The organism is Stenotrophomonas genospecies 3 (genome assembly GCF_054473855.1).
The window spans coordinates 232,647-281,887 of record NZ_JBTMUR010000003.1; the positions used below are offsets into that span (position 1 = coordinate 232,647).

General features: G+C 67.4%; 45 protein-coding genes (1 of these 45 only partly in view). 28 read left to right on the forward strand and 17 right to left on the reverse strand.

What is annotated here, in order from left to right; genetic code table 11:
- Positions 1-375: the 5' end (the start) of a tRNA epoxyqueuosine(34) reductase QueG gene (gene queG, locus ACX9OT_RS05955; RefSeq protein WP_459001381.1), read on the reverse strand. The gene continues 696 nt to the left of window position 1, outside the view; 375 of the gene's 1,071 nt are visible here — the first part of the coding sequence; its start codon is at positions 373-375; its stop codon lies beyond the left edge, outside the window.
- Positions 376-398: 23 nt separating this feature from the next.
- On the opposite strand from queG, the gene ACX9OT_RS05960 reads away from it, so the two are divergent.
- The 6 genes from ACX9OT_RS05960 (at position 399) to ACX9OT_RS05985 (ending at position 7,935) form a co-directional block, all read left to right on the forward strand.
- Positions 399-1,883, forward strand: a complete 1,485-nt coding sequence (locus ACX9OT_RS05960) for an NAD(P)H-hydrate dehydratase (RefSeq protein WP_459001383.1) — start codon at positions 399-401, stop codon at positions 1,881-1,883.
- Positions 1,880-2,362 carry a tRNA (adenosine(37)-N6)-threonylcarbamoyltransferase complex ATPase subunit type 1 TsaE gene (gene tsaE / locus ACX9OT_RS05965; protein ID WP_107431257.1) on the forward strand — a complete coding sequence of 161 codons (483 nt, stop codon included), beginning with the start codon at positions 1,880-1,882 and terminating at the stop codon, positions 2,360-2,362. The genes ACX9OT_RS05960 and tsaE overlap by 4 nt, the downstream gene beginning before the upstream one ends.
- 82 nt (positions 2,363-2,444) lie before the next feature.
- The gene (locus ACX9OT_RS05970) at positions 2,445-4,007 is read left to right on the forward strand and encodes an N-acetylmuramoyl-L-alanine amidase (RefSeq protein ID WP_459001385.1); all 1,563 of its coding nucleotides are present in this window, start codon (positions 2,445-2,447) and stop codon (positions 4,005-4,007) included.
- Between the two features lie 121 nt (positions 4,008-4,128).
- Complete coding sequence (mutL, locus tag ACX9OT_RS05975) at positions 4,129-6,036, forward strand: DNA mismatch repair endonuclease MutL (RefSeq protein WP_121505054.1); 1,908 nt, start codon at positions 4,129-4,131, stop codon at positions 6,034-6,036.
- An 11-nt stretch (positions 6,037-6,047) separates the two neighbouring features.
- Positions 6,048-6,980 (forward strand): DUF1684 domain-containing protein, encoded by a 933-nt coding sequence (locus ACX9OT_RS05980; RefSeq protein ID WP_049463079.1) that lies wholly within the window; start codon positions 6,048-6,050, stop codon positions 6,978-6,980.
- Position 6,981: 1 nt separating this feature from the next.
- Positions 6,982-7,935: a TraB/GumN family protein gene (locus ACX9OT_RS05985; protein ID WP_459001388.1), complete on the forward strand. Its 954-nt coding sequence runs from the start codon at positions 6,982-6,984 to the stop codon at positions 7,933-7,935.
- Positions 7,936-8,009: 74 nt separating this feature from the next.
- Here ACX9OT_RS05985 and phaR read toward each other — a convergent pair whose 3' ends face one another.
- The 3 genes from phaR to gluQRS form a co-directional block, all read right to left on the reverse strand.
- Positions 8,010-8,549 (reverse strand): polyhydroxyalkanoate synthesis repressor PhaR, encoded by a 540-nt coding sequence (gene phaR / locus ACX9OT_RS05990; RefSeq protein WP_032130258.1) that lies wholly within the window; start codon positions 8,547-8,549, stop codon positions 8,010-8,012.
- 183 nt (positions 8,550-8,732) lie between these two features.
- Positions 8,733-9,473 carry an acetoacetyl-CoA reductase gene (phbB, locus tag ACX9OT_RS05995; protein WP_049401241.1) on the reverse strand — a complete coding sequence of 247 codons (741 nt, stop codon included), beginning with the start codon at positions 9,471-9,473 and terminating at the stop codon, positions 8,733-8,735.
- A gap of 17 nt (positions 9,474-9,490) precedes the next feature.
- Positions 9,491-10,411 carry a tRNA glutamyl-Q(34) synthetase GluQRS gene (gluQRS, locus tag ACX9OT_RS06000; protein WP_459001390.1) on the reverse strand — a complete coding sequence of 307 codons (921 nt, stop codon included), beginning with the start codon at positions 10,409-10,411 and terminating at the stop codon, positions 9,491-9,493.
- A 93-nt stretch (positions 10,412-10,504) separates the two neighbouring features.
- Between gluQRS and htpX the strand changes: the two genes are divergently transcribed.
- Positions 10,505-11,371, forward strand: coding sequence for a protease HtpX (gene htpX, locus ACX9OT_RS06005; RefSeq protein WP_049457138.1), 867 nt, complete (start codon positions 10,505-10,507; stop codon positions 11,369-11,371).
- Between the two features lie 20 nt (positions 11,372-11,391).
- On the forward strand, positions 11,392-11,754 hold the full coding sequence (locus ACX9OT_RS06010; RefSeq protein WP_459001393.1) for a hypothetical protein: 363 nt from the start codon (positions 11,392-11,394) through the stop codon (positions 11,752-11,754).
- 285 nt (positions 11,755-12,039) lie between these two features.
- Here ACX9OT_RS06010 and ACX9OT_RS06015 read toward each other — a convergent pair whose 3' ends face one another.
- Positions 12,040-12,867 (reverse strand): inositol monophosphatase family protein, encoded by an 828-nt coding sequence (locus ACX9OT_RS06015; RefSeq protein ID WP_049401244.1) that lies wholly within the window; start codon positions 12,865-12,867, stop codon positions 12,040-12,042.
- Between the two features lie 120 nt (positions 12,868-12,987).
- Here ACX9OT_RS06015 and ACX9OT_RS06020 point away from each other — a divergent pair, with 120 nt between their 5' ends.
- The 3 genes from ACX9OT_RS06020 (at position 12,988) to ACX9OT_RS06030 (ending at position 16,860) form a co-directional block, all read left to right on the forward strand.
- Positions 12,988-13,758, forward strand: a complete 771-nt coding sequence (locus ACX9OT_RS06020) for an RNA methyltransferase (RefSeq protein WP_459001395.1) — start codon at positions 12,988-12,990, stop codon at positions 13,756-13,758.
- Positions 13,759-13,834: 76 nt separating this feature from the next.
- Complete coding sequence (locus tag ACX9OT_RS06025; protein ID WP_459001503.1) at positions 13,835-14,737, forward strand: phosphate/phosphite/phosphonate ABC transporter substrate-binding protein; 903 nt, start codon at positions 13,835-13,837, stop codon at positions 14,735-14,737.
- Positions 14,734-16,860 (forward strand): putative bifunctional diguanylate cyclase/phosphodiesterase, encoded by a 2,127-nt coding sequence (locus ACX9OT_RS06030; protein ID WP_049423917.1) that lies wholly within the window; start codon positions 14,734-14,736, stop codon positions 16,858-16,860. The genes ACX9OT_RS06025 and ACX9OT_RS06030 overlap by 4 nt, the downstream gene beginning before the upstream one ends.
- 73 nt (positions 16,861-16,933) lie before the next feature.
- Here the strand turns inward: ACX9OT_RS06030 and epmB are convergent, their stop codons facing one another.
- Entirely contained in the window at positions 16,934-17,974 is a 1,041-nt protein-coding gene (epmB, locus tag ACX9OT_RS06035) for an EF-P beta-lysylation protein EpmB (protein WP_459001398.1), read from the reverse strand.
- Between the two features lie 96 nt (positions 17,975-18,070).
- On the opposite strand from epmB, the gene efp reads away from it, so the two are divergent.
- The 5 genes from efp to ACX9OT_RS06060 all read left to right on the forward strand — a co-directional run bounded on the left by efp (position 18,071) and on the right by ACX9OT_RS06060 (position 22,327).
- Positions 18,071-18,637 carry an elongation factor P gene (gene efp / locus ACX9OT_RS06040; protein ID WP_014037874.1) on the forward strand — a complete coding sequence of 189 codons (567 nt, stop codon included), beginning with the start codon at positions 18,071-18,073 and terminating at the stop codon, positions 18,635-18,637.
- A 197-nt stretch (positions 18,638-18,834) separates the two neighbouring features.
- A complete protein-coding gene (locus ACX9OT_RS06045; protein ID WP_459001400.1) occupies positions 18,835-20,178 on the forward strand; it encodes a TRZ/ATZ family hydrolase in 1,344 nt (447 codons plus the stop codon).
- A gap of 24 nt (positions 20,179-20,202) precedes the next feature.
- Entirely contained in the window at positions 20,203-20,919 is a 717-nt protein-coding gene (gene ubiG, locus ACX9OT_RS06050) for a bifunctional 2-polyprenyl-6-hydroxyphenol methylase/3-demethylubiquinol 3-O-methyltransferase UbiG (protein ID WP_459001402.1), read from the forward strand.
- The gene (locus ACX9OT_RS06055) at positions 20,916-21,611 is read left to right on the forward strand and encodes a phosphoglycolate phosphatase (RefSeq protein WP_110712927.1); all 696 of its coding nucleotides are present in this window, start codon (positions 20,916-20,918) and stop codon (positions 21,609-21,611) included. The genes ubiG and ACX9OT_RS06055 overlap by 4 nt, the downstream gene beginning before the upstream one ends.
- Before the next feature lie 11 nt (positions 21,612-21,622).
- Entirely contained in the window at positions 21,623-22,327 is a 705-nt protein-coding gene (locus ACX9OT_RS06060) for a squalene/phytoene synthase family protein (RefSeq protein ID WP_459001404.1), read from the forward strand.
- An 89-nt stretch (positions 22,328-22,416) separates the two neighbouring features.
- Here ACX9OT_RS06060 and ACX9OT_RS06065 read toward each other — a convergent pair whose 3' ends face one another.
- The 3 genes from ACX9OT_RS06065 to yidD are packed head-to-tail and all read right to left on the reverse strand — an operon-like array spanning position 22,417 to position 24,867.
- Positions 22,417-23,265, reverse strand: a complete 849-nt coding sequence (locus ACX9OT_RS06065) for a M23 family metallopeptidase (RefSeq protein ID WP_180866268.1) — start codon at positions 23,263-23,265, stop codon at positions 22,417-22,419.
- Entirely contained in the window at positions 23,265-24,611 is a 1,347-nt protein-coding gene (locus tag ACX9OT_RS06070) for a dihydroorotase (RefSeq protein WP_010486624.1), read from the reverse strand. The genes ACX9OT_RS06065 and ACX9OT_RS06070 overlap by 1 nt, the downstream gene beginning before the upstream one ends.
- 1 nt (position 24,612) lies before the next feature.
- The gene (yidD, locus tag ACX9OT_RS06075) at positions 24,613-24,867 is read right to left on the reverse strand and encodes a membrane protein insertion efficiency factor YidD (RefSeq protein WP_014037867.1); all 255 of its coding nucleotides are present in this window, start codon (positions 24,865-24,867) and stop codon (positions 24,613-24,615) included.
- A gap of 272 nt (positions 24,868-25,139) precedes the next feature.
- Here yidD and dksA point away from each other — a divergent pair, with 272 nt between their 5' ends.
- A complete protein-coding gene (dksA, locus tag ACX9OT_RS06080) occupies positions 25,140-26,369 on the forward strand; it encodes an RNA polymerase-binding protein DksA (RefSeq protein WP_107432038.1) in 1,230 nt (409 codons plus the stop codon).
- Positions 26,370-26,904: 535 nt separating this feature from the next.
- Here dksA and ACX9OT_RS06085 read toward each other — a convergent pair.
- Genes ACX9OT_RS06085 through cysS form a run of 3 tightly spaced genes read right to left on the reverse strand, consistent with a single transcriptional unit; the run spans position 26,905 to position 30,070 of the window.
- Positions 26,905-28,152 (reverse strand): MFS transporter, encoded by a 1,248-nt coding sequence (locus ACX9OT_RS06085; RefSeq protein WP_032129395.1) that lies wholly within the window; start codon positions 28,150-28,152, stop codon positions 26,905-26,907.
- Positions 28,149-28,601, reverse strand: coding sequence for a SufE family protein (locus ACX9OT_RS06090; RefSeq protein WP_005410372.1), 453 nt, complete (start codon positions 28,599-28,601; stop codon positions 28,149-28,151). Before ACX9OT_RS06090 ends, ACX9OT_RS06085 begins: the two co-directional genes overlap by 4 nt.
- Positions 28,602-28,654: 53 nt before the next feature.
- Complete coding sequence (cysS, locus tag ACX9OT_RS06095) at positions 28,655-30,070, reverse strand: cysteine--tRNA ligase (RefSeq protein WP_459001409.1); 1,416 nt, start codon at positions 30,068-30,070, stop codon at positions 28,655-28,657.
- A gap of 188 nt (positions 30,071-30,258) precedes the next feature.
- On the opposite strand from cysS, the gene ACX9OT_RS06100 reads away from it, so the two are divergent.
- The 11 genes from ACX9OT_RS06100 (at position 30,259) to ACX9OT_RS06150 (ending at position 41,689) form a co-directional block, all read left to right on the forward strand.
- Positions 30,259-30,828, forward strand: coding sequence for a glycine zipper 2TM domain-containing protein (locus tag ACX9OT_RS06100; RefSeq protein ID WP_032129397.1), 570 nt, complete (start codon positions 30,259-30,261; stop codon positions 30,826-30,828).
- A 318-nt stretch (positions 30,829-31,146) separates the two neighbouring features.
- The gene (locus ACX9OT_RS06105; protein WP_032129398.1) at positions 31,147-32,157 is read left to right on the forward strand and encodes an N-acetylornithine carbamoyltransferase; all 1,011 of its coding nucleotides are present in this window, start codon (positions 31,147-31,149) and stop codon (positions 32,155-32,157) included.
- A 119-nt stretch (positions 32,158-32,276) separates the two neighbouring features.
- Positions 32,277-33,473: an argininosuccinate synthase gene (locus ACX9OT_RS06110; RefSeq protein ID WP_032129399.1), complete on the forward strand. Its 1,197-nt coding sequence runs from the start codon at positions 32,277-32,279 to the stop codon at positions 33,471-33,473.
- A gap of 151 nt (positions 33,474-33,624) precedes the next feature.
- Entirely contained in the window at positions 33,625-34,713 is a 1,089-nt protein-coding gene (locus ACX9OT_RS06115; RefSeq protein ID WP_032129400.1) for an acetylornithine deacetylase, read from the forward strand.
- Between the two features lie 75 nt (positions 34,714-34,788).
- Positions 34,789-36,117: an acetylglutamate kinase gene (locus ACX9OT_RS06120; RefSeq protein WP_032129401.1), complete on the forward strand. Its 1,329-nt coding sequence runs from the start codon at positions 34,789-34,791 to the stop codon at positions 36,115-36,117.
- A gap of 3 nt (positions 36,118-36,120) precedes the next feature.
- On the forward strand, positions 36,121-36,723 hold the full coding sequence (locus tag ACX9OT_RS06125; RefSeq protein ID WP_049401159.1) for a GNAT family N-acetyltransferase: 603 nt from the start codon (positions 36,121-36,123) through the stop codon (positions 36,721-36,723).
- Positions 36,720-37,673 carry an N-acetyl-gamma-glutamyl-phosphate reductase gene (argC, locus tag ACX9OT_RS06130; protein ID WP_032129402.1) on the forward strand — a complete coding sequence of 318 codons (954 nt, stop codon included), beginning with the start codon at positions 36,720-36,722 and terminating at the stop codon, positions 37,671-37,673. The genes ACX9OT_RS06125 and argC overlap by 4 nt, the downstream gene beginning before the upstream one ends.
- Before the next feature lie 20 nt (positions 37,674-37,693).
- Positions 37,694-38,989 carry an argininosuccinate lyase gene (argH, locus tag ACX9OT_RS06135; RefSeq protein WP_121505061.1) on the forward strand — a complete coding sequence of 432 codons (1,296 nt, stop codon included), beginning with the start codon at positions 37,694-37,696 and terminating at the stop codon, positions 38,987-38,989.
- A complete protein-coding gene (locus ACX9OT_RS06140) occupies positions 38,989-39,252 on the forward strand; it encodes a YciI family protein (RefSeq protein ID WP_032129404.1) in 264 nt (87 codons plus the stop codon). The genes argH and ACX9OT_RS06140 overlap by 1 nt, the downstream gene beginning before the upstream one ends.
- 11 nt (positions 39,253-39,263) lie before the next feature.
- Complete coding sequence (proB, locus tag ACX9OT_RS06145; protein WP_049401148.1) at positions 39,264-40,421, forward strand: glutamate 5-kinase; 1,158 nt, start codon at positions 39,264-39,266, stop codon at positions 40,419-40,421.
- Positions 40,418-41,689, forward strand: coding sequence for a glutamate-5-semialdehyde dehydrogenase (locus ACX9OT_RS06150; RefSeq protein ID WP_459001416.1), 1,272 nt, complete (start codon positions 40,418-40,420; stop codon positions 41,687-41,689). Before proB ends, ACX9OT_RS06150 begins: the two co-directional genes overlap by 4 nt.
- 137 nt (positions 41,690-41,826) lie before the next feature.
- On the opposite strand, the gene pgaD is transcribed toward ACX9OT_RS06150, so the two are convergent.
- The 5 genes from pgaD to ACX9OT_RS06175 all read right to left on the reverse strand — a co-directional run bounded on the left by pgaD (position 41,827) and on the right by ACX9OT_RS06175 (position 49,016).
- Positions 41,827-42,297, reverse strand: coding sequence for a poly-beta-1,6-N-acetyl-D-glucosamine biosynthesis protein PgaD (gene pgaD, locus ACX9OT_RS06155; protein WP_032129407.1), 471 nt, complete (start codon positions 42,295-42,297; stop codon positions 41,827-41,829).
- Entirely contained in the window at positions 42,294-43,550 is a 1,257-nt protein-coding gene (pgaC, locus tag ACX9OT_RS06160; RefSeq protein WP_010486660.1) for a poly-beta-1,6-N-acetyl-D-glucosamine synthase, read from the reverse strand. The genes pgaD and pgaC overlap by 4 nt, the downstream gene beginning before the upstream one ends.
- A gap of 1 nt (position 43,551) precedes the next feature.
- A complete protein-coding gene (gene pgaB / locus ACX9OT_RS06165; RefSeq protein WP_458075179.1) occupies positions 43,552-45,438 on the reverse strand; it encodes a poly-beta-1,6-N-acetyl-D-glucosamine N-deacetylase PgaB in 1,887 nt (628 codons plus the stop codon).
- A gap of 1 nt (position 45,439) precedes the next feature.
- A complete protein-coding gene (gene pgaA, locus ACX9OT_RS06170; protein WP_459001419.1) occupies positions 45,440-47,467 on the reverse strand; it encodes a poly-beta-1,6 N-acetyl-D-glucosamine export porin PgaA in 2,028 nt (675 codons plus the stop codon).
- A 343-nt stretch (positions 47,468-47,810) separates the two neighbouring features.
- On the reverse strand, positions 47,811-49,016 hold the full coding sequence (locus ACX9OT_RS06175; RefSeq protein ID WP_459001421.1) for a CynX/NimT family MFS transporter: 1,206 nt from the start codon (positions 49,014-49,016) through the stop codon (positions 47,811-47,813).
- Positions 49,017-49,241: the final 225 nt, after the last annotated feature.

The window sequence follows — 49,241 nt, forward strand, 5'->3', positions numbered from 1 at the left end:
CAGCTTCTGCAGGCGGTTGCGCATCAGCTTGTGGTAGTCGCGACCCAAAGCGTAACGGGCCACGTAGGCGCGGCCCGGGTCGGCCAGGGTTGCCCAGGCTTCGGTGTCGTCCTTGTGGCTGTAGTCCATGCCCACCGAGATCACCCGCACGGTGCCGGGCAGCAGTTCGGCCGGGCGCGCGCGCAGGGTGCCGTGGCGCGCCATCCAGTCCATCGTGCCGTACAGGCCCTGGCCCAGCCAGTCGGCCAGGTGCGCTTCATCCTCGCCCAGCTCGATGCCGGCGATGCCACAGCGCTGGAAGCCATGCGCACGGGCGAGTTCGCGGATGCGCTGCACGGCCTGGGCCGGATCGACAGGGGCGGGGACGGGGGACATGTGCACCAGTATAAAATCCCCGCATGGCCAACCTTGCCGATCTGTTCGATTCCGCTGCCGCGCGTGCGCTTGATGCGCAGGCCTCGGCGCTGGCCGCCGAGGGCGGTTGGGGCCTGATGGCACAGGCCGGCCAGGCCGCCTGGCAGTGCCTGCTGCAGCATTGGCCGCAGGCGCAGCGGATTGGCGTGGTGGTTGGTGCGGGCAACAACGGCGGCGACGGCCATGTGCTGGCCCGCCATGCGCTGCAGGCCGGACGTGAGGTGACGGTGATCGCCTTGCCGGGGAAGTCGCCGTCAACCGTGCTGGCACAGCGTGCAGCATCGGAATTCACGTCCGACGGCGGCACCACCACCGATTTCGACGGCATGCTGCCCGAGGCCGATATCTGGGTTGATGCTCTGTTCGGTCTGGGCTTCGATCGCGTGCCGGAGGGCGTGGCGCAGACGCTGATTGCTGCGCTCAACGCGCAGGCCGCACCGGTATTGGCGCTGGACGTCCCCAGTGGCGTGGATGCCGACCGCGGCGCCGTACCGGGCGAGGCGGTGAGAGCGGCGCTGACCGTGCAGTTCATCGTGCCGCATCGCGGGCTGTATACCGGCGATGCGCTGGACCATTGCGGGCGGAAGGCGCTGGCGCCGCTGCAGCTACCCGCGGCCGCATGGCAGGGCGTGTCACCCGCTGCGCAGCTCTGGACGCAGGTGCGCCTGCCAGCCCTGCTGCCGCCGCGCCGCACCAATACCCACAAGGGCGAATCCGGGCACGTGCTGTGCGTCGGCGGCAACCATGGCAGCGGCGGCGCCATCGCGATGGCGGCCGAAGCCGCCTTGCGCGCGGGTGCTGGATTGCTGAGCCTGGGCACCCGCCGCGACCACGTTGGCCCGTTGCTGGCTCGGCTGCCCGAGGCCATGACCCATGCACTGGAAGATGGTGACGCGCTGCCGGCACTGCTGGACAAGGCCAGGGTGGTGGCGATCGGCCCCGGTCTGGGCCAGGACGAATGGGCGCGCGCACTGTTTGCGCGGGTGCTGGCCAGCGCCAGGCCACTGGTGGTCGATGCCGATGCACTGAACCTGCTGGCGCAGGATCCGCGCGCGCTGCCCGACGCCATCCTTACGCCACACCCGGGCGAGGCCGCGCGCCTGCTGGGTTGCAGCACGTCTGACATCCAGGCCGATCGCTTCACCTGCGCGCAGGCACTGGCCGAGCGCTTCCACGCCGTGGTGGTGCTGAAGGGCGCCGGCAGCATCGTCGCAGCGCCGGGGCAACGGCCACGACTGATTGCGGCTGGCAATCCCGGCATGGCCGTGGGTGGCATGGGAGACCTGCTGACAGGCATCATCGCCAGCCTGCGTGGGCAAGGCCTGGCCGCCTTCGATGCCGCCGCCGCTGGTGCGCTGCTGCATGCGCTTGCCGGCGACGTCGCTGCCGCCGACGGCGCGCGCGGCCTGCTTCCAACTGATCTGCTGTCGCCGCTGCGGCGACTGGCCAACCCGGAACTTTCCCGATGATCGATTTCTTCCTTGCCGACAGCGATGCCACTGAACTGCTCGGGCAGTGGCTGGCCGCCACCCGACCGCCGCAGGCGCTGGTCGAACTGCGCGGCGACCTGGGCGCCGGCAAATCCACCGCCGCCCGTGCACTGCTGCGCGCACTGGGCGTGCAGGGGGCGATCCGCAGCCCGACCTACACCCTGGTCGAGCGCTATCCGCTGGCCAGCGGTGGCGAGGCCTGGCATCTGGATCTGTACCGGATCGGCCAGGCCGGCGAGCTCGATTTTCTCGGACTGGACGAGGGCAGCGCGGTGTTGTGGCTGGTGGAATGGCCGGAACGCGGCGCTGGCGCGCTGCCGCCGACCGACCTGGTGGTGGCGCTGGAGATCGAGGGGCAGGGGCGTCGCGTCCGTCTCACTGGAGCCAGCGACGTCGGACATGAATGGCTGGAACGGCTCCCCCAAGGGGGCGACTTGCAGGCCATTTCTGTCGGCTGACGAGAACAAACACCGGCAGGTTACGGATTATTAAGGAAAAAGGTGTTGCATTCCGTTCAGCGCGGTGATTGAATCCTGAGCCATGCGCCCGGGGAACCGTCTCATTGCCATCTGTGCCGCCGTCGGACTGAGTCTGGCGAGCTTCAGTGCGTGGGCCGGTGAAGTCCGTCAGGTCCTGCTGAATACCGGCGCCACCGGCACCCGTGCCGAGATCTCGCTGGTCGGCAGTGGAGGTTACAAGACCTTGTCGCTGGCCGGACCGAACCGCCTGGTGGTCGATTTCCCGGACTCCAGCGCCATACGCAACCTGAAGATGCCGGCTGCACAGGGCGTGGTCACGGCCGTGCGCACTGGACAGCCGGTGCCGGGTACCTTCCGTGTCGTTTTCGACCTCGCTGAATCCGTGGCGCCGTTCCGCCCGCAGATGCAGCGCGAGGGCAATGAATCCAAGCTGGTGATCGAATGGCCGGGTGATGGCCCGGCCGTGGCCGCCAGCCGCCCGCCAGCGACGCCGGCGGTGCAGCCGCAGGCACCGGTCAACACGCCCGCACCGACGCCGGCCGAGAGCGCGCAGTCGCGCAACGACGCCGCGCGCGCCACCGCGCTGTTGACCGCGCAGGTACAGCAGCAAGCCAGCGCCGCCGCTGCCACACCGGCCACACCGACCCCGGCCCCGTCCACTGCACCGGCCCAGGTCGCGGCAGCGGGCACGGCTGCCAGCAGTACGCCGTCCGCATCGCCGGCTGCCATCCTTGCCGGCCAGCGTACCGCCGCCGTGGTGACCACGCCGCCGGCCACAGCGCCTGCACCGGTTCCAACCACGGTGGTGCCACCGCGTCCGGCCATGCCCAGCGATGCCTCGCGCATCCGCATGCAGGCTGGCATGCGCCACCTGGTGGTGGCCATCGATCCGGGCCACGGCGGCCAGGACCCCGGTGCGATCGGCCCGACCGGCAAGCGCGAGAAGGATGTGACCCTGGCCGTAGCGCGTGAGCTGGCCCGCCAGGTCAACGCGACGCCGGGCCTGAAGGCCTACCTGACCCGCGACAGCGACGTGTTCATTCCGCTGCCGATGCGCGCGCAGAAGGCGCGTGCGAACAAGGCCGACATCTTCATTTCGATCCATGCCGATGCGGCGGAAAACCGTTCGGCCACGGGCTCATCGGTGTACGTGCTGTCGACCAAGGGCGCTTCTTCGCAGCGCGCCCGCTGGCTGGCGGACAAGGAAAACGCGGCCGACCTGGTCGGTGGCGTGCGCCTGCAGCAGACCGAAGGCACGCTCGCCAACGTGCTGCTGGATCTGGCCCAGAGCGGCTACATGAAGGCGTCCGAGGACGCGGCCGGCCATGTGCTGGGCGGCCTGAAGCGGATCGGCAACAACCACAAGCCGAACATCGAGCGCGCCAACTTCGCGGTCCTGCGTACTTCGGACATGCCGGCGATGCTGGTGGAAACCGCGTTCATCTCCAATCCGGATGAAGAGCGCCGCCTGATCGACCCGGCCTACCAGCGCAAGATCGCCGGTGCGGTGCTGGACGGCGTGCACACGTTCTTCAGCCGTCAGCCGCCGCCGGGCACGTTGTATGCCGCCCGGGCCCAGGCCGAGATCGACGCCGCCGGCACCATGGCCGGCGGCAGCAAGTAACCCGCCGAAGGCGGGTTACTGCTTTCTGTAGAGTCGAGCGGCGCTCGACTGGGCCTTACCGGTAGCCCGTCAGTCGAGCATGGCTCGACTCTACCCTCGGACGCTCCGTTATCATCCCCGCATGACGTCTGCTACCCATCCGCGCCCGATCCGGCCGTTGCCGGAGATCCTCATCAACCAGATCGCCGCTGGCGAAGTGGTCGAACGTCCCGCGTCGGTGGTCAAGGAGCTGGTCGAGAACGCGATCGATGCCGGCGCCAGCCGCGTTGATATCGATCTTGAAGAGGGCGGTGTCCGCCTGATCCGCATCCGCGACAACGGCAGTGGCATCGCGCCGGAACAGTTGCCGCTGGCGGTGTCGCGCCACGCCACCAGCAAGATTGCCGATCTGGACGATCTTGAATCGGTGGCCACGCTCGGTTTCCGGGGTGAAGCGCTGCCGTCGATCGCCTCGGTCAGCCGCTTCACCCTGTCCTCGCGTCGCGCACATGACGAACACGGTTCGGCGCTGCAGATCGAAGGCGGCAAGATCGGCGAAGTGACGCCCCGCGCGCATGCGCCGGGCACCACGGTGGAAGTGCGCGAGCTGTTCTACAACGTACCGGCGCGGCGCAAGTTCCTGCGCGCCGAGCGCACCGAGCTGGGCCATATCGAAGAATGGCTGCGTTCGCTGGCGCTGGCGCGGCCGGATGTCGAACTGCGCGTCTCGCACAACGGCAAGGCCTCGCGTCGCTACAAGCCGGGCGATCTGTATTCCGATGCGCGATTGGCCGAAACGCTGGGCGAGGATTTCGCCAACCAGGCCGTTCGCGTCGACCACAGCGGTGCCGGCCTTCGCCTGCACGGCTGGATCGCGCAGCCGCATTATTCGCGCGCCAGCGCCGACCAGCAGTACCTGTACGTCAACGGCCGCTCGGTGCGCGACCGCAGCGTCGCCCATGCGGTGAAGATGGCCTATGGCGATGTGCTGTATCACGGCCGCCAACCGGCCTACGTGCTGTTCCTGGAGCTTGACCCGACCCGCGTCGACGTCAACGTGCACCCGGCCAAGCACGAGGTGCGCTTCCGCGACTCGCGGCTGGTGCATGATTTTGTCTACCGCACGCTGAAGGATGCGCTGGCCGATACCCGCGCCGGCATGTCGGTGCAGGACATCGGCGCCGGCTCCGCGCATCCGGTGGATGCAGGCGCGGCACCGATGCTCTCCAGTGCGGGTGCCTCCGGTTTCGGTCTGGTACGCGGTGCCGCACCGGGTGCCGGTTCGAGTGGTGGCGGTGGTGGATTCTCGGGTTGGCGCCCGCAGCAACCGCTGGGATTGCAGGTGGCCGATGCACCGGCGGCCTATGCCGCGCTGTATGCCGCACCGGCCGGCGCCGAACGCGGTGCTGCGCTGCCGCCGATGCCGACCGAGAACGGGCTGCCGGTCACCAGTGCCGACGCTGGCGTGCCACCGCTGGGCTACGCGATCGCGCAGCTGCATGGCATCTACATCCTGGCCGAGAACGCCGAAGGCCTGATCGTGGTCGACATGCATGCGGCACACGAACGCATCGGTTACGAGCGGCTGAAGAACGCGCACGATGGCATCGGCCTGCAGTCGCAGCCGCTGCTGGTGCCGATCACGCTCGCAGTGGGCGAGCGCGAAGCCGACACCGCCGAGAATGAAAGTGAAACCCTGGCCGCACTCGGCTTCGAAGTGACCCGTGCCGGTCCCGGTGCGCTGCACGTGCGCAGCATTCCGGCGCTGCTGGCGCATGCCGAACCGGAAGGCCTGCTGCGCGACGTGCTGACCGACCTGCGCGAACACGGCCAGAGCCGGCGCGTGGCCAGTGCACGCGACGAACTGCTGTCGACCATGGCCTGCCATGGCGCGGTGCGCGCCAACCGGCGCCTGACCGTGCCGGAAATGAACGCGCTGCTGCGCGACATGGAAATCACCGAGCGGTCCGGCCAGTGCAACCACGGCCGACCGACCTGGGCCCGTTTTTCGCTGGCGGAGATCGACCGCTGGTTCCTGCGCGGACGTTGAGGGGAGCACCGATGCGTTATCGGGGAATGGGCGGCCTGCTGGCCGCTTTGGTGTTGGCCGCCTGCAGCCCGGCAACGCCGCCGGCACCAGCCTCGGCCGCGGAGGATCCGTCCTATGCCGCCGAGCAGCAGCAGTGGCGGGTGGCACGCTATCAGGACCTGACCCGGCCCGATGGCTGGACCGCGCTGGTCGGCCTGCACTGGCTGCAGAACAAATCCCACTTCGTCGGCAGCGGCGCGACCAATGGCATCCGCCTGGCGGTTGGGCCGGACAAGCTGGGCCTGCTGCGCCGTGAAGGCAGCCAATGGTGGTTCACGCCCGAAGCCGGTGTGGATGTCAGCCATGATGGCCAGCCGGTGCGCGGCCGCATCCGCATCGACACCGACAAGGATGCGCAGCCGACGCTGCTGGCGTTCGATGGCGGCAAAGGCCAGCTCAGCATCATCCGCCGCGGTCCGCGCGATGCGCTGCGGGTCAAGCACGCCGATGCGCCGGCACGTCGCGATTTCGGTGGGCTGGAGTACTGGCCGGGCGGCCCAGACTGGCAGGTGCAGGCGCGCTTCATCGCGCACCCGCCGGGCAAGACCCTGCCCATCGTCGACATCACCGGCCTGACCACCGAAATGCCCAATGCCGGCGCGGTCGAGTTCCAGCGCGATGGCCGCAGCTGGCGGCTGGAGGCGATCGGTGCGCCGGGGCAGCCGCTGTTCCTGATATTTGCCGACCGCACCAGTGGCCGTGGCAGCTATCCGGCCGGGCGTTACCTGGACACCGACGCGCCGGGCGCCGATGGCACGGTGCGCATCGATTTCAACCATGCCTACAACCCACCGTGTGCGTTCACCGCTTACGCGACCTGCCCGTTGGCGCCACCGGAAAACCGGTTGGACCTGCGCGTGGAAGCGGGCGAGAAGGCCTACCACCTGCCTGAAGGAGAAGGCTGATATGCCGATCAGATCCCTGTTGCGTGCCACCGTTCTGTTGGCGGCCTGTGCGCTGGCACCGCTGGTTGCGGCGCGTACCGTGCAAGCCGATACCGCTGGCGCAGCGGCGGCCAAGCCGCCGGTGCCGTTGCTGTGGAAAGTGACCGGCCCGGGTGACTCGCGCCTCTACCTGCTCGGTTCCTTCCACCTGCTGAAGCCGCAGGATTACCCGTTGTCGCCCGATGTTGAACAGGCGTTCGAGGCCTCGCAGCGGGTCGTGTTCGAACTGTCGCCGGAAGACATGCAGTCGCCACAGCTGGCCAGCCGCTTGGTGCAGGCTGCGGTGCGCACCGATGGCAGCGAGCTCAAGCGCGATCTGGATGCTGCGACCTGGCAGAAGCTGCAGGTGTTCGCCACCGAAAACAAGCTGCCGCTGGCGCAGATGCAGGGGATGAAGCCGTGGTTTGTCGGCCTGAGCATTTCGGTCGGGCAGATGCAGAAGCTGGGCCTGGACCCGGCACTGGGCCTGGACCGTCACTTCATGGAGCGTGCGCAGAAGACCGGGCGCAAGACTGCGGGACTGGAAGACATCGACACCCAGATCGGCATGCTCGACGGAATGACGCTGCAGGAACAGCGGCAGATGCTGGCCGAAGCGCTGGACCAGGCCGGCAAGGCCGACGAGCAGGCACGCCAGCTGCACGACGCCTGGCGCCGCGGTGACGAGCGCGTGCTGTGGACCCGGATGGCGGCGGAAATGCGCCAGCAGTATCCGCAGCTGTATCAGCGCATCAATACCGGCCGCAATGACGCCTGGGTGCCGAAGCTGCTGCCGTACCTGCAGGCAGGGCAGGGCGGTACGCTGGTGGTGGTGGGCACGCTGCACCTGCTGGGCAACGACGGCGTGGTCGAGAAGCTGAAGGCGAAGGGTTACAAGGTCGAGCGCGTATGCACGGGGTGCAAGGCGAAACGCTGACGTATCGTTGGCGCGATGCCAAACAATACGGCGCGCCAGGGGCGCGCCGTTTTCGTATCAGCCGTTGCAGCAGCTCAGCGGCGGGTCTTGCCGCCGGTGCCGGTGCCCGGTTCGTTCGGCTTGTTGCCGGTACCTGCGCCGGTTCCCGTTCCGGTGCCGCCCGGACGCGGGCCACCGAAGCCGGTGCCCATGTTGCGCTGGAATTCCTGCCACAACTCCAGGTTGCGCTCGGTCAGCTGGTTCATCATCGCCCACGGGGTCTGCCCCAGCAGGTTGCCCATCTGCTGGCGGAACTGCTGCTGCTGGTCGAGGAAGACCTGCATGCTGCGCTCCAGGTAGTTGCCCATGAAGCCCTGCAGGGAATCGCCGTAGAAGCGGATCAGCTGGCTCAGCAGCTGGGTGGACAGCATCGGTTCGCCGTCCTGTTCCTGGTCGGCGATGATCTGCAGCAGGACCGATCGCGTGAGGTCGTCGCCGCTCTTTGCGTCGCGGACTTCGAAGTCTTCACCGTCCAGGATCAGCTGGCGCACGTCCTCGATGGTGATGTAGCTGGAGATCTCGGTGTCGTAGAGACGGCGGTTCGGATACTTCTTGATGATGCGGGTCGCAGCCATGAAGCGGTACTCGTCACAGTAGACGCGCAGCATGGCGCAGTGCAGCAGCCGTTGCAACCGCCTCAGCCCCCGCCAGGCTTGGCTTTCGGCGGCGATCATGTTGCGCAACAAGGGTTTGCGTGCTGCGCAGCATGACTCTTGGCAGGGGCCGGCGGCGTTCGCCGCGATGGCCCGCTGCGCGGCTTACCAACCCATATGGTGGCCGCCGTTGATGTCCAGGTTGCTACCGGTGATCCACGAGGCTTCATCGGCGACCAGGAACGAGACGCCGTAGGCGATTTCCTCCGGCTTGCCCAGGCGTCCGGTGGGGATGTCGGCGATGATCTTGGCACGCACCTCCTCCGGCACCGCCATCACCATGTCGGTAGCGACGTAGCCGGGCGAAATGGTGTTGACGGTGATGCCAAAACCGGCGTTCTCGCGGGCCAGCGAGATGGTGAAGCCGTGCATGCCGGCCTTGGCCGCCGCGTAGTTGGCCTGACCGTACTGGCCCTTCAGGCCGTTGATCGAGCTGATCTGGATGACCCGGCCCCAGCCGCGGCGGCGCATGCCCTCGATGACCGGACGGGTGACGTTGAACACCGAATTGAGATTGGTGTTGATCACATCGTGCCACTGGTCTGCGCGCATGCGGTGGAAGGTGGTATCGCGGGTGATGCCGGCGTTGTTGATCAGGATCTCGACCGGACCCAGTTCGGCCTCGACCGCGCGCACCAGCGCTTCGGCGCTGTCCGGATCGGAGACATCGCCCGGGAAGATCGACACGCTGTAGCCGCGTTCGGTCATCGCCTGCTGCCAGGCGCGGGCCTTGGCCTCGTCGCGGTAGTTGGTGGCGACCCGGTGGCCCTGGTCGGCCAGGCGTTGGCAGATGGCGGTACCGATGCCGCCGGTTCCGCCGGTGACCAGTGCGACGCGAGATGTCATGGAGTGCTGTCCGGGTATCAGGTGGGGGAAGGGTGATTCTGCAACATCGGCGCGGAAAGTGCGCCGGCCGGCAACAGGATGTCGCTACGCGGCAACCGCGCCGGGTCGAAGGCCCGTTGCGCGGCGGCGAGCAGCGCGTCCAGCTCCTGCGCGTGGTCCAGCGCCTCAGGGGCTTGGCCGAGCAGCTGCCAGAGCTGGCGCAGCACCGGCATCGGGCGTTCGCTGTCCACCGGCAGCGCCGCCAGTGACTTGGACAGCTTGTGGCCCGGCGTATCCAGCAGCAGCGGCAGGTGCCAGTAGCGTGGCACCGCCAGACCCAGCGCCTGCTGCAGCAGGATCTGCCGCGCGGTGGAGTCGAGCAGGTCGGCACCGCGCACCACTTCGGTCACGCCCTGCGCGGCGTCATCGACCACCACCGCCAACTGGTAGGCCCAGCAGCCATCGGCGCGGCGCAGCACGAAGTCGCCGACCTCGGCCTGCACGTCCTGCTGCTGCGGGCCGCGCAGGCCATCGTCGAAATGCACGATGCTGCGCGGTGGCACGCGGAAACGGACGGCGGGGTCCGGTCGTGGTTGCCGCGCTACGCAGCGGTGATGGATGCCGCCGCTGGCAGCCAGCTCGCTGCGGCTGCAGTGGCAGACAAAGGCCTGGTCGCTGGCGAGCAGTACATCCAGCGCGGCCTGGTAGGCCTCGCCGCGCGTGCTCTGCCAGAGCACCGGGCCATCGTGGGCCAGGCCGAACGCGGCCAGCGCCTGCAGCTGTGATTCCGCCGCACCGGGCACGGTGCGCGGCGGGTCGACGTCTTCGACGCGCAGCCGCCACAGGCCGCCGTGATGGCGGGCGAGCAGCCAGCTGCCGAAGGCGGCGAGCAGGGATCCGGGGTGGAGCAGGCCGGTCGGCGAAGGGGCGAAGCGGCCGCAGGGAATGGGGGAGGTCATGCTGGCTGAATCGTCGGTCAGGTTGGCGCTTGAATTCAAGCTGACCGCACCGCAAATTGATCGATATCGACCCCTTCCGAGCCGGAATTTCCCATGTTCACCCGTATTGCCCTCTTCCTGGCCACGAACTTTGCCGTGCTGATCCTGGCCAGCATCGTGATGTCGCTGTTGGGAACCGACCCCAGCAAGATGAGCGGCCTGCTGATCATGGCCGGCATCTTCGGTTTCGGTGGCTCCTTCATCTCGCTGCTGCTGTCCAAGTGGATGGCCAAGCGCTCCACCGGCGCGGTGGTGATCACCGAGCCGCGCAACCAGACCGAGCGCTGGCTGCTGGCCACCGTCGAGCGCCAGGCCAAGGCGGCCGGCATCGGCATGCCCGAAGTGGCCGTGTATGAAGGTCCGGAGATCAATGCCTTCGCCACCGGTGCCAACCGCAACAACGCGCTGGTGGCGGTGTCCACCGGCCTGCTGCACAACATGAGCGAAGACGAGGCCGAAGCGGTGCTGGGCCACGAGATCGCCCACGTCGCTAACGGTGACATGATCACCATGGCCCTGCTGCAGGGTGTGCTGAACACCTTCGTCATCGTACTGGCCCGCGTGGTCGGCGGCATCATCGACAGCGCACTGTCGGGCAACCGCGAAGGTGGCGGTCGTGGCTTCGCCTACTACATCATCGTGTTCGTGCTGGAGATGGTGTTCGGCCTGTTCGCGACGATGATCTCGATGTGGTTCTCGCGCCACCGCGAGTTCCGCGCCGACGCAGGCGGTGCCTCGTTGGCCGGCCGCCAGAAGATGATCGCCGCGCTGGAACGCCTGCAGCTCAACCACGGCCAGAGCACGCTGCCGACCCAGATCGCGGCGTTCGGTATTGCCGGTTCGACGGCGAAGAAGCTGTTCATGAGCCACCCGCCGCTGGAAGAGCGCATCGCCGCGCTGCGGGCGTCGACGGTGGCGTAAGCCTCCGTACTTCCACGGTAGTGCAGGAACGCCTGGCCTCGCGCCGGGCGTTTTTGTTTGCGCGCGCACGCATGGGTGGTGCCGGGATCATTTCCGCGACCGCGGAGGGGTGTCACTTTCTTTGCTCGTGCAAAGAAAGTAACCAAAGAAACACGCCGCCGGGGCGCGAGCCGATGCTGCGCATCGGTACCCTGCGCTCCTCGGTCCGTCGAGGGACGGTGCGGGAACTCGCTGCGCTCAGACACCCGCACCTCTTCGCCCTCGCCGGACCTGCGGTGCTCGGCTCGCTCAAGGCGGACTGGAAGGTCAAGATCAACGGCAACGGCAACGGCAACGGCATCCACGCATGGCGTGGACCTACTGGGTGCAGCTGTGGCATTTGACCTTGGGTCCGCCTTCAAGCGAGCCGAGCATCGCAGGGGAATCAGGGGCGAAGAGGCGCCGATGTTTGAGCGCAGCGAGTTCGGCGCCGTCCCCTGATTCGCCGAGAAGCGCAGGGTACCGGCGCGTAGCGACGGCTCGCGGCTGGCGGAGCGTTTCTTTGGTTACTTTCTTTGCGCGCAAAGAAAGTGACACCCCTCCGCGGTCGCGGAAACGAATCTCCGTGCGCACAAACGAAAACGGCACCTTCGCAGGTGCCGTCTCCAAGAACCGCGTCTACGCGCAGATCAGAACTTCGCGTCGAACTCCGCCGCGTAACCGGTGTTGACCAGTACCTTCTGCAGCGACTCGGCCACCTTCAGGTTGCCGGCCACGATCTGGTGGGTCTCCGGGCCACGGTTATCCATGCGGCCCAGGGTCGCGCCCTTGAAGTCGCAGACCTTGCCACCGGCCTCGCGGACCAGCAGCAGGCCGGCAGCGATGTCCCATGCCTTTACGCCAGCTTCGAAGTAGGCGTCGGCGCGGCCGCAGGCCACGTAGGCCAGGTCCAGTGCCGCCGAGCCGGTGCGGCGGATGTCTTCGCCGTGTACCAGCAGGGCGTCGACCGCCTTCAGCTGGGCGCTGGCGCGGTTGCGCTCACGCGGCGCGAAGCCGGTGTGGATCATGGTGCCTTCCAGATCCTTGCGTTCGGCCACGCGGATGCGGCGGTCGTTCAGCACGGCGCCGGCGCCACGGCTGGCGGTGAACAGTTCATTGCGCAGCGGGTCGAAGATGACCGCATCGGTCGGCTCGCCGTTCTCGACCAGGGCGATCGACACGCAGTAGTGCGGCACGCCGCGCAGGTAGTTGCTGGTGCCGTCCAGCGGGTCGATGACCCACATGTGGCGACGCTCGCCCTGCACGCCGCCTTCCTCGCCGAATACACCGTATTCGGGGTAGGCGCGCTTGAGTTCCTTGACGATGACCTTTTCCGCGTCCGCATCCACTTCGCTGGCGTAGTCCATCCGGCCCTTCTGCACCACGTTCAGTGCCTCGAGCTTGTTGATGTTGCGCAACAGGACGTTGCCGGCGAGGCGGGCGGCCTTGACCATGACGGTTACGGCGGGTTTCTGCATGGCGTGGGCTCCCGGAAAGGCAGAAGAGATGGACTGGCGGGGGAAAAGAGCGGGTCCGGCGCAGTGGCCGGCTGCACAGTTTACCATTGGTCATCGTCCAGCTCGACCTTTTCCCTGTTCATGTCCCAGTTTCCTGCCGCCACCCGCCTCCGATTCGTCCTGGTCGGTACCCAGCACCCCGGCAACATGGGCGCCGCCGCCCGCGCCCTGAAGACCATGGGCCTGGCCCGCCTGGTGCTGGTTGCCCCCGAAAAGCCACTGGACGAGGAGGCCTTCCGCCGCTCGGCCGGTGCCGAAGACGTGCTGGGGGATGCCCCGGTGGTGGCCACCCTGGCCGAGGCGGTGGCCGATTGCCGCCTGGTACTGGGCTGCACCGCCCGTGCACGCCGCGTCCAGCTGGAGGAGTACCTGCCCGCCGATGCCGCTGCCCGCGCGGTGGCCAAGGCCGGCGAGGGCGCCGAGGTGGCGCTGGTGTTCGGCCGTGAGCGCACCGGCCTGACCAACGAGGAACTGCAGCTCTGCCATGCAGCGGTGCACATCCCGTCCGACCCGGAGTTCAGCTCGCTCAACCTGGCTGCCGCCGTGCAGGTGCTGGCCTATGAAACGCGCATGCAGCTGCTGGGCGCGCAGCCGGCCACCGATGCCGAGCCTGGCTTCCGCGAACAGGCGGCCAGCCACGAGCAGATGGAGAGCTTCTTCGCCCAGCTTGGCGACACGCTGGACGAGATCGATTTCCACAAGGGCCGCGCCCCGGAATCGGCGATGCGCAAGCTGCGCCGCCTGTTCCTGCGCAGTGAGCCCAGCGAGCAGGAAGTGCGCCTGCTGCGCGGCATCCTCGCCGACACCCAGCGCATGGCGCGACTGGCCCAGGCAGGCGGCAAGGGCAGCTGACGACGTTCTCATTTTTTCGGGTAGTCTGTCCGGATACCCAGGGGGGATGAAGCCTGTGTCGGGTCTGCGAAAGGCAATGCAGGGGGGACTGCTGAGCCTGGCCATGGTCCTGCTGGCCGGGACGGTGCGTGCAGCACCGGACCCGGTGCTGGTGCTGGGCCGGATCAGCGATGATCCCAAGGCCCATTACGAGCAGCTGCAACCATTGCTGGACTACGTGGTGGCGCGCATGCACGACGTTGGCATCAAGGAGGGGAGGATCCTGATGGCACGCGACCCGCAGCAGATGGCCAGCTATCTGCGGCGGGGCAGGGTCGACTGGGTCACGGAAACCTCCGGTACGGCGGTGGCGCTGGGCCAGCGCAGTGGCGCCCGTCCACTGCTGCTGACCGAGCGCAACGGCGTGCGTGATTACCAGACGGTGTTCTTCGTGCGCCGCGACAGCCCGATCCAGCGCGTTCAGGATCTGCGGGGCCATCGCCTGGCCCTGCAGAACACGGCGTCCACCAGTGCCTATCTGGTGCCGGTGATGACGTTGCTGCAGGAGGGCCTGTCGCCCCAGATCCTGGCCGGTGCATGGGACATGCCGGGCCGGGACAGTGTGGGTTACGTATTTGCACGCAGCGAGCTGAACATCGCGACGTTCGTGCACAAGGGGGTGGTTGACGTGGGGGCGGTGAGCAGCGTGGACTGGAACGACGAGCGGCGGATGCCGGCAGCGTTCCAGCGCGACTTCCGCGAGCTGCTGCGCACCGAGCCCTACCCGCGTGCGGTGGAGATGGTCCGCGCCGACCTTGATCCACGCGTGCGCGATCGCCTGCAGGAAGTACTGCTGCAGGCGGCCAGCGACCCGCAGGCACAGGGGGCGCTGCATCGGTTTTTTGGCACTTCCGGGTTCCACCGCGTCGATGCGCATGCGCAGCAGCGGTTGGATGAATTGAAACAAGGATTGACGCGCGTGCGGATGGAAGTGGAATGAAGTGGCTTGGCTCGGGGATGCAGGCCCGGTTCCTGCTCGCGATGGGCGGGGCGATGGTCGTGGTGATCGCGATCCTTGCGGTGTTGTTGGGGCGGCAGGCCGCGATGCAGGGCGAGGTGCGCAACCTCAGCGGCGGCGTCATCCATGAATTGTTCGACCGCAGCGTGCGCAGTCGCGGCGAGGCGATGGCGCGTGAGCTGTCCGACGCGCTGGCCAACCCGTTGTACTACCGTGACCTGGATCAGGTGGGCGTACTGGTGCGCAGTACCGCGCGCCAGCCCGTGGTGCGCTATGTACTGGTGTTCGATGAACGCGGCCGGCTGGTACACGATGGCTCGGTCGAGGTGTCCGGATTCGGTCAGCCGATGGCCGATCCACTGGCACCCAAGGCCGCGGCCGCGCAGATGCTGGTCGTGCAGGAGTCACCGAAGGTGCTCGACAACACCATGCCGATCATGATCGGCAACCAGCGCATTGGCGGCGTCCGGGTCGGCATGGCGCTGGATGAGGTGCAGCAGCGCGAGCAGGCGGCCAACGCCACCCTGGGCGAGCGCCTGCAGCAGGTTGGCAGCCGTCACCTGGGCTGGCTGCTGCTGATGCTGGGCCTGCTGGTGGTGATCGGCGTGGTGGTGATCCTGTACGTGCAGCGCACCCTGGTCGCGCCGATCCGTGATCTTGCCGTCGCCGCCCGCCGCATCGAGGCCGGTGACTACCAGACACCCCTGGCCGAGAACACCCGCGACGACGAGGTCGGCGAACTGGTCCGCGGTTTCGCCCGGATGCGCGATGCGATCGCACGCCATGACCGCGAAGTGCGGCGCATGGCCTATACCGACGCGCTGACCGGGCTGACCAACCGGCTGGCATTCCGCGAGGCGCTTGATCATCGGTTGATGGCGGCCCGTGCCGCCAATCACCGGCTGGGCCTGCTGTTCGCCGATATCGACGATTTCAAGCGGGTCAATGACACCCTTGGCCACGAGGCCGGCGATGAGGCATTGCTGCAGTTCGCCCAGCGTATCGGCCGTGCGGTCACCGAGGCCGGGGGCGATGAAGCCCTGCTGGCCCGCTTCGGCGGCGACGAGTTCGTGATCCTGGTCGGCGACGGTGATGTGGCCGCCAACGCGCGGCTGCTGGCCGAAGTGCTGGTGCGCGAGCTGGGCAAGCCGCTGGTGGTGCAGGGCAGGGAACTGTTCCTGGGCACCTCGATCGGCGTGACCCTGTTCCCCGACGATGCTGCTGATGCGACCACGCTGCTGAAGAACGGCGACATCGCCATGTACCAGGCGAAGATGGCCGGCAAGAACTGCTATCGCTATTACAGCCGGGCGATGGACCATGCGGTCGAGCGTCGCGTGCATATGGAACAGGAGCTGCGCGGCGCCTGGGAGCGCGGTGAGCTGCGCCTGGCCTACCAGCCGATCTTCCGCATGCGCGACCGCCGCATGGTCGGCGTTGAAGTACTGCTGCGCTGGCAGCATCCGACCCTGGGCACGATCCCGCCCTCGGTGTTCATCGAGGTGGCCGAGCAGAGTGGCCTGATCGAGATCATCGGCCCGAAGGTGCTGCGTGCGGCCTGCATGGAGGCCTCGCAGTGGCCGCGCGGGGCAGCGGGCGATGAGCTGTTCGTGTCGGTCAACGTGTCACCGCGGCAGCTGCGTGGCGGCGAACTGCCGGCACTGGTCGCGCAGTGCCTGCATGAGTCCGGGCTGCCGGCGTCGCGCCTGCACCTGGAGCTGACCGAAACCGCCGTGATCGGCGACGAGATGGTTGCCGCGCAGCTGCTGGACAAGCTGCACCGCACCGGCGTGAAGGTGTGGCTGGACGATTTCGGTACGGGCTTCTCCGGGCTCAGTCATCTGCGCCAGGTGCCCGTGGACGGCGTGAAGATCGACAAGAGCTTCGTTGCCGACATGCAGCGCGATCCCGACGACCTTGCGCTGACCACGGCGATCATCGCCATGGCCCACGCGCTGGGCATCACCGTGGTGGCCGAGGGCATCGAGCAGCAGGCACAGTTCGAGCTGCTGGCGCAGCGCGGCTGCGACCTTGGCCAGGGCTACTGGCTGAGCCACCCGGTGACCGCCACCGAAGTGGTGCGGATGATCGAATCGGGCGTCTGACCCCAAAAAAGGGGACGGAGGGAATTAAGTCGCAAATGCATAAGCGACTTAATTCCCTCCGTCCCCTTTTTTGTTACAGCGGGCGCTTGCTCGGGTCGCCGGGCAGTTCGCGCACCAGCTTGGGGATCAGGTAGCCGGACAGGCGTGCGGTCAGGCCGGCAATCAGCGCCTTGGCCTGGGTGTCGTCCACTTCGAAGTGGGCCACGCCCTCGACCCGGTCCAGCTGGTGCAGGTAATAGGGCAGCACGCCAGCAGCAAAGCTGCGCTCGCTCAGGTCCTGCAGGGCCTGCACGCTGTCGTTGACCCCGCGCAGCAACACCGCCTGGTTCAGCAGCTGGGCGCCGGTGCCGCGCAGGCGGGCCATCGCTGCGTCCACGCTGGCGTCGAATTCATTGGCGTGATTGGCATGGACCACGATCGCCAGCGGCCAGGGCAGGCTGCCCAGCCAGGAGACCAGTTCATCGTCCACGCGCTCCGGCAGCACGATCGGCAGCCGGGTATGGATGCGCAGGCGGCGGAGATGCGGAATCGCGCGCAGGGCGTCGGTCAGCTCCACCAGCTTGTGCGTGGCCAGTGACAGCGGGTCACCGCCGGACAGGATCACTTCGTCAATGTCCGGGTCAGCGGCGATGGCGGCTACGGCCTCCTGCCAGCCGCCCTTGGCGGCGTTTTCCGCGCCATAGTCGAAGTGGCGGCGGAAGCAGTAGCGGCAGTTGATCGCGCAGCTGCCGGTGGCGACCAGCAGGGCGCGACCGCGGTATTTCTGGATGACCCCGGTGGCCTTCTTGGCAGCGCCATCGCCCACCGCATCGAAGCTGAACCCGGGTGCCGGACGCATTTCCTCGTCGACCGGCAGCACCTGGCGCAGCAGCGGGTCGGCCGCATCGCCCACGCGCATGCGCGCCACGAAGCCCTCGGGCACGCGCAGCGCGAACTGGGCCATGGCCGCCTCCGAGACGCCCAGCGCGGCCGGGTCCAGCTGCAGCCGGGCCAGCAGGGCGTGCGGGTCACGCAGCGCCTGGCGCCAGAGCTGCTGCCAGCGCGCGGGCGTACCTGGCGACTGGGGCCGTGGGAAGGCGGAAAGCTGCATGGAGAGGGGGCCTGCGGTTATCATGGGGGCAGAAAAACAGTCGCCCACCGGCATCCGGTGGGCTTTCCATTCTAACGGCTCGCCGCACCCGCGGCGTTTTTGCCACTCAGGAGTTTACGCATGGCCAGCTACGGCATGAACGACGTCAAGAACGGGATGAAGATCCTGGTCAACAACCAACCGGCCGTCATCATCGACACCGAATACGTCAAGCCGGGCAAGGGCCAGGCCTTCACCCGCGTGAAGTACCGCCTGATCAAGGACGGCCGTACCCAGGAAGTCACCATGAAGTCGACCGACTCGCTGGATGCAGCCGACGTCGTCGATACCGACATGAACTTCATGTACAGCGACGGCGAGTACTGGCACTTCATGGACCCGGAATCCTTCGAGCAGGTCCAGGCCACCAAGGCCGGCATGGGCGGCGCCGAGAAGTGGCTGAAGGGCGAAGAGTCCTGCGTGGTCACCCTGTGGAACGGTGAGCCGATCTTCGTGCAGCCGCCGAACTTCGTTGAACTGAAGATCACCGAAACCGATCCGGGCGTCCGTGGCGACACCTCGGGCGGCGGCGGCAAGCCGGCCACCCTGGAAACCGGCGCCGTGGTCCGCGTGCCGCTGTTCGTGAACCAGGAAGAAGTGATCCGCGTCGACACCCGTTCGGGCGAATACTCCGCACGCGTCAAGTAATCCGGCGCAGCCGGATCATGGTAGTGCCGGCCGCTGGCCGGGTACGCGCCATCGCATTCGCGCTGGCGCTCCCATGATCTGCTTCGGCAGATCATGGGCCCCGCTTCACGAGTCTCCAGACCCCGCCGCTTCGCGGCAGCCCCTGACTCAGGGGCGTGTCCCCCAGAAGTATCTCGCCCCACAGCCAGTGAGCCCGCATGAGCGATAGCCCGCACCTCCCTGAAGCCTGCGACCTGCTCATCGAAGCCGGTTACGTCGTTCCGATCGAGCCGCACGCGGTGGTGCTGGAAGACCATGCCGTTGCCGTGCGTGGCAGTGAAATCGTGGCCATCCTGCCGCGTGCCGAGGCGCGCGCGCGGTTCCGCGCCACCCAGGTGGTGAGCCGCCCCGAGGCTGCCCTGATGCCGGGCCTGGTCAATGCGCACACGCACAACCCGATGACGCTGCTGCGCGGCGTCGCCGACGACCTGCCGCTGATGACCTGGCTGCAGCAGCACATCTGGCCGGTGGAAGCGGCGGTGATCGGCCCCGAATTCGTTGCCGACGGCACCACCCTGGCCATCGCCGAGATGCTGCGCGGCGGTACCACCTGTGCCAACGAGAACTACTTCTTCGGCGACGTGCAGGCCGCGGTCTACAAGAAGCACGGTTTCCGCGCGCTGGTGGGCGCGGTCATCATCGATTTCCCCACCGCCTGGGCCAAGACCGATGACGAATACTTCGCCAAGGCCGGTGAACTGCACGACCAGTGGCGCACCGATCCGCTGATCGGCACCGCGTTCGCGCCGCATGCGCCCTACACGGTCAACGATGCCAACTTCGAGCGGGTGCGGATGCTGTCCGACCAGCTCGACATGCAGGTGCACCTGCACACCCACGAGACCGCGCAGGAGATCAACGATTCGATCAAGCTGCATGGCCAGCGCCCGCTGGCGCGGCTGGATCGGCTCGGCCTGGTCAACGACCGCCTGATCGCGGTGCACATGACCCAGCTGACCGATGCGGAAATCCACCTGTGCGCCGAACGTGGCGTCAGCGTGGTGCACTGCCCGGAATCGAACCTGAAGCTGGCCTCCGGTTTCTGCCCGGCCTGCGCCCTGCAGCGCGCCGGCGTGAACCTGGCGATCGGCACCGATGGCTGCGCCAGCAACAACGACCTGGACATGTTCAGCGAGAACCGCACCGCGGCGATCCTGGCCAAGGCCGTGGCCGACGATGCGACCGCGCTCGATGCAGCGACCACGCTGCGCGCCTCCACCCTGAGTGGCGCCCGCGCACTGGGCTTCGGCGACCGCATCGGTTCCATCGAAGTCGGCAAGCAGGCCGATCTGGTCTGCGTCGACCTGTCCGCGCTGGAAACCCAGCCGCTGCACAACGTCCTGTCGCAGCTGGTGTACGCCACCGGCCGCCAGCAGGTCAGCGACGTCTGGATTGCCGGCAAGCCGAAGCTGGTGCAGCGCGAGCTGGTCGGCATGGACCTGCCGGGCATCATCGCCAACGCGCGCCAGTGGCGCGAGCGCATCCGTCATATCCGCGCCTGAACCCCGGCGCCGCAAGGACCCCTCATGACTGCCCCCCACGCTTCCTCCAATTTCGATCAGGCCGAGCTGGACAAGTTCGCCGCGCTGGCCAACCGCTGGTGGGACGCTGACGGCCCGCAGAAGCCGCTGCATGCGCTGAACCCGGTGCGCCTGCAGTACGTGGCCGATCGCGTGCCGCTGCGCGGTGCGCGCGTGCTCGACATCGGTTGTGGTGGCGGCCTGTTGAGTGAAGCGCTGGCCCAGGCCGGTGCTGACGTCACCGCCATCGACCTGGCCCTGGAACTGGTCAAGGTCGCGCGCCTGCATGCGCTGGAAAGCGGCGCCCAGGTCGATTACCGAGTGCAGGCTGCCGAAGATCTGGCCGCCGAGCAGCCGGGCAGCTTCGATGTGGTCACCTGCATGGAAATGCTCGAGCACGTGCCCGACCCGGGCGCGATCATCGAGGCCTGCAAGCGCCTGCTGAAGCCGGGCGGCCACCTGTTCCTGTCGACCATCAACCGCACCGCCGCCGCCTTCGCGGTGGCGATCGTCGGCGCCGAGTACGTGGCGCGGCTGCTGCCCAAGGGTACCCACCACTACCAGGAATTCATCAAGCCTGCCGAGCTGGCGCGCTGGCTGCGCGAGGCCGACATGCAGCTGGTGGATGTCAGCGGCATGGCCTACGAGCCGTGGCGCAACCAGGCCCGCCTGAGCAGCCGTACCGACATCAACTACCTGGCCTACGCGGTGAAGCCGGCATGACCGCGGCCCGCTTCCCGCGCGCGGTGCTGTTCGATCTGGACGGCACCCTGCTGGACAGCGCGCCGGACTTCGTCGCCACCTGCGACGCGATGCTGGCCGAGCGTGGACGCGCACCCATCGATCCGGCCGCGCTGCGCCCCGTGGTGTCGAAGGGCTCGCGGGCGATGGTCTCGGCTGCGTTCCCGGAACTGGACGTTGCCGCACGTGACGCGCTGATCCCGGAATTCCTGCAGCGCTACGAAGCATTGATCGGCCAGCACGCAGTGCTGTTTGATGGCGTGGCCGGCATGCTCGCCGCGTTGGACGATGCCGGTACGGTGTGGGGCATTGTCACCAACAAGCCTGAATACCTGGCGCGCTTGATCCTGCCGCAGCACGGCTGGCAGCAGCGCTGTGCGGTACTGGTGGGTGGTGACAGCCTGGCCGAACGCAAGCCGCATCCGCTGCCGTTGCTGCACGCCGCGCAGGCCATCGGCATTGCCGCCGAAGACTGCGTGTACGTGGGCGACGACGAGCGCGACATCATCGCCGCGCGTGCCGCGGCCATGCCGTCGGTGGCGGCGTTGTGGGGCTATCGCCTGCACAGCGACGATCCGCTGGCCTGGCAGGCCGACGTGCTGGTCGAGAACGCCGAACTTCTGCAACTGGCCAGCCTCTGGCCGACCCGGCCGGCAGCCCCGGCCCAGCCGTAAGGAATCACGTAGTGAGCAGTACCGCGCTGGACAGTTTCCTCGACAAGTGGCGCAGCCGTTGGCCGGAGTGGTCGGTGGCCGCCCCGTTCGTGGCCGAATCGCAACGCGAGCTTGCGGTGGCGTGGTTCGCGCTGCTGCAGGAATTCGACGACATGCTCAACACCAGCGGCGACCCGTTGCCGGCCGACGCCAAGCTGGCGTGGTGGGGCGAGGAGCTGCGCAGCTGGGCCGCGCATCGTTCGCGCCATCCGCTGGGCCGCCTGCTGGAGCCGGTGCGTGCGCCGTGGGCACAACTGGCCGAAGCGCTTCCGGATCTGGTTGAAGCGCGTACCGTCGCGCTGGATGCAGCCGGTGCCGAGCGTGCGCTGGCCCATTACGCTGAAGCCGTGGCTGCGGTGGAGGCAGCCCTGTTCGCGGACAAGCCGCGCACTGGCGCCGGTCGTGCGGTGCAGCTGCAGACCCTGGCCCAGCGCCTGCAGGATGCCGGCGCAGCCGGTGTGCCGCGCAGCCTGCTGGACGGTGATGCCAGCACGGCCGCACTGCGCTGGGCGCAGCATCTGTTGAAGGGCTGGGGCAGCCGCGTGCCCGGCCCGCGCCCGCGCCGCGTGTGGTCCAGCCTGGCGCGTGCACGCGTTGCCGCGCAGGCGGCAGGCAAGCCGATCGAAGCCACGCCGGTACGCACCCTGCTGCGTGTGTGGTGGGCTGCGCGCGGCTGATCCAACGTACCTGGTAGTGCCGGCCGCTGGCCGGCATCCAGCAGGGCGCCGAAGAGGATGAGGTTGCCGGCCAGCGGCCGGCACTACCGTTACTTGCGTTCCAGCACCAGTAACGGATCGATACGGGTATCGAACCAGTTCATGCCCCAGTGCAGGTGCGGGCCGGTTGCACGGCCGGTGGCGCCGACCGCAGCGATCACCTGGCCCTGTTCCACACGGTCGCCAACTTTTACGTCGATGCGCGACAGGTGCAGGAAGTTGGAGCTGACACCGAAACCGTGGTCGAGCAGCAGCGTGCCGCCGGTCAGGTACAGGTCGGGGCCGGCGAAGGTGACGATGCCGGCCGCCGGCGCCTTCACCGGCGTGCCGGTCGGTACCGCGATGTCCATGCCGGAATGACCTGCGCCGGGCTGTCCGTTGTACACGCGTGCGTTGCCGAAGCGGCCGCTGATGCGGCCCTGCACCGGCCAGATGAAGGTCTGGGTGAAGTCGGTGCGATCGTCATCGCGGGCACGCGCGGCGGTCACCTGTGCCTGTTCGCGCTTGATCCGCTCGGCAATCGCCGGCGGCGGGTTGACCGTCTTCGGCGGCACGCCGTTGACCCGCTCGGTGGGCCAGTCGCGCGGGGTCACCGCAATGGTCGCGGTCTCGCTGCCACCATCAGGGCGCTGCACCTGCACGCGCAGCGGACCCTTCTCGTCGCGGCCGATGCCGAACACCACGCTGCCATAGCCGCTCACCCGCAGTTGGCGGCCGGCGTACTGCACGCGGCTGCCGGCGGGTACCTTGCCGATCACCAGCGCACCCTGCGACGCGCTGGCCGGGAACACCACGCGGCTGTCGATCAGGCTGCCGATGCCGTCCTGTGCCTGCGCCGACGGTGCGGTGAACAGGGGCGCGGCCACCAGCAGCGCCCCGATCAGAAGTGCGGAGCGCATCAGCGGTCGTAGGTCATGCGCTGGCCGGCCGGCTCGCCCACCAGTTTGCTACCGTCCCACACCAGTTGGCCATTGACCCAGGTGGAGGCCACGCGCGAGCGGAAGGTGGTGCCTTCAAACGGCGACCAGCCGCACTTGGACAGCACGTCCTCGCGCTTGACCGTGAACGGCACGTCCTCGACCAGCACCAGATCGGCGAAGTAACCCTCGCGCAGGAAGCCACGTTCTTCCACGTCGAACAGCTGTGCCGGCGCATGCGCGAACTTCTGCACCACCTGCTCGCGGGTCAGCTTGCCTTCGTGCACGCGTTCCAGCGCGGCCACCAGCGCGTACTGCACCAGCGGCAGGCCCGACGGCGCCTGTGCGTAGGGCTTCTGCTTCTCTTCCCAGGTGTGCGGCGCGTGGTCGGTGGCCAGGACGTCCAGCACGTCATCGGCCAGCGCGGCGGTGATCGCCTCGCGGTCGGACACTTCCTTGATCGCCGGGTTGCACTTGATCAGGTTGCCCTTGGTCGCATAGTCCGGGCGCGCGAAGTGCAGGAAGTGCACGCAGGTTTCGGCGGTGATCTGCTTGCGGCTGCCGTCGGCGCGGATCAGCGGACCCTTCTCGAACAGCGCCAGCTCATCGGCGGTGGAGATGTGCAGCACATGCAGGCGGGTGCCGTGCTTGCGCGCCAGCGACATCGCCAGGCGGGTCGACTTGATGCAGGCCTCGCGCGAGCGGATGTCCGGATGCATGTCCGGGGTCAGCGCGTCGCCGTATTTCTCCTGGAAGGCCTTCAGGTTGGCGTCGATCATCGGCGTGTCTTCGCAGTGCGTGATGATCGGCGTCGGGCATTCGCGGAAGATCGCGTCCAGCGTTTCCGGATTGTCCACCAGCATGTTGCCGGTGGAGGCGCCCATGAACACCTTCACGCCCGGGGCCTTCTTCGGGTCCAGCGCACGGATGGCATCCAGGTTGTCATTGCTGGCGCCGTGGTAGAAGCCGTAGTTGGCCCAGGCGCGGCCGCGCGCGAGCTCGTATTTGGCTTCCAGGATGGTCGAATCCAGCGTCGGCGGATTGGTGTTGGGCATGTCCATGAAGCTGGTCAGGCCACCGGCCACCGCAGCCGCCGATTCGCTGGCGATGTCGCCCTTGTGGGTCAGGCCCGGTTCGCGGAAGTGCACCTGGTCGTCGATCATGCCAGGCAGCAACCAGCGTCCGGCTGCGTCCACCACCTGCTCGCCGTCGCGCGGCGCCAGCCCGTTGCCGATCTGCGCGATGCGGCCGTTCTCGATGCGCAGGTCGCCGTCGAAGGTGCGGCCTTCGTTGACCATGCGGGCGTTGGTGATGAGGGTGGAGGACATGTCAGTGTTTTCCTGTGCAACGGCAAGAGGGGGCGTTGGGGGACTCGGGCACGGGGTCGAAGCCGCCGGGATGGAACGGGTGGCAGCGGCCCAGCCGGCGCGCAGCCAGCCAGCTTCCGCGCAGCGGGCCGTGCCGCGAGATGGCGTCCATCGCGTATTCAGAACAGCTCGGCACGAAACGGCAACGTGGCCCCAGCAGGGGGCTGATGAAGCGCTTGTAGAAGCGCAGCAGGGCAATGAGCAGGCGCGAGATCACCCAGTCATCTTATGCCAGTTGGCATGAAGGCCGCATTTGTGCAGGATGGGCCGTTGGTCGCATGTCGCCGATGGCCTGCGACCGGTACCAGTACCTTCGGGTGCTGGCCAGGTTCCGTACCGCGCAAGGCGGTCCGTGTTCGTCGGACTGCCTCCAAGGGCGCCTTGACTCCAGGACTGAATGGAGCAGGGGGTCGAGGTTGCTGCTGCGGGTCGGGTAGGCTATAAAGGCCCGCTTTCCCGGGCCCCGGGGAATCCAAGGAAGAGCGTTTCGTGGCTGCTAAAAAAACTGCAAAGAAGGCCGCAACGGCCGCCAAGAAAACCGCCAAGCCTGTTGTGAAGAAGTTGGCGGCAAAGCCCGTTGCCAGGAAACCGGCCAGCAAGCCGGCGACCAAGGCAGCGTCCTCGCAACCGGCGGCCAGGAAGGCCACCGCAAAGAAAACGCCGGTCAAGGCAACCAAGCCGGTGGCGAAGAAGGCTGCTGCGCCCGCCAAGGCCAAGCCTGCTGCTGCCAGCAAGAAGGCGCCGGTGGTGAAGAAAGCCGCCAGCAAGGCCGCGCCGGTGAAGAAGGCCGCCGCCAAGCCGGTGGCGAAGAAGGCAGCAGCCAAGCCGGCGCCGAAGGCGGCGGTGAAGAAGGCTGCGGCCAAGCCGGTCGCCAAACCTGCAGCGAAGAAGGTTGCTGCGGCTAAACCGGTGGCCACGCCTGCCGCTGTAAAGAAAGTCACCAAGAATGTTGCCGCGCCGGCCGCAAAGCCGACCCCGGCCCCCGTAGTGAAGTCCGCACCGAAGCCTGCCCCCAAGCCGGCTCCGGCCAAGCCTGTCCCGGCCAAGACCGTGGCAGTGGCAGCAGCCCAACCGGCCCCCAAGCCGGCCCCGGCCGCCGCTCCTGCTGCTTCGAAGGCCCCGCAATCCAAGAATCCCGTGCCCGTTTCGAAATCGCCTGCCAAAACCGCCGTGAAATCCGATTCCGCCCCGAAGACCGTGTCGCGCCCTGTCGGCAAGGTTGCCGTGGCCGTCGCCGCCCGCTCGGCGGCACCGGCCCCGCGCAGCAAGTACAAGGTGGTCGAGTACAAGACCGACGAGGCCACCGGCCGCCCGATCCTGCCGGCTGGCTACAAGCCGTCCTCGGAGGAGGAATACATGAGCCCGCTGCAGCAGGAATATTTCCGTCAGCGCCTGCAGAACTGGCGTGCGGACCTGGTGGAAGAGTCCAAGCAGACCATCGAGAACCTGCGCGAGGAAGTGCGTGACATCGGCGACGAAGCCGAGCGTGCGACCCGCGAGACCGAGAACTCGCTGGAACTGCGTACCCGTGACCGCTACCGCAAGCTGATCGGCAAGATCGACAGCACCCTGAAGCGCCTGGAAGCCGGCGACTACGGTTACTGCGTCGACACCGGCGAAGAAATCGGCCTGGAGCGCCTGGAAGCGCGCCTCACCGCCGAACGCACCATCGACGCCCAGGAGCGCTGGGAGCACCTGCAGAAGCAGCAGGGCGACTGATTCCTGATCGTTGTCTGGTCATGCGAAAAACCCGGCCTCGGCCGGGTTTTTTGTTGGGTGTGGTTGGCTGGGTAGAACGGGGCCTTCCGGGTATAGGAGGGAGCCTGTGTGCGCGGTTGCTGTAAAGCCTAGCCCGTGCCCGGCTCGGGTCGAAGGCGCGGGCAAAGAAGAGCAAAAGCAAAAGCAGCCAAGCATGGCTTGGCTCTACCAAGGGCGGTCATGCGTGCGCTCGCGGCTGTTGGGTCCGCCTTGTAGCGAGCCGAGCACCGCAGGGGATTCAGGGGCGAAGAGGCGCCGCTGTTTGAGCGCAGCGAGTTCGGCGCCGTCCCCTGATTCACCGAGGAGCACAGGGCACCGGCGCGTAGCGCCGGCTCGCGGATGGCGGCGCGTTTCTTTTGGTTACTTTTCTTTTCGCGCGAAAAGAAAAGCGACACCCCACCGCGGTCACGGAAAGAGCCCGCCGGGCATGGCCCGGCGCTACCGGCGCGTGGGCGCACGGAAATACGCAGCCGAGCATGGGCTCGGCTCTACAGGCTCACTGCAGGTCGCGAAGATTCAGCTTCCGCAACGTCGGGTTCTTCCACGCCGTGATCCCGGCCACGCTCAGCACCGCGAACCCACCCAGCACCACTGCCGGCACCAGGCCGAGCAGCTTTGCCATCGTGCCGGCATAGAACGCGCCCAGTTCGTTGGACGAACTGATGAAGATGCCGTTGATCGACGACACCCGCCCGCGCATCTCTTCCGGCGTGGCCAGCTGCAGGATGGTCGAGCGGATCACCACCGACACGCCATCGAAGGCCCCATAGAACAACAGGATCAGCGCGGACAGCCAGAAGTGCTGCGACAGCCCGAAGCTGATCACGCACAGGCCGAAGCCGGCCACCGCGAACAGCAGCACGCGGCCGGCATTGCGGTGCAGCGGGTGGCGCGCCAGCCACAGGCCAACGCAGACCGAGCCCAGCGCCGGCATCGCGCGCAGGATGCCCAGGCCTTCCGGGCCGTGGTGCAGGATCTCGTGCAGGAACGCCGGCAGCATCGCCACCACGCCGCCCAGCAGCACCGAGAACATGTCCAGCGCCATCGCCCCGACCATGATCCGGTTGCCGACCACGAAGCGCGCGCCTTCAGCGATGCTCTTGAAGATCGGGGCGGCTGGACCGGTATGCACCGGTTCTTCCACCTTCAGCGTGGCCAGGCAGGCCATCGCCACCAGCGCGAAGCCCGTGGCCACCGCGTAGGACAGGCCCTTGCCTCCGAAGCCGACCAGCACGCCACCCAATGCTGGACCGGCCACCATGCCGGCCTGGAACACCACGGCGCCGAGGCCAGCGCCACGCGCGAACTGGTCACGGGCCAGCACGCGGGCGAACAGTGCGTTGTAGATCGGCGACAGGAAGGCGCGGACCATGCCGGTCAGCGCAATGGCCGCATAGATCGGCCACACGCCTTCGAACGGCAGCCAGCCCTTGGCCACGCCGGTCAACACCAGCGCGGTGGCGATCAACCCGGAGCAGGCGACCATGCCGAGCCGGCGGCGCGGCAGGTGGTCGACCAGATAACCGGCGAACGGTGCGACGCAGAAGAACGGCAGCACCTCGGCCAGGCCAACCAGGCCCAGCGAGAAGGGATTGCGGGTGACTTCGTAGATGTGCCAGCCGACGGTGACCGCGACCACCTGGTAGGACAGCATCGCGAAGATGCGGTAGGCCAGCAGCTTGGCGAAACCGGGCCGGGACAGCAGCCCCAGCGCGGTGTCTTCGGCCGTGGCGGGTTCGCTCACGACGGGTCGCGCTGCAGCTGGGCCTGCGCGGTCTCGCGGATGAAGGCCAGCATCGCCGCCACGCCGTTGCTGCGGGTGGGCGAGAGGTGGCGGGCCAGGCCGATGTCCTGGATGTAGCTGGGCTCGGTATCCAGGATCTCCTGCGCCGAGCGCCCGGAGTACACGCGCAGGGCCAGGAAGATCAGGCCGGAAACGATGGCCGAATCACTGATGGCGTGGAAGCGCAGCGACTGCGCATTGCCTTCCGGCACGATCCAGACCATCGACTGGCAGCCGAGCAGGCGGTGCTCTTCGGTCTTCCATTCGTCCGGGAAGGCGGGCAGCTTACGGCCGAGGTCGATCAGATACTGGTAGCGCTCGGACCAGTCGCCGAAGAAGCCGAATTCCTCGGCGATGGCGGTCTGGGCCTCGGCGGCGGTGGGTTCAAGCGGGAACGGGGAGTCGGTCACAACAGTCTCTACAGTGGAGCGTGGCCGGCGGACCGGCCACGGGGCAGGGTGGGTCAGCCGCGCTTGCGCGACCAGCGCACGCCCTGCGGGGTGTCTTCCAGCACGATGCCTTCGGCGGCCAGCTGGTCGCGGATGGCGTCGGAACGGGCGAAGTCGCGTGCCTGCTTGGCGGCGGCACGCTCGTCGATCAGGCCCTGGATGCGGGCATCTTCGCCATCATCGCTGGCCGCGGTGCCGAACCACTGCGCCGGATCGGCCTGCAGCAGGCCCAGGGCCAGGCCGGCACCGAGCAGTTCGCCCTTCAGGCGGCTTAGCTGTGCCAGCTTTTCACCCTCGCGGGGATAGTCCGGGCCGCCCGCCGGGGCACCTGCGTGCCTTAGCTTTCGAGCCGATTCAGCGAGTATTGCCAGCACTTTCGGAGTGTTGAGGTCGTCATTGAGCGCGTCCTCGACTGCTTGCGGGATCACTGGGGTGGCGTCGACATTGGCAAATTCCCTGATAGCTCGGTAGAGGCCATCCAGGGTGCGCACCGACTGCTCGATGAGGCCATCGGACCAGTCCAGCGGCTGCCGGTAGTGGGCCGACAGCAGGGCCAGGCGCAGCGCTTCCGGCGGGTGCTGGCGGACCAGGTCGTGCACGCGTTCGATGTTGCCCAGCGACTTGCTCATCTTGGCGCCGCCGAAGTTGAGCATGCCGTTGTGCAGCCAGAAGCGGGCGAAGATCTTGCCGCCGTGGGCGCATTCGCTCTGCGCAAGCTCGTTCTCGTGATGCGGGAACTGCAGATCGACGCCGCCGGCATGGATGTCGATGGTCTCGCCCAGGTGGGCGGCGGCCATCGCCGAGCATTCGATATGCCAGCCCGGGCGGCCACGGCCCCAGGGAGACTCCCAGCCAGGGAGGTCGTTGCTGGACGGCTTCCACAGCACGAAATCGCCTGGGTCGCGCTTGTACGGGGCCACGTCGACGCGGGCGCCGGCCAGCATCTCTTCCGGGTCGCGGCGCGAGAGCTTGCCGTAGCCTTCGAAGCTGGCCACCGCGAACAGCACGTGGCCTTCGGCGGCGTAGGCATGACCATTGGCGATCAGCTGCTCGATCATGGTGATGATCTGCGGGATGTGCGCGGTCACTTCCGGCTCGATGTCCGGCGGCACCACGCCCAGCGCGGCCATGTCTTCACGGTAGGCGGCGGCGAACCTGTCGGTGATGGTGCTGATCGGCACGCCCTGCTCACGCGCGGCGTTGTTGATCTTGTCGTCCACGTCGGTGATGTTGCGCGCGTAGCGCAGGCCACCGAAACGGCGCCGCAGCAGATCGGCCAGCACCCCGAACACCACTGGGCCACGGGCGTTGCCGATGTGCACGTAGTTGTAGACCGTCGGGCCGCACACATACAGGGTCGGACAGGCCGGGTCGAGCGGGGTGAACGGTTCGAGCTGGCGAGTCAGGTTGTTGTGCAGGCGCAGGGTCATGGGGCTGTGGCTGGGGGACAAGCCTGTGATTTTAGAACGTGTCGGCCCCCTTTGGGGGCACCGCCTGCCACCGGTGGACGCCGGGTCCAATCAGGGTGGGGTGGGCAGGAGCAGCGTGGACGGGTAATGTTCAGCCCCTTGCGCTCGCCACTGCCTACACTATTGCCGTGTCCTTGCTCCCTTCGCCAATGAAATCCACCGCGTTGCTGACCCTGGCCTGCCTGTCGGCGCTGGCCGCCGTGGCCCAGGCGCAGGAGGCCGAGCCCCGCAACCGGGTGGTGATCGTGGAGAACGTGAAGTTCGACTACGCGCAGGTACTGAACGTCGAACCCGTGTTCCAGACCCTGCGCGCGACCCGTACCGAAGAACACTGCGAGCCGGTCTCGACCCGGACCCTGGCGCCGGTCAATGTCACTGGTGAGGAGCCGGTCGAGGACAAGGGACGGATCAGCCGCTTCTGGGACTCGGTACGCTCGATGTTCAAGCGCAGCGATGAAGAGGTCTCCGAGGACACCGCCGCCGAGTCACCGGCCCCGGCGCCGGCACCGGCCAACAATGGTCCGATGCTGACCCGCGACTGTCGCATCGTGCCGGTGGGACGTGAATTCCGCCGGCCCATCGCCTACGACGTGGACTACGTCTACAAGGGCACCAAGTACCGCTCGCGGCTGCCGGAAGACCCCGGCAACCGGCTCAAGATCCGGGTGTCGATCACCCCCTGGGTCGGCCCCGAGCAGGGCGCCGCCGGCAATCCCTGATTCTGCGACCCCGGCCCCTTGCGTCGGCCCCGGCCGCATGCAAAGATGGTTGACCATGAAGCTCACCGACTTCCAGCACGACAGCAGCGCAGCCCGACAGGCGTCGGGCATGACCTCGCGTGCGCGTCGACCGGAACCCCACATCCTCGCTGGGTAACCGGAGCTTTTTGCTGTTCGTCCGAAAAAAACCCAGCCCGCCGGCTGGGTTTTTTCGTTTCCGCGTCATGAAAGCTGCAACTGCAACCTTTTCGTTCCACCTTTGCTTCCTGTTTTCCCTTCCACCGCGTCGAACCCGGCGCCGCCACGCAAGGAAAGATGATGTCCCCCAAGCACTTCCTGAACACCCAGGACTGGAGCCGCAGCGAGCTCGACGCGCTGCTGACCCAGGCCGCGCTGTTCAAGCGCAACAAGCTCGGCGACCAGCTCAAGGGCAAGTCGATCGCGCTGGTGTTCTTCAATCCGTCCATGCGCACCCGCACCAGCTTTGAACTGGGTGCGTTCCAGCTGGGTGCCCACGCGGTGGTGCTGCAGCCGGGCAAGGATGCGTGGCCGATCGAGTTCAACCTCGGCACGGTGATGGACGGCGATACCGAAGAGCACATCGCTGAAGTGGCCAAGGTGCTGGGCCGTTACTGCGACATCATCGCCGTGCGTGCGTTCCCCAAGTTCATCGACTGGGCCTACGACCGCCAGGACATCGTCCTCAACAGCTTCGCCAAGTACTCGCCGGTGCCGGTCATCAACATGGAGACCATCACCCACCCGTGCCAGGAGCTGGCCCACATCATGGCCCTGCAGGAGCACTTCGGCACCCAGGACCTGCGCGGCAAGAAGTACGTGCTGACCTGGACCTACCACCCCAAGCCGCTGAACACCGCAGTCGCCAATTCGGCGCTGACCATCGCCACCCGCATGGGCATGGACGTGACCCTGCTGTGCCCGACCGCCGACTACATCCTCGACGACCGCTACATGGGCTGGGCCGAGCAGAACGTGGCCGAGAGCGGCGGCTCGCTGAAGATCAGCCATGACATCGACAGCGCCTACGCCGGTGCCGACGTGGTCTACGCCAAGAGCTGGGGCGCGCTGCCGTTCTTCGGCAACTGGGAACCGGAAAAGCCGATCCGCGACCAGTTCAAGCACTTCATCGTGGACGAGCGGAAGATGGCGCTGACCAACAACGGTGTGTTCAGCCACTGCCTGCCGCTGCGCCGCAACGTGAAGGCCACCGACGCGGTGATGGATTCGCCGCAGTGCATCGCCATCAACGAAGCCGAGAACCGCCTGCACGTGCAGAAGGCGATCATGGCGGCGGTTGCCGGGCGCTGAATCAAACAAGGGGTAGAGCCGACCGTTGGTCGGCTGCTCCCGCAGCGGCGCATCCAACATTTCAGCCGACCAGCGGTCGGCTCTACCGAATTCCCATCCCCCAAGTGGACCTGATCCCCATGAGCAACAAAGACGTCGTTCTCGCCTTCTCCGGCGGCCTGGATACCAGCTTCTGCGTGCCGTACCTGCAGGAGCGCGGCTACAACGTGCACACCGTGTTCGCCGATACCGGCGGCGTGGATGATGAAGAGCGTGATTTCATCGAGAAGCGCGCCGCCGAGCTGGGCGTGACCAGCCACGTCACCGTCAACGGTGGCCCGGCCATCTGGGAAGGCTTCGTCAAGCCGTTCGTGTGGGCCGGTGAGGGCTACCAGGGCCAGTACCCGCTGCTGGTCTCGGACCGCTACCTGATCGTCGATGCCGCGCTGAAGCGTGCCGCCGAACTGGGCACCAACATCATCGCCCACGGCTGCACCGGCATGGGCAACGATCAGGTCCGCTTCGACCTGGCGGTGAAGGCCCTGGGTGACTACCAGATCATCGCGCCGATCCGCGAGATCCAGAAGGAACACACCCAGACCCGCGCCTACGAGCAGAAGTACCTGGAAGAGCGCGGCTTCGGCGTGCGTGCCAAGCAGCAGGCCTACACCATCAACGAGAACCTGCTGGGCCTGACCATGTCCGGCGGCGAGATCGACCGTTGGGAAGCTCCGGGCGAGGGCGCCCGTGGCTGGTGCGCACCGCGCAGCGAGTGGCCGGAGCAGGCGCTGAACGTGACCCTGAAGTTCGTCGAGGGCGAAGCCGTCGAACTGAACGGCAAGGCGTTGCCGGGCGACCAGATCCTGGCCCAGCTCAACAAGCTGTTCGCCCCGTACGGCGTTGGCCGCGGTGTCTACACCGGCGACACCGTGATCGGCCTGAAGGGTCGCATCGTGTTCGAGGCCCCGGGCCTGGTGTCGCTGCTGGCCGCGCACCGCGCGCTGGAAGATGCCGTGCTGACCAAGCAGCAGAACCGCTTCAAGCCGGACGTGGCGCGCAAGTGGGTGGAGCTGGTCTACGAAGGCTTCTACCACGACCCGCTGAAGACCGACATCGAGGCCTTCCTGAAGTCCTCGCAGGCCAAGGTCAACGGCGAAGTGGTGCTGGAAACCCGCGGCGGCCGCGTCGATGCAGTGGCGGTGAAGTCGCCGCACCTGCTCAACACCAAGGGCGCCACCTACGCGCAGTCGGCCGACTGGGGCGTGGAGGAGGCCGAGGGCTTCATCAAGCTGTTCGGGATGAGCTCCACTGTCTATGCGCAGGTCAATCGTGGTTGACCTGTGACGGGGTGCCGGCCGCTGGCCGGCGCCTCGCAACATCGATGGAGGGTAGTGCCGGCCGCTGGCCGGCTCGTGGCACGGCTGGATCATTGCGGAGCCGGCCAGCGGCCGGCACTACCGATTTCGAACCCTACGGATATTCAGACACATGCTTGAACAGACGCTCGATCACCTGCAGGCCCTGGTGTCCTTCGACACCCGCAACCCGCCGCGTGCGATCACCACCGGTGGCATCTTCGATTACCTGCGCGCGAACCTGCCCGGCTTCAACGTCGAGGTGATCGACCATGGCGCCGGTGCGGTCAGCCTGTACGCCGTGCGTGGTACGCCGAAGTACCTGTTCAACGTGCATCTGGATACCGTGCCGGATTCGCCGCACTGGAGTGCCGACCCGCACGTGATGCGGCGTCTGGACGACCGTGTGGTCGGCTTGGGCGTGTGTGACATCAAGGGCGCCGCCGCTGCACTGGTGGCCGCGGCCAACGCCAGTGATGGCGATGCCGCGTTCCTGTTCTCCAGCGACGAAGAAGCCAACGATCCGCGCTGCATCGCCGCGTTCCTGGCCCGTGGCCTGCCATATGAAGCGGTGCTGGTGGCGGAGCCGACCATGAGCGAAGCGGTGCTGGCGCACCGTGGCATCAGTTCGGTGCTGATGCAGTTCGCCGGCCGCGCCGGGCACGCGTCGGGCAAGCAGGATGCGGCCGCCAGCGCGCTGCATCAGGCCATGCGTTGGGGCAACCGCGCATTGGACCATGTGGAATCGCTGGCCTCGGCGCGCTTCGGCGGGCTGACCGGCCTGCGCTTCAACATCGGTCGCGTGGAAGGTGGCATCAAGGCCAACATGATCGCGCCGGCCGCCGAAGTGCGGTTCGGGTTCCGTCCGCTGCCGTCGATGGACATCGATGGCCTGTTGGCGACCTTCGCCGGTTTTGCCGAACCGGAAGCGGCACTGTTCACCGAAACCTTCCGTGGCCCCAGCCTGCCGGCCGGTGACATCGCCGAGGCCGAGAACCGCCGTCTGCTGGCACGCGACGTGGCCGATGCGCTGGAACTGCCGATCGGCAACGCGGTGGACTTCTGGACCGAAGCCTCGCTGTTCTCGGCCGGCGGCTACACCACGCTGGTGTTCGGCCCGGGTGACATCGCCCAGGCCCACACCGCCGATGAGTTCGTGACGCTGGAGCAGCTGCAGCGCTACACCGACGCCGTGCACCGCATCATCGCCGCCGGCGCCTGATCGACCCCACAACGCCGCCCGGCCCTGGCCGGGTGGAACTGCAACGCGGCGACCGCCGCCTGTGACGAAACCGAAATGTCTCCTGCCCTCCAGCCCCACCGCCAGACCCGCCAGACCATCGTGCGCCTGCTTTCCAGCATGGCCAGCGCGAAGGAGATCAGCCAGTACCTCAAGCGCTTCTCGCAGCTGGACGCCAAGCGCTTTGCCGTGGTCAAGGTCGGCGGCGCGGTGCTGCGCGACGATCTCGACGCGCTGACCTCTTCGCTGTCGTTCCTGCAGGAAGTCGGCCTGACCCCGATCGTGCTGCACGGCGCCGGCCCGCAGCTGGATGCCGAGCTGTCGGCCGCCGGTATCGAAAAGCAGACCGTCAACGGTCTGCGCGTGACCTCGCCGGAGGCGCTGGCGATCGTGCGCCGGGTGTTCCAGCAGTCCAACCTGCGCCTGGTCGAAGCGCTGCAGCAGAACGGTGCGCGCGCCACTTCGATCACCGGCGGCGTGTTCGAGGCGGAGTACCTGGACGTGGACACCTACGGCCTGGTCGGTGAAGTGAAGCGGGTCAACCTGGCGCCGATCGAGGCCAGCCTGCGCGCCGGTTCTATCCCGGTCATCACCAGCCTGGGCGAAACCGCGGGTGGCCAGATCCTCAACGTCAACGCCGACTTCGCCGCCAACGAGCTGGTGCAGGAGCTTCAGCCGTACAAGATCATTTTCCTGACCGGCACCGGCGGCCTGCTGGACGAGCAGGGCAGCGTGATCGATTCGATCAACCTGTCCACCGAGTACGACCACCTGATCGCGCAGCCGTGGATCCACGGTGGCATGAAGGTGAAGATCGAACAGATCAAGGATCTGCTCGACCGCCTGCCGCTGGAATCGTCGGTGTCCATCACGCGCCCGGCTGACCTGGCCAAGGAACTGTTCACCCACAAGGGCTCGGGCACGCTGGTGCGCAAGGGCGAGAAGGTGCTGCGCGCCACCGCGTGGAACGAGCTGGACCTGCCACGGCTGAAGGGCCTGATCGAATCCAGCTTCGGCCGCACGCTGGTGCCTGACTATTTCCAGAAGACCAAGCTGCTGCGCGCCTATGTCAGCGAGAACTACCGCACCGCGGTGATCCTCACTGACGAAGCCGAGGGCGTGTACCTGGACAAGTTCGCCGTGCTCGATGATGCACAGGGTGAAGGCCTCGGCCGCGCGGTATGGAACGTGATGCGGGATGAAACGCCGCAGCTGTTCTGGCGTTCGCGCAATGGCAACCCGATCAATCACTTCTACTATGCTGAATCCGATGGCTGCTACAAGCAGGGCCATTGGAAGGTGTTCTGGTACGGCGCCGATGGCATCGACCGGATCAGCACCTATGTCGACCACTGCGCCCAGCGCGCACCGAGCCTGCAGGGCTGAATGATGGACCATTCCGATCACTGGACTACGATTCCCACCCTGCGCGGCCAGCACGTGACACTGCAGCCGCTGCAGCCCGAGCATGTGCCTGGCCTGCGCGCCGCCGTGGAGGGCAGCGGCCTGGACCAGCTCTGGTATACCCAGGTGCCTTCGCCGGAGCGGGTCGAGCACTATGTGCAGGCCGCGCTGCAGGCGCAGGCGGAAGGCAAGGTGCTGCCGTTCGTGATCCTCGATGCGGCGGGTGACATCGTGGGTACCACCCGCTTCTACGACCTGGATGCCGGCGTGCCCAAGCTCAGCCTGGGCTACACCTGGTATGCACCGCGCGTGCAGCGTACCGGCGTCAACACTGAAACCAAGCTGTTGCTGCTGCAGCACGCCTTCGAAACCATGGGCTGCATCAGCCTGGTGCTGGAAACCAGCTGGTTCAACTTCACCTCGCGCACCGCCATCGCCCGCCTCGGCGCCAAGCAGGACGGCGTGCTGCGCAACCACAAGCGGCACGCCGACGGCACGCCGCGCGACACCGTCATCTTCTCCATCATCGATACGGAATGGCAGGGCGTGAAGCGCCACCTGCAGTACCGCCTGGACAGCCACGCATGAACGATTCGACTTTCACCCTGGGCATCGTCGGCGCCCGTGGCCATACCGGTGCCGAGCTGATCAAGCTGGTGGCCGCACATCCGCGGCTGAAGCTGGCCTTCGTGTCCTCGCGCGAACGCGCCGGGCAGCGCCTGTCCGACCACCATCCGGAATTCCAGGGCGAGCTGCAGTACGAGAACCTGGACGCCGACGCGGTGGCCGCCAAGGGCGTGGACGCGGTGATCCTGGCCCTGCCCAACGGCCTGGCCGCACCGTTCGTGGCCGCACTGGAAGCGGCGAAGCCGGACACCGTCATCGTCGACCTGTCGGCCGACTACCGCTTCGACAACAGCTGGTACTACGGCCTGCCGGAGCTGACCCGAGGCCGCTACAACGGCCAGAAGCACATCAGCAACCCGGGCTGCTATGCCACGGCGATGCAGCTGGCGGTGCATCCGCTGCTGGACCTGCTGGCCGGCCCGCCGCAGTGCTTCGGTGTGTCCGGCTATTCCGGCGCCGGCACCACGCCGTCGGACAAGAACAACGTCGAACTGCTCGCCGACAACCTGATGCCGTATGCGCTGACCAACCACGTGCACGAGCGTGAAGTGTCGGTCCAGCTGGGCGTGGCGGTTGAATTCATGCCGCATGTCGCGCCGCATTTCCGGGGCATCACGCTCACCGCCAACCTGTGGCTGAACCGCGTGCAGACCCGCGAACAGATCGTCGAGCGCTTCCAGCAGGCCTATGCGGGCGAACCGCTGATCGAGGTAGTGGATGAAGCGCCGTGGGTCAGCCGCATCGCCGGCCGCCACGGTGCGCAGGTCGGTGGCTTCACCCTGGCCCCGGGCGGCAAGCGGGTGGTGGTGGTGGCGACCCTGGACAACCTGCTCAAGGGCGCGGCCACCCAGGCCATGCAGAACCTCAACCTCGCGCTGGGCATCGACGAACTGACGTCGATCCCGCACTGAACACGTATTCCGGAGCCCCCATGGCAGACCTTCTTTGGCAGAAGCCCGGCGTCGCCGTCGACGCCCAGATCCAGACCTTCCTCGCCGGCGATGACGTGATCCTCGATCGCGAATTCTTCCTGCACGACATCGCCGCCAGCGCCGCGCATGCACAGGGCCTGCAGCACATCGGCATCCTCAGCGCCGATGAGCTGGCGGGCCTGCTGCGCGAGCTCGACGTGCTGGCGCAGGACTTCCGTGAAGGCCGCTTCGTGCTGGACACGCAGTACGAAGATGGTCACTCGGCGATCGAAGCGCGCCTGACCGAACGCCTTGGCGATGCCGGCCGCAAGATCCACACCGGCCGCAGCCGCAATGACCAGATCCTGGTTGCCACCCGCCTGTGGCTGAAGGAGAAGCTGCTGCGTGTGGCCCAGCTCAGCGCCGAGGTTGCCAAGGTCGCGCTGGACCGCGCGCGGGCCGAGAAGGACCTTCCGGTTCCCGGCTATACCCATATCCAGCGTGCCGTGGTGTCGTCGGCCGGCATGTGGTGGGCCGGCTGGGCCGAGGCCTTCATCGACAACGCCATCCGCGCGCGCGACACCCATGCGCTGGTCGACGCCAATCCGCTTGGCACGGCTGCCGGCTACGGTGTGAACCTGCCGCTGGACCGTGAGCACACCACGGCCGCGCTCGGTTTCGCCCGCATGCAGATCTCGCCGATCTACGCGCAGCTGTCGCGCGGCAAGTTCGAGCTGGCCGCGCTGGAAGCGCTGGGCGGCGCCACGCTGGACCTGCGCCGCATTGCCTGGGACCTGTCGCTGTTCACCAGCGCCGAGTTCGGCTTCGTCGCGCTGCCGGCGCAGTACACCACCGGCAGTTCGATCATGCCCAACAAGCGCAATCCGGACGTGATCGAGCTGATGCGCGCGACCCACGCCAGCGTCGCCGCCGCGCGTACCGAGATCGAGCAGCTGCTGTCGCTGCCGTCGGGCTATCACCGCGACCTGCAGTCGTCCAAGGGCGCCATCTTCCACGGCTTCGGTCGCGGCTTGTCGGCGCTGGAACTGCTGCCTGCGCTGCTGGCCAACCTGGAATGGCGCGACGACAAGGTTCGCGCGGCAATCGACTCGGGCATGTACGCCACCGATGTGGCGGTGGAAGCGGCCGTGGCCGGTGTGCCGTTCCGCGAGGCCTACAAGGCTGCTGCCGCCGGTGCCGACAGCGCAGGCCAGGGGCGTACCCCGGAAGGCAGCCTGGCCGCACGCGTATCGCCGGGTTCGGCCGCCGACCTGCGCCTGGACGAACTGCACGCGCGCTGGCAGGCGCTGTCCTGATGGCCGGCACCGTCTACCTGGTGCTGGCCATGCGCCGGCCCGATTTCAACGCCGCCGCCGTGCAGCCGCACCGTGACTTTCTCGATGCGTTGCAGGCACAGGGCAAGCTGCAGCTGACCGGCGGTTTTGCCGATGGCAGCGGTGGCGCCTATGTGCTGTGCAATGTGGACAGCCTGGCGCAGGCGCAGGCCATCGTCGCCACCGATCCGCTGGTGACGATGCAGGCCTCCGCGCTGACCGTGCACGAATGGAACACCCGCTGAGAGTCTGACCGATGATCCAGCACGCTGCCCACGTCGCCTCGCCGTTCCCCGAACAAGCGCTGCCGCCGTGGCGGCGTGCGGTGCTGAAAGTCGGCAGCAGCCTGCTGGCGGCCGATGGCGGCGGCCTGTCGCCACGCCACGCGCTGGGCCTGGCCCAGTTTGTTTCCGCCAACGTCCTGGCCGGACGCGAGGTGGTGATCGTGTCTTCCGGCGCGGTTGCGGCGGGGCGCGCGATCCTGCCGCGGGCCGATGAACCCGGTGCGGCGATGGCGGCGCGGCAGGCCCTGGCCGCGCTCGGCCAGGCGCAGCTGATCGGGCTCTGGCAGCGCTTCTTCGAGCGCCCCGTGGCGCAGGTGCTGCTGACCCACGACGACCTGCGCAACCGCCGCCGCTACCTCAACGCACGCGCCACGCTCAATGAGTTGCTGCGGCTGGGCGCGTTGCCGGTGGTCAACGAGAACGATACCGTGTCGGTGGACGAACTCAAGCTCGGCGACAACGACAACCTGGCCGCCACCGTGGCCGCGCTGGTCGATGCCGATGCACTGTTCATTGCCACCGACATCGACGGCCTGTACAGCGCGGACCCGCGCACCGTGGCCGATGCGCGGCCACTGCACGACGTGCCGGAACTGAGTGACGAGGTGCTGGCGATGGCCGGCGGCGCAGGGTCGCGCGCCGGCACCGGCGGCATGCGGACCAAGCTTGAGGCGGCGGCCAAGGCGGGTCGTCTCGGCATCGAGACCTACCTTTTCAACGGCCGCAGCAGCGACGTGGTGCGTGCACTGGCGCAGGACCGCCTGTTCGGCACCCGCATCCACGCCGCGCGCAGCCGCGAGGCGGCCCGCAAGCACTGGCTGCGGCATGCACCGCTGACCGAAGGCGCGATCGTGATCGATGCCGGTGCGGCACAGGCCATGCGCGAGAAGGGCGCCTCGCTGCTGCCCGGTGGCATCACCGGTGCGGAGGGCGCGTTCCGGCGTGGCGATATGGTGCAGGTGTGCTGGAATGCACCACAGGGCCGTGTCTGCATCGCCCGCGGTGTCAGCCAGTACGCCGCCGATGATGTGCGCCGGATCGCCGGTCGCCATTCGCGCGACATCGAGGCCGTGCTGGGCTACAACTACGGTGGCAGTGTCGTCCATCGCGACGATCTGGTGCTGCCATGACCGGTTTGAAGGACACCCCGATGAGCGAAATCGAAGCGCAGGCGCGTGCCTGCCGTGACGCGGCCCAGATCGTTGCCGGCCTCGACAGTGCGGCCCGCCGCACGCTGCTGCTGGCAATGGCGCAGGCACTGGAAGTGAATGCCGGGCTGATCCTGGCCGGTAATGCACGTGACCTCGCCGCCGCGCGCGACAAGGGCGTTGGCAGTGCCATGCTCGACCGCCTGGCGCTGGACCCGGCACGCCTGTTCGCGATGGCCGAAGCCGTGCGTGAGGTCGCTGCGCTGCCCGATCCGGTCGGCCAGGTCACCCGCGACGATGTGCGTCCAAACGGCATCCGTGTGCAGAAGGTGCGCGTGCCGCTGGGGGTGATCGCGATGATCTACGAGGCGCGCCCGAACGTGACCGCCGAAGCGGCCGCGCTGTGCCTGAAGGCCGGCAATGGCGTGATCCTGCGCGGCGGTTCCGAGGCGATCCACTCCAACACCGCCATCGCCCAGGCGCTGTCCGGCGCATTGAAGGCCAACGGCGTACCGCCGGCTGCGGTGACCGTGCTGACCGACCTGCGCCGCGAAGCGATGCTGGGACTGCTGCAGTTGCATGAGCTGATCGACCTGGCCATTCCGCGTGGCGGCGAAGGCCTGATCCGCTTCGTCGCCGAGCATGCGCGGGTGCCGGTGATCAAGCATTACAAGGGCGTGTGCCATCTGTTCGTGGATGCCAGCGCCGACCTCGGCAAGGCCATTGACCTGCTGGTGGATGGCAAGTGCAGCCGCCCTGCAGCCTGCAACTCGCTGGAAACGCTGCTGGTGCACCGCGAGGTGGCCGAAGCGTTCCTGCCGCGCGTGGCGCAGGCGCTCGGCGAGCGCGGCGTGCAGCTGCGCGCCGATGCGCAGGCGCAGCCGCTGCTGCCGGGCAGCATGTTGGCCACTGAAGACGACTATGCCGCCGAGTTCCTTGATCTGGTGCTGGCGGTACGCGTGGTTGACGATCTCGACGCTGCCATTGCGCACATCCGTGCCTACACCTCAGACCATACCGAAGTGATCGCCACCGAAGACGCCGGCCATGCCGAGCGCTTCATCAACGCACTGCGCTCGGCGGTGGTGATGGTCAATGCGTCCTCGCGTTTCTCCGACGGCGGCCAGCTGGGCCTGGGCAGCGAGATCGGCATCTCCACCACGCGCCTGCACGCGTATGGCCCGATGGGGCTGGAGGCACTCACCGTCGAGCGCTTCGTTGTGCGCGGCGAAGGGCAGACCCGCACGTAGATCCACGCCATGCGTGGATGCTCTTCGCGGTAGACCCCGGTGCCGACCAAGGTCGGCACCCACCAGAGCGAACGCCGACCAAGGTCGGCATCTACCAAAGCAAGTGCCGACCAGGGTCGGCACCCAGGGCAATCGAGTTACACCACCTCGCGGCGGATGCCGATCGGCCGCGCATGATCGTCCATGTGCAGCGTGGCGGCCTTGCAGCCCAGCAGGCGCTCGGCCAGCCCGGTGCTGGCCCCCAGGTCGGCGGCCACTTCGTTGAGGCTGGCCAGCGGCCGCGGCAGGCGCCGGTCGTGGCCGCGGAAGCGCGCGCGGTTGTACTCGGCCCAGCCGATCAGCAGTACGCTGGCGCACAGCAGCATCAGCGGCAACGCCACCAGCACATAGGGGTCGAACTGGCTTTGCCGTTCGTACAGCTGCTGCCAGGCCAGCTGGCCGCCGACCAGCCACGACACCAGGGTGACCAGTGGGGCCCACAGGTAGAAGTAGAACCCCCAGAACGCGAGGGTGACGAAGCCCCAGGCGGTGCGCTGGAAGCGTGGTTGGCGATGCGGCTTGCGGATCATCCGCGAGTCGAAGCGGTTGGACGGGCGTTGTGCGTTCATCGGATCCCCCGATCGGGACTGGTCCAGGTGGCGCGCTTGCTGCGACGGCGCAGCAGGGTTTTCGGCAACGCCACCAGGGTGGTGGAAAGGCTGATCAACCAGTACGCCATCGGGTACCAGATGACCCAGAAGTAGTTGCGTCCAATCTGTGTTTCGTAACGACGGTCGATGATCAGACTGCTGGCGAACTGCAGCAGGCAGACCAGGGCCAGGATCACGCCATGCCACTCCGGCAGCAGGCTGGCGATATGCAGTTGCGGGGGCAGTTCGATGAACTTGCCCAGCGCCCACAGCACCACGATGAACAACATGGTGTAGGCCCAGATCACGCTGAGCACGTACTCCAGCAGTACGCCCCACATGCGCCGCTCCTTCCAGTGCAGCAGCGAGCGGGCGTGGCGCAGCATCACCTCCACGCCGCCCTGGGCCCAGCGCAGCCGCTGCCGCCACAGTCCCTTCAGGGTTTCCGGCATCAGGATGAAGCATAGTGCGTTGGGTTCGTAGCGGATGTCCCAGTGCGCGCGCTGCAGGCGCCAGCTGATGTCGATGTCTTCGGTCACCATGTCATCGGACCACCAGCCGACCTGGTGCAGGGCGGTGCGGCGGAAGCCGGCGATCACGCCGGAGATGGTGAAGATGCGCCCGTACACCCGCTGCGCGCGCTTGATCATGCCGATGATCGAGGAGAATTCGGCCACCTGCAGGCGTCCGAGCAGGGTGGAGCGGTTGCGGATGCGCGGGTTGCCGGTGACCGCGCCGACCCGGTTGCCGCTGACCAGGTGCCAGATCATCCAGTGCAGCGCGTGTTCTTCCAGCATCGCGTCGCCGTCGATGCACACCAGGTATTCCGAGCGTGCGGCGAGCGCCCCCATGCGCAGCGCATTGGCCTTGCCGAGGTTGCGGTCCAGGTGCAGCACGCGCAGCCGTGGGTGCTTTGCCGCCAGGGCGTCCAGCCGCGCACCCGTGTCGTCGCTGCTGCCGTCGTCGATGGCGATCACCTCATAGTCGGCCGGGTAGCGCTGTGCCAGCGCCGCGCCGAGTGTATCGTCGAGGTTTGCCGACTCGTTGTGGCAGGGAATCAGCAGGCTCGCGAACGGTGGATCGACCATCAGCGGCGGGTCGTTGCGTGGGCGCGAATGGCGTTCGCGCCGGAAGTAGTAATACAGGCCGCCCGACATCCAGAAGAATGCCATCACCATCGGGTAGTAGAAGGCGAACTGGAACAGGACCTGCAGCAACGGATGCATGTCCATGTCACTTCTCCGGGTACGGGAAGTTGCCGGCGGACATTGCCGCGCGGGCATCGCGGGTGGAGGGCTGGTCGGCGATGAAGTCGTCCGGGTACCAGGCGAAGTGGTGCACGCCCTGCGCCTGCAGCTGGCGGATCTGCGCGCGCAGTCGCTCGGCGGGAATCGGTTGCCCGCTGCGCCAATCGACGGTCTGCAGTTCGAACAGGGTGTGCTGCAGCTGTGGGTCATGTGCACGCACCGCGGCCAGCAACTGGTCGAGCCAGCGCTCCGGATGCTTGCTGCCTTCCATCCACGGCATCGCCATCAGTGCGGTCTGGTCGTAGGCCTTGTTGAACAGGTCCAGGCGCTGCGCGAACCAGGCTTCGCTCTGCGGGCGCAGCACCGGCTCCGCGTACAGGTTGCGCACCGTGGCCAGCTTCGGCCGCCAGCGCTGCGCGCTGTTGCGCAGCGCCAGGGTGAAGTCGATCAACGCCTGCGTGCGTGCGCTGCCCCCATCGCCGGTTGCCAGCGTGGGCAGCTCGGTATCGCGCAGGTACCCATCGTCATGGAACAGCAGGCCCTCGAAGTAGGAGTTGACCGCCAGATCCTCGTAGAGGTCGAGCATGACCTGGCGCGCCTGGGGATTGGTGAAGTCCAGCCGGTACATGCCATCGGCATCGCCGTTGCGGATCGCCAGCGCCTTGCGCTGCACCGGGTCGGGCAGCTCGAAGCCGAGTACCGGCAGCCATGCGTAGACCTTCACCCCCGCACGCGATTTCAGTTGCCAGGCGACGCGACTGAACAGGTCCGCGCGCATCGGCATGTGGCGGTTGGGGAAGTACAGTGCATCGGCGGTGTTGTTGCCGTCCGGATCGGCGAACGCCTGCAGGTAGACGTGCGTCGGTGCGATGCGCTTGACCCGCTCGATCAGTGCATCCAGATTGCGCGCCTGCTGTGCGGGCTCCGGATCGTAGACATCATCCAGGTCGATCTGCAGGGCACGGATGCCATCGAGCGCGACGTCGCGGCGCAGCTCGTAGGCCAGCCCCTCCACGGTCGGGTTGTCGCTGACCAGGAAGCGCGCCAGGCCATGCAGGTCGCTGGCCACCGGCGTGCTGCGGCCCTCCAGATCGAAGGACACCGGCATGCCCAGCTGCTCGGCGATGTCGTTGCTCAACTGGTTGTAGGCCGCGTATGGCCAGACGATGGCGCGCGGGCGCACGCCCAGATGCTGCTCGATGCGCTGCACGCTGCGCGAGAGATCGGCGCGCAGGCGTTGCGCGTACTGCGCCTCGCTCTCATAGCTGCGCGTGGCGGGGTTGTAAACGCGGGTCACGACAGCCGGGGTGGAGTTCCCCTGTGGGTTGGCGAGCACCCCGTGGTGCAGGTCGTCGGTATGGCTGGCCACTTCGATCAGGCCGCTGTCGTGCATCTGCTTCAGCTGTGCCCAGGTGATGAAGTCGTCGCGGCCGAACGGCCGGTAGCCATAGTCGATGGTGCGGCCAGGTGCCATGTCCACGTAGTCGGTGATCACCGCCACCAGCGCCGGATAGCGGTAAGCCTGCAGCAACGGGAAGGCTTTGTCGTAGACGCTGCGCAGGCCGTCATCGAAGGTCAGCAGCACCGGTTTCGGTGGCAGCGTGGCGCGTCCCCGGGAGGCGTCGATCACCTGCGACAGCGACACCGGGTGGTAACCGTGTGCCCCCAGCCAGTCCAGATGGGCGGCGAAGTTCTGCGTGCTCACCGCATAGGTATCGGCATCCCCCTTGGCTGCGACCTGATCGCGGATGTCGTGGTAGCTGAGGATCAACAGGCCGTTGTCGATCGCATCGAGATGCAGGGCCTGCTGCGCGAAGGCCGGCGGCGCAGCCGACAGCAGCAGGAGCACGATCAGGCGCAGGATGCGGGTCATGTCAGTCTCCCCAGCGCAGTGCGGCTTCGAAGCCGATATGGCGTTCGCGATGGCCGTCGTAGACCGGCCGCGACCAGCGCACGCCATACTCGAACACGCGGCCCTGGCCCAGCTGCCACTCGTGCATGTATGACACCGACGGCACCAGTGCACTGCCGAAGCCGTCCTGCCAGTAATCGCCCAGCGAGACGGTCAGCCGGTGGCGGAAGTGGCGTTCGTAGTGGCGCCACAACTGCTGGTCGATGCGCAGGCCGATCTCGACCATGCGATCACGCTTCGGGTTGAAGTAGGGAGCATCATCGCGGCTGCCTCGACTGGTGTAGGCACTGCCCAGGCCATCGATCAGCCACCGTGGGCGGGTCAGCAGCCGCTGCTCGACGCTGGTGCTGAACAGTTCGCGATGGTTGCCATCGTCGTAGCGGAAGCGGCTGGCGCCGAACATCCAGTGCGTGCGTTCGCTGCGCCGGTAGTCGACCTGCGCGCTGACGCTGTCGGCAGTGATGCCGGCCACGCGCGCCTGCATTGATGCATCCGGATCATTGCGTGCGGCGGTCAGTCCGGCATGCCAGTAGTCGTTGAACTGCCAGCCCACGCCGACGCGCAGGCCGGTATCACCGATGTGGTCGTTGGCGCGCAGCACTGCAGCTTCCGCATCCAGACGGCCGAATCGGTAGCGTACGCCCGCGCCCAGCCACAGCGGGTCGATGCGCTGGTCCTGGAAATCGACCGAGCGCCGGTCAGCGAAGGCGAACAGCCGCCAGCGATCGTCGAGTACGGGTGTCTGGACTTCCATGCCATAGCGGCGGTCGTCGTTGCCCAGTGGCGAGGTGCCACCACCGCCGGAACTGCGTCCGATGTCGGTCCATGCCTTCAGCTGCCAACCGCGGTGCGCGCGCCAGGCCTGGTCCATGCGTTCGACGGCGGGCTGGGTGGGGTAGCGCGCGACCAGATCGTCGTGCAGCGGTCGCGCCAGGTCATCGCGCTGCAGGGCGACGTAGGCTTCCTGCATGCCCAGCCGTGGCTCGATGTCGCGCGGGTCCAGCGCATGCGCCATCTGTTGCCGTTGCAGCGCCCTGCGTGGCCAGCCGCGCATCATGTACACGCTGCCCAGCGCGCTCTGCAGGCCGCCGTTGCCCGGTGCGATGTCGACCATCGATTCCAGATCGCGCTGCGCGGTGGGCAGGTCACCGCTGTAGGCGCGCACCATCGCCAGGTTGAGGTCGGCTTCGTAGCGCGACCAGTTTGGATACGGCGACTTGCCGTTGCTCCAGCGCCAGGCAGGTTCCTTGTCGCGCCACGCCTGCAGCAGGTCGACGGCCTTTTCCTGCTGCTCGCTTTCCAGGTAGGCGTAAGCCAGTTCCGAATGCGAGGCGTCGCGCGTCGGATCGCCTGCGACGGCCGCCTGCAGCACCGGAATGGCTTCTTCCGGATGCAGCGTGCCCATCAGCGAATCGCCGACCGCAGGCAGAACATAGTCGGGCAGGGCATGGCCTTCAGCCTGCAGTGCGCGGGCTTCCTCTCGCACCTGCGCATGGCGGCCCAGCCGGTTGAGCAGGATCAGCCGGTCCATGCGGATGCGCAATGGCGCCTGCACAGGTGGGGTGCCTTCGCTGCCCAGATAGCGCTGCATGCGCGCCAGGGTCGATTCGGCTTCTTCCAGCCGGCTGTCTTCGCTGCTGCTGTAGGCCAGGCTCCAGACCACCAGCTTGGCCAGGTAGTCGCCTTCGATGCGTTGCTTCTGAGCAGCGTCGAACAGTTGCGGGCGCTGCTGGTACAGCTCCCAGGCGCGCCAGGCATTGCCGATGTCGCCCAGGGTCAGGACGCGCAGCTTGAACAGCAGGTCGTCGTTGGGCTGCTGCTGGCTGGCGCGCTCGATCGCGCCGAGCGCATCCAGCCAACGGGCCTGGTCGCGGTAGCGGCCGATCTCGGCCAGGGCCGCCTCGCGGTCAGGCGGGGCAGCGCTGCTGGCCCAGGCCAGGGCGGTACAGGCAAGGCCGACGCAGAGCGCCAGCCGGCGGTGGACAACCATTGGGGACCCCCTTGGCTTCCGAACCAGACAACCTGAAAAATGTGACGCACATCACATGCCAGATTTTGGGATGGCCGTGGCCTGCGTCACTCCCCTCGCGAACTCCCATCCAGCAGGGATGGGCGAAACCAGGACAGCGACCTGCAATGTCTTGTCTGAAACGAGAGTCCCCCGCACACCGAGTGGTGGCCTGGGCGGCGCTGCCGCCCCCATGCCCGATGCCGGCACGCGGCAAGGATGGGCATTCGTGGGCACTATCCGCCCGGAATTGTCAGCCCGGCGTCAAAATGCGCAGACGGGCTGACGAGCGGTAGGTGGGGCCGGTTGCGAGGCCCCACGTGGCTTACCAGAGGTCTTCCAGCTTGCGCGGCTTGCAGGCCACCCAGGAGGCGCACAGCATCAGGGTGGCGCAGCCGAACAGGAAGCTGAATGGGATCGTCCAGCCGTCGCTGACGGTGTGCAGCCAGCCGACCAGGAACGGCCCCAGGCAGCTGAAGCTGTAGCCCACGCCCTGCATGAACCCGGACAGCGCGGCCGAGCCGGTGGGGGTGCGGGTGCGCAGGTTGATCAGGGTCAGCGCCAGCGGGAAGGTGGACGGACCGACGCCGAGCAGGCAGGCCCACAGCAGCGGCGCCTTCATCGGGGCCACAAGCAGGCCGGTGAAGGCGATCACGAACGAGAAGAAACCGATCAGCACCAGCGGGAACGGGTTCTGCAGGCGCACCGCCATCGACGGAATGACCAGCGACGGCAGCAGGCCCAGTGCCGAGAACACGGCGACCATCACGCCGCCGAACGCGGGCGTGCCACCGGCCTCGACCACGATGCGCGGCAGCCAGGTGAACATCGAGTAGGTCATCAGCGATGTCATGCCGAACATCAGCGTCATGCTCCAGCCCAGCGACGTGCGCCAGACCTTGCCGTGCGGCTGCGCGGTCGGATCGGACGCGTTGGACTGCGGCTTCGGCGCGCGCGTGGCCAGCACCAGCCACGGCAGTGCGGCAGCCAGCGCCAGCAGCGCCCACATGCCCAGCGACACGCGCCAGCCTGCGGCGTTGGCCACTGGCACCGCCAGCAGCGCCGGCAGCATCGTGCCCAGCTGCAGCACGCTGATGTAGAGCGTGCTCATGGTGCCGACCTTGTTGGCGAAATAGCGCTTCACCAACGGCGGCACCACCACGTTGCCGATGCCCATGCCGGCCAGTGCCACCACCGAACCCAACAGCAGCGTGCCGACGTTGCCGGCGCTGGAACGCAGCAGCAGGCCGGCCATTGCCATCACCATCGCCAGCAGCGTGGTGCGCTCCAGCCCGAGGCGCCGGGCCAGTGCCGGCGTGGCGACGCCGAACAGCGCGAACGAGGCGGTCGGCAGCATGCCCAGTACACCGGTCATGGTGGTGCCGAAGCCGAACTGCTGGCCGAGCACGTCCAGCAGCGGGGTGATCGAGGTGACCGCGGTGCGCAGGTTGATCGCTGCCAGCAGGATCGCGGCGAACGCGAGGACGCGCCCGTGCAGCAGCGACGGCGAATCGGAAGTGGAGGAACTCATCGGTGGTCCTTGCAGGTGTCGCACGCCGGGGCAATGGCATGCAGCGCCGGCATCGGTCTACGCCGAAGCGGCAGGTGGGGAAGGGGCTGCTGGCGGGCCGGCAGCGCGGCCATTGTACGTGCGGCCTCCGGCAAGGTCCCGTCATGCGGGCGGCCGGGTGCCTGATACAAAAAAACCCGGAGGACAGTGATGTCTTCCAGGCTTCTTGGTGACCACCGAAGTGGT

Bases quoted from the DNA above. Each gene is read 5' to 3' on its own strand.
- ACX9OT_RS06070 (WP_010486624.1), bottom strand. From the start codon at position 24,611: ATGTCCTCCACCCTCATCACCAACGCCCGCATGGTCAACGAAGGCCGC.
- mutL (WP_121505054.1), top strand. From the start codon at position 4,129: ATGACGTCTGCTACCCATCCGCGCCCGATCCGGCCGTTGCCGGAGATC.
- ACX9OT_RS06065 (WP_180866268.1), bottom strand. From the start codon at position 23,265: ATGCGCTCCGCACTTCTGATCGGGGCGCTGCTGGTGGCCGCGCCCCTG.
- ACX9OT_RS06175 (WP_459001421.1), bottom strand. From the start codon at position 49,016: ATGAGTTCCTCCACTTCCGATTCGCCGTCGCTGCTGCACGGGCGCGTC.
- ACX9OT_RS06140 (WP_032129404.1), top strand. From the start codon at position 38,989: ATGGCCGGCACCGTCTACCTGGTGCTGGCCATGCGCCGGCCCGATTTC.
- ACX9OT_RS06120 (WP_032129401.1), top strand. From the start codon at position 34,789: ATGTCTCCTGCCCTCCAGCCCCACCGCCAGACCCGCCAGACCATCGTG.
- pgaB (WP_458075179.1), bottom strand. From the start codon at position 45,438: ATGACCCGCATCCTGCGCCTGATCGTGCTCCTGCTGCTGTCGGCTGCG.
- efp (WP_014037874.1), top strand. From the start codon at position 18,071: ATGGCCAGCTACGGCATGAACGACGTCAAGAACGGGATGAAGATCCTG.
- ACX9OT_RS05960 (WP_459001383.1), top strand. From the start codon at position 399: ATGGCCAACCTTGCCGATCTGTTCGATTCCGCTGCCGCGCGTGCGCTT.
- ACX9OT_RS06025 (WP_459001503.1), top strand. From the start codon at position 13,835: ATGCAGGGGGGACTGCTGAGCCTGGCCATGGTCCTGCTGGCCGGGACG.
- cysS (WP_459001409.1), bottom strand. From the start codon at position 30,070: ATGACCCTGCGCCTGCACAACAACCTGACTCGCCAGCTCGAACCGTTC.
- proB (WP_049401148.1), top strand. From the start codon at position 39,264: ATGATCCAGCACGCTGCCCACGTCGCCTCGCCGTTCCCCGAACAAGCG.
- ACX9OT_RS06110 (WP_032129399.1), top strand. From the start codon at position 32,277: ATGAGCAACAAAGACGTCGTTCTCGCCTTCTCCGGCGGCCTGGATACC.
- ACX9OT_RS06030 (WP_049423917.1), top strand. From the start codon at position 14,734: ATGAAGTGGCTTGGCTCGGGGATGCAGGCCCGGTTCCTGCTCGCGATG.
- tsaE (WP_107431257.1), top strand. From the start codon at position 1,880: ATGATCGATTTCTTCCTTGCCGACAGCGATGCCACTGAACTGCTCGGG.
- phbB (WP_049401241.1), bottom strand. From the start codon at position 9,473: ATGACATCTCGCGTCGCACTGGTCACCGGCGGAACCGGCGGCATCGGT.
- ACX9OT_RS05985 (WP_459001388.1), top strand. From the start codon at position 6,982: ATGCCGATCAGATCCCTGTTGCGTGCCACCGTTCTGTTGGCGGCCTGT.
- ACX9OT_RS06150 (WP_459001416.1), top strand. From the start codon at position 40,418: ATGACCGGTTTGAAGGACACCCCGATGAGCGAAATCGAAGCGCAGGCG.
- ACX9OT_RS06100 (WP_032129397.1), top strand. From the start codon at position 30,259: ATGAAATCCACCGCGTTGCTGACCCTGGCCTGCCTGTCGGCGCTGGCC.
- ACX9OT_RS06020 (WP_459001395.1), top strand. From the start codon at position 12,988: ATGTCCCAGTTTCCTGCCGCCACCCGCCTCCGATTCGTCCTGGTCGGT.
- pgaC (WP_010486660.1), bottom strand. From the start codon at position 43,550: ATGGACATGCATCCGTTGCTGCAGGTCCTGTTCCAGTTCGCCTTCTAC.
- pgaD (WP_032129407.1), bottom strand. From the start codon at position 42,297: ATGAACGCACAACGCCCGTCCAACCGCTTCGACTCGCGGATGATCCGC.
- ACX9OT_RS06055 (WP_110712927.1), top strand. From the start codon at position 20,916: ATGACCGCGGCCCGCTTCCCGCGCGCGGTGCTGTTCGATCTGGACGGC.
- ACX9OT_RS06115 (WP_032129400.1), top strand. From the start codon at position 33,625: ATGCTTGAACAGACGCTCGATCACCTGCAGGCCCTGGTGTCCTTCGAC.
- argC (WP_032129402.1), top strand. From the start codon at position 36,720: ATGAACGATTCGACTTTCACCCTGGGCATCGTCGGCGCCCGTGGCCAT.
- ACX9OT_RS06125 (WP_049401159.1), top strand. From the start codon at position 36,121: ATGGACCATTCCGATCACTGGACTACGATTCCCACCCTGCGCGGCCAG.
- pgaA (WP_459001419.1), bottom strand. From the start codon at position 47,467: ATGGTTGTCCACCGCCGGCTGGCGCTCTGCGTCGGCCTTGCCTGTACC.
- ACX9OT_RS06045 (WP_459001400.1), top strand. From the start codon at position 18,835: ATGAGCGATAGCCCGCACCTCCCTGAAGCCTGCGACCTGCTCATCGAA.
- phaR (WP_032130258.1), bottom strand. From the start codon at position 8,549: ATGGCTGCGACCCGCATCATCAAGAAGTATCCGAACCGCCGTCTCTAC.
- ACX9OT_RS06105 (WP_032129398.1), top strand. From the start codon at position 31,147: ATGTCCCCCAAGCACTTCCTGAACACCCAGGACTGGAGCCGCAGCGAG.
- ubiG (WP_459001402.1), top strand. From the start codon at position 20,203: ATGACTGCCCCCCACGCTTCCTCCAATTTCGATCAGGCCGAGCTGGAC.
- ACX9OT_RS05980 (WP_049463079.1), top strand. From the start codon at position 6,048: ATGCGTTATCGGGGAATGGGCGGCCTGCTGGCCGCTTTGGTGTTGGCC.
- ACX9OT_RS05970 (WP_459001385.1), top strand. From the start codon at position 2,445: ATGCGCCCGGGGAACCGTCTCATTGCCATCTGTGCCGCCGTCGGACTG.
- ACX9OT_RS06015 (WP_049401244.1), bottom strand. From the start codon at position 12,867: ATGCAGAAACCCGCCGTAACCGTCATGGTCAAGGCCGCCCGCCTCGCC.
- epmB (WP_459001398.1), bottom strand. From the start codon at position 17,974: ATGATAACCGCAGGCCCCCTCTCCATGCAGCTTTCCGCCTTCCCACGG.
- htpX (WP_049457138.1), top strand. From the start codon at position 10,505: ATGTTCACCCGTATTGCCCTCTTCCTGGCCACGAACTTTGCCGTGCTG.
- gluQRS (WP_459001390.1), bottom strand. From the start codon at position 10,411: ATGACCTCCCCCATTCCCTGCGGCCGCTTCGCCCCTTCGCCGACCGGC.
- argH (WP_121505061.1), top strand. From the start codon at position 37,694: ATGGCAGACCTTCTTTGGCAGAAGCCCGGCGTCGCCGTCGACGCCCAG.